Source organism: Bacteroides sp. LFL-34 (assembly GCF_027257075.1).
GTDB lineage: Bacteria > Bacteroidota > Bacteroidia > Bacteroidales > Bacteroidaceae > Bacteroides > Bacteroides ovatus.
On record NZ_JAPQKZ010000005.1, the window covers coordinates 115,343 to 173,013 of the forward strand.

The window sequence follows — 57,671 nt, forward strand, 5'->3', positions numbered from 1 at the left end:
GGTAAGATGTCTTTCGGCGGATTAGGCTGCAATCCTTTCAACCCGGCATTGGCAGGCCGCGTATTCCTGTTGCTTTCTTTCCCGGTGCAGATGACCAGCTGGCCGGTAGTCGGACAGTTGACCGCTTATACGGATGCTACCACCGGTGCCACTCCGCTGGCCTTGATGAAGCAAGCCATTTACGGTGACACTGCCGCTTTAAGCCAGATTCCGGACGCATTGACCTTGCTGATCGGACAGAATGGCGGATGCTTGGGTGAAGTGAGTGCACTGGCTCTGCTGATCGGACTCGTTTATATGCTCTGGAAGAAAATCATCACCTGGCATATTCCTGTGTCTATCCTGGCTACTGTGTTTGTCTTTGCAGGCATCATGCACCTGGCAGATCCGGAAAAATACGTTTCTCCGGTATTGCAGTTGCTTTCCGGTGGTCTGATGTTGGGTGCTGTCTTTATGGCAACCGACTATGTGACTTCTCCGATGAGTAAGAAAGGGATGCTGATCTATGGTGTATGTATCGGTCTGCTGACGGTAGTTATCCGTCTGTTCGGCGCCTATCCCGAAGGTATGTCGTTCGCCATCCTGATTATGAATGCGTTCACTCCGCTGATTAACACCTATTGTAAACCAAAACGCTTTGGGGAGGTAGCGAAGAAGAAATGAAAAAGTTAGAATCATCTTTAAAGAATATGTTGCTGGTACTTACGGGAGTGACTGCTATTTCCGTTGCGTTGCTGGCTTATGTAAATGAACTGACAAAAGGCCCCATTGCCGAAGCGAACGCGAAGACACTGAACGAGGCCTTGAAAAAGGTTCTTCCCGAATTTACCAATAATCCGGTAGCGGAAAGCGATACGATCTTCAGTGAGAAAGATGGAAAGAAGAATGTTGACTTTATCGTTTATCCGGCTAAGAACGGTGAAGAGCTTGTAGGTACGGCTGTTGAAGCTAAATCAATGGGATTTGGCGGTGAACTGAAAGTGCTGGTAGGCTTTAATGCCGAAGGAAAAATCTATAACTACTCTCTGTTGGCTCACACGGAAACTCCGGGATTGGGCTCTAAAGCCGACAAATGGTTCGGAGCGTATGATCCTGCGAAAGGAGAAAAGGCAGTATCTCACGAAGAGAGTACGAAATCTATTTTGGGTATGAATCCGGGTGAAGCTCCGTTGACCGTCAGTAAAGATGGGGGAGCAGTGGATGCCATCACGGCTTCTACCATTACTTCACGTGCTTTCTTGAATGCCGTGAATGCTGCTTATCAGGCCTATAAGGCCGAAGGCGGGGAAGTGAATGGTGTAACCGGTGCTTCTCAAAAAGCGAAAGGCGCGGACGCAGATGCTGCTGACGCTGCTACGGGAGCTACGATCAAAGTTGAACTAACTGATTCAGTCAGTGCTAAATAAGAAAGGAGACAGATATGAATAACTTTAAAGTAATGATGAACGGGATTATCAAAGAGAATCCTACGTTTGTACTCCTGCTCGGTATGTGTCCTACATTGGGTACTACATCATCGGCTATCAATGGTATGGGTATGGGACTGGCTACCATGTTCGTATTGATCTGCTCGAATGTGGTGATCTCTTTAATAAAGAACCTGATTCCGGACATGGTGCGTATCCCATCGTTTATTGTGGTGATCGCATCTTTCGTGACCTTGCTTCAAATGGTGATGCAGGCTTACGTGCCGGGACTGTATGCTACACTCGGTCTTTTCATTCCGTTGATTGTAGTGAACTGTATTGTACTGGGACGTGCCGAAGCCTTCGCTGCCAAGAATAACGCAGTCGCTTCTATGTTCGACGGTATCGGTATGGGGCTTGGCTTTACCATCGCCCTGACTTTACTGGGTGCTGTCCGCGAGTTTTTGGGAACCGGTAAAATCTTCGATTTGACCATCATGCCGGAAGAATATGGGATGTTGGTGTTTGTATTGGCTCCGGGCGCTTTCATCGCTTTGGGATACCTCATAGCGTTGATTAACAGTTTCAAGAAAGCCTAATTCAATTAAATAAGAAAAGAATATGGAATATATATTGATATTTATTTCGGCAATCTTTGTAAACAACATCGTGTTGTCGCAGTTCCTGGGTATCTGTCCGTTCCTGGGCGTATCCAAGAAGGTGGAAACTGCGATGGGTATGAGCGCTGCGGTTGCTTTCGTGTTGACCATCGCTACCATCGTCACTTTCCTGATTCAGAAGTTTGTACTGGATGTTTTCGGACTGGGATACTTACAGACGATTACATTCATCCTGGTGATTGCCGGATTGGTGCAGATGGTGGAAATCATCCTGAAAAAGGTATCTCCGGCCCTGTATCAGGCTTTGGGTGTGTTCTTGCCGCTGATTACAACGAACTGTTGTATTCTTGGTGTCGCTATCCTGGTGATTCAGAAAGACTATGACCTGCTGACAGGTGTTGTATACGCATTCTCTACGGCTATCGGCTTCGGTCTGGCACTGGTGCTTTTTGCCGGATTGCGCGAACAGATGAGCCTTGTGAAAATTCCGAAAGGAATGCAAGGAACTCCGATTGCTTTGATTACCGCCGGTTTGCTTGCTATGGCATTCATGGGATTCTCCGGCGTGGTGTAAGGATTTACAGTTGATGATTAAATAGGGGATTGGAAGCTCTGCTGTGTGGCGACATACAGGTTAGAGTTTCCAATTCTTTTTTATACCTAAATGCTACCAAATCGTACCTTAATTACTTTTCAGCAAATAAATTTGTGGCAGATTATTGCAATTTCATTTTATTTCCATACATTTGTAACTCAAACAATAATAAGCCGAGAAACTAACCATTTTTTATAAAGTATATGAAAGAAAGAATTTTAGTAACAGGCGGGACAGGATACATTGGGTCTCATACTGTTGTAGAACTACAAAACAGTGGATATGAAGTAATCATCATCGATAATTTATCAAATTCAAGTGCCGACGTTGTTGACAATATAGAGAAAGTTTCCGGTATTCGCCCAGTTTTTGAAAAGCTGGACTGTTTGGACTTTGCCGGTCTGGATGCAGTATTTGCAAAATATAAAGGAATTAAGGCAATCATTCACTTTGCAGCTAGCAAAGCAGTAGGAGAGTCGGTACAAAAACCGTTGCTTTACTACCGTAATAACCTGGTTTCTTTGATTAACCTTCTCGAACTGATGCCAAAACATGGAGTAGAAGGTATTGTGTTCTCTTCTTCTTGTACAGTATACGGTCAGCCGGACGAGCTGCCGGTAACGGAAAAAGCTCCGATCAAGAAAGCGGAATCACCTTATGGAAATACCAAACAGATCAATGAAGAGATTATTCGTGATACGGTAGCTTCAGGTGCTCCGATCAATGCGATCATGTTGCGCTATTTCAACCCGATTGGCGCGCATCCTACTGCATTGCTTGGTGAACTGCCTAACGGGGTTCCTCAAAACCTGATTCCATATCTGACCCAGACAGCCATCGGTATCCGTGAGAAACTTAGCGTGTTTGGTGACGATTATGATACACCGGACGGTTCTTGTATCCGTGACTTTATCAATGTCGTTGACTTGGCTAAAGCACACGTGATTGCTATCCGTCGTATCTTGGAAAAGACACAAAAAGAAAAAGTAGAAGTATTTAATATTGGTACAGGACGTGGTGTTTCTGTATTGGAATTAATAAATGGCTTTGAAAAAGCCACTGGCGTAAAATTGAATTATCAGATTGTCGGACGTCGTGCAGGCGACATTGAAAAAGTTTGGGCTAACCCGGATTTTGCTAATAAAGAGCTGGGTTGGAAAGCCGTAGAAACTTTAGAAGATACTTTACGCTCTGCATGGAACTGGCAGCTGAAACTCCGTGAAAGAGGGATTCAATAAAAGAGAAACTTGTTTTAAATAACATAAAAGTTTAAACAAATCGTGCATGCGATTTGTTTAATTGATGCTAATCGACCTGAAGCTGTTTATGAGTATGCGAATATACGTAGATAGTACTTATGCCTCCCCGGCATAGACAGGAAAGATTGCATAGTAGTTTTGTCGTGTTTTATTTTGTGTTTGTGTTGTGACGGTACTACGACGTGAGTCGTGGTACCGTTTTTTGGTACGCCCAGCATGGATGTTCTGTTTTATAAAATATTTAGCACTAATTCTTTTGTTATCCAAAATTATTTTGTAATTTTGTATCAAATGAATAAGATATGAGAGTAGTATCACATAAGAAATTGAAAGATTTCTACGAGACGAAAGGGTGTGAAGATTCACGTGTTGCTTTAGAACGTTGGTATGATATAGCGGAAAAAGCAGAATGGCGGAATTTGTCTGATATAAAAGCGGATTTTCTATCGACTGATTATGTGGGCAATCAACACTATGTTTTTAATATCAGAGGGAACAACTATCGGCTGGTAGTGGTTGTTAAATTTACGGTGGGATACATTTTTGTCCGTTGGGTGGGAACTCATAAAGAGTATGATAAAATAGATTGTTCAACTATATAATATAATAGATATGACTAAAATAACGAAAGAACAATACGAATTTGCATTGGCAAGAGTCGAAGAACTTCTGCCTTTGGTGGACGACAGCATTCCTGCAAATGACAAGAGCATGGTGGAGCTTTCTGTTATGTCTGATATAGTGATTGCGTATGAGAAGGAACATTTTCCTATAGAAAAACCAACCGTAGCAGAATTGATAGAATTGTCCCTTGAAGAAAAGGGGATGACACAAAAACAGCTTGCCAGTGAAATAGGGGTTAGCCCTTCACGCGTGAATGATTATATTTCGGGTCGCTCGGAACCTACTTTAAAAATAGCTCGCTTGCTTTGCCGGGTACTCAATATACACCCCGCTGCCATGTTGGGATTTTGAAAAAATAGTCAAAACATAATTGTTAGTGAGATTTATTTGTTTAATGTACCTTTGAAGCAGAATACGTCAGTTCCCCAATCAATTTCCGGTAAGACGAATCCGGGAGCAAACAGCCCGAATACGGATGAGCCGGAGCCGCTCATGGATGCGTAGATTGCTCCTTGATGATAGAGTTCTTCTTTGATTTCTCCAATGACGGGATGTTGCGGGAATACACTTGCTTCAAAATCATTGATTAGGATATCCTTCCATTCTGCAACTGGACGCAGGATTGCCTCTTTGACCGGATATTCCGGACGGTGCGGGTGGATATTTGAAAAGGCTTCCCGGGTAGAAACGAAAACGTTCGGCTTGACGATCATGATTTGGTAACCGCTTAATGAAAGCTCGATTGGTGAGAACAGGTTTCCGATCCCTTCGGCATAGGTCGGCTTGTTTTTAATAAAGAAAGCACAGTCCGCTCCCAAAGTGGCGGCATATACCTCCAGCTGTTCTTCAGATAATTCCAGCTGAAAATGATCATTGAGCAACTTCAGCATAAAAGCGGCATCGGATGAACCGCCCCCCAGTCCGGCTCCCGAGGGAATATGCTTATATAAATGAATTTCGACAGGGGGAAGATGAAACTCCTTATCCAGCAATGAATAGGCCTTTGCCACCAGGTTGTCTTCCGGATTGCCGGCTATCTCCATGCCATACTGGTGGAGGATAATCTTCTTTTCTGTTTCAGAAGAAGTACGGATTTCGAGAGCGTCTTCGAGGGCTACCGGATAGAAAACGGTTTCCAGATTGTGATATCCGTCCGGGCGTTTTTCCGTGATGGAAAGTCCCAGGTTTATTTTGATATTAGGAAAAGCGAGCATAAGGTTATTTACTATTTTACAATTTACGATTTACTATTTGCAGTGCCGCACATGACAATTAATCATGTGTTGAATGTAATTCGGGAGCAAAGTTAGTAAAATCTTCATTTTTCCTTATCCATTCTTCATGATTATATTCTATCTTTGTCGTCCCGACTGGAAAAACTCTGTTATAAAGGAGTTTGTCCGGTCGCAAAATAGTAAATAGTAAATTGTAAAATAGTAAATACCTCGATGGCCGAACAGAAAAGAAATACCCGCAATTCAAAGTCTACTAAAATACAACCGGTAAATGATTATGGACGTATTCAGCCGCAGGCGCCTGAACTGGAAGAAGCAGTTTTGGGAGCTTTGATGATTGAAAAAGACGCTTACTCATTGGTGAGTGAGATTCTTCGTCCCGAATCTTTTTACGAACGCCGGCATCAGTTGATTTATTCTGCTATCACCGATCTTGCGGTGAATCAGAAGCCGGTGGATATTCTGACTGTAAAGGAACAACTTAGCAAACGTGGAGAATTGGAAGAGGTGGGAGGCCCGTTCTATATTACTCAATTGAGTAGTAAGGTGGCTTCATCAGCGCATATTGAGTATCACGCCCGTATTATTGCACAGAAATCTCTGGCGCGTGAGCTGATTACATTTACAAGCAATATCCAGAGTAAGGCGTTCGATGAAACGCTGGATGTGGACGACTTGATGCAGGAAGCGGAAGGTAAACTTTTTGAGATTTCGCAGCAGAACATGAAAAAGGATTATACGCAGATCAATCCGGTGATTGACGAAGCCTATAAGCTGATTCAGAAGGCTGCGGCGCGAACCGACGGTTTGAGTGGTCTTGAGAGTGGTTTTACAAAGCTCGACAAGATGACTTCCGGTTGGCAGAATTCCGACCTTATCATTATCGCTGCACGTCCTGCGATGGGTAAGACCGCCTTTGTTCTTTCTATGGCTAAGAATATTGCTGTCGATTATCGGAACCCGGTGGCGTTGTTCTCTCTTGAAATGAGTAACGTTCAGTTGGTGAACCGTTTGATTTCCAATGTCTGCGAAATTGAAAGTGGAAAGATCAAGAGCGGACAGTTGGCTGGTTATGAGTGGCAACAGTTGGACTATAAACTGAAGAATCTGATGGATGCACCGCTTTACGTGGATGATACTCCGTCTCTGTCTGTATTTGAACTTCGAACGAAAGCGCGTCGTCTGGTACGTGAACATGGAGTGAGAATCATTATTATTGACTACCTTCAGTTGATGAATGCGAGCGGTATGGCATTTGGTAGCCGTCAGGAAGAGGTTAGTACCATTTCCCGTTCGTTGAAAGGACTGGCGAAAGAGTTGAATATTCCGATCATCGCACTGTCGCAGTTGAATCGTGGTGTGGAAAGTCGTGAAGGTATTGATGGTAAACGTCCGCAGTTGAGTGACCTTCGTGAATCGGGAGCCATCGAGCAGGATGCCGATATGGTGTGCTTTATCCATCGTCCGGAATACTATAAGATTTATCAGGATGATCGTGGTAATGACCTGCGTGGTATGGCGGAGATTGTCATCGCCAAGCATCGTAATGGTGCGGTAGGCGAGGTGTTGCTCCGGTTTAAGGGAGAATTTACCCGTTTCTCCAATCCGGAGGACGATATGGTTATCCCGATGCCGGGTGAGCCTGCCGGGGCTATGTTAGGATCGAAAATGAATACAGGTAATGCAGGTTCCGTACCTCCTTCTCCCGCGCCTGATTTTGCACCGCAGACAGCGAATCCGTTCGGAGCACCGGGGGATGGACCTTTGCCGTTCTAGTTGCGTCCCTGTGGTGAAATAACGCGCAATTTTTTATCTAACCTTCTCGGTCAACCGAAAAATCTTATTAACTTTGCAAATCTTTTTGAGAAACAATAAAAAATTAAATATATGAATATCTCTTATAACTGGCTGAAAGAGTATGTCAACTTCGACCTGACGCCCGATGAAACGGCTGCTGCGTTGACGTCTATTGGCTTGGAAACAGGTGGTGTAGAAGAAGTGCAAACCATTAAAGGTGGTTTGGAAGGACTTGTGATTGGTGAAGTGCTGACCTGCACGGAACATCCTAATTCTGACCATTTGCATATTACTACTGTTAATCTGGGAGACGGTGAACCGGTACAGATTGTTTGTGGTGCCCCGAATGTGGCTGCCGGACAGAAAGTGGTGGTAGCTACTTTAGGTACGAAACTTTATGACGGTGACGAATGTTTTACCATCAAGAAATCAAAAATCCGTGGGGTGGAATCTACTGGTATGATTTGTGCTGAAGACGAAATCGGTATCGGTACGGATCATGCAGGTATTATCGTATTGCCGGAAAATGCTGTTCCGGGTACGCTTGCCAAGGATTATTATAATATCAAGAGCGACTATGTGCTTGAAGTGGACATCACGCCTAACCGTGCGGATGCTTGCTCTCACTATGGGGTGGCTCGTGACTTGTACGCTTATCTGATTCAGAACGGCAAACAGGCTACTTTGCAACGTCCGTCGGTAGACGGCTTTAAAGTGGAAAACCATGACTTGAATATTGAAGTGAAGGTGGAAAACAGCGAAGCTTGTCCGCATTATGCCGGTGTTACGGTGAAAGGTGTCACTGTGAAGGAAAGCCCGGAATGGCTGCAAAACAAATTGCGTCTGATCGGGGTGCGTCCTATTAATAATGTAGTGGATATTACTAATTATATCGTTCATGCTTTCGGTCAGCCGTTGCATTGCTTCGATGCCGGAAAGATAAAAGGCAATGAAGTAATTGTAAAGACAATGCCGGAAGGAACTCCGTTCGTTACGCTGGATGAGGTGGAACGTAAATTGAACGAACGCGACCTGATGATTTGTAACAAGGAAGAGGCCATGTGTATTGCCGGTGTATTCGGCGGACTGGACTCCGGTTCTACGGAAGCTACGACAGATGTATTCATTGAAAGTGCTTATTTCCATCCTACATGGGTGCGTAAGACAGCCCGCCGTCATGGCTTGAATACGGATGCTTCTTTCCGTTTCGAACGCGGTATCGATCCGAACAGTGTGATATATTGCTTGAAACTGGCTGCTTTGATGGTTAAAGAACTGGCTGGCGGTACGATTTCTTCTGAAATAAAAGACGTGTTCACTACTCCTGCACCCGATTTTATAGTTGATCTGGCTTATGAGAAAGTACATTCTTTGGTAGGAAAAGTAATTCCGGTAGAGACGATCAAGAGCATTGTGACCAGCCTGGAAATGAAGATCACTAATGAAACGGCGGAAGGGCTGACATTAGCTGTTCCTCCTTATCGTGTAGACGTGCAGCGTGATTGTGACGTGATTGAAGATATTCTTCGTATCTACGGATATAACAATGTTGAAATCCCGACTACACTGAACTCCAGCCTGACTACCAAAGGTGAACATGATAAATCGAATAAATTGCAGAACCTGATTGCAGAGCAATTGGTGGGCTGCGGATTTAATGAGATCCTGAACAACTCATTGACGCGTGCTGCTTATTATGATGGTATGGAGACTTATCCGTCCAACCACCTGGTGATGTTATTGAATCCGTTGAGTGCGGATTTGAACGCTATGCGTCAGACTTTGCTGTTCGGTGGACTGGAAAGTATTGCTCATAATGCAAATCGTAAGAATGCTGATTTGAAGTTCTTCGAATTCGGTAATTGCTATCATTTCGATGCTGACAAGAAGAATGAAGAGAAGGTATTGGCTCCTTACTCGGAAGATTATCACTTGGGCTTGTGGGTAACTGGTAAGAAGGTTTCCAATTCATGGGCACATGCAGATGAGAACAGTTCGGTATATGAATTGAAGGCTTATGTAGAAAATATATTGAAGCGTCTGGGACTGGATTTGCACAATCTGGTTGTCGGTAATCTGACGGACGATATTTTTGCTGCCGCACTTTCTATCAATACGAAGGGGGGTAAGCGTCTTGCTTCCTTCGGTATTGTGACTAAGAAGCTGTTGAAAGCATTTGATATCGACAATGAAGTGTATTTTGCCGACTTGAACTGGAAGGAACTGATGAAAGCTATCCGTTCTGTGAAGATCAGCTACAAGGAAATCTCCAAGTTCCCTGCTGTGAAACGTGACCTGGCATTGTTGCTTGACAAGAATGTGCAGTTTGCCGAAATCGAAAAGATTGCTTACGAAACAGAGAAGAAGCTGTTGAAAGAAGTGGAACTCTTCGATGTGTACGAAGGTAAAAATCTGGAAGCAGGCAAGAAGTCGTATGCGGTGAGCTTCCTGCTTCAGGATGAGAGCCAGACTTTGAATGATAAGATGATTGATAAGATCATGTCGAAACTGGTGAAGAATTTGGAAGATAAGCTGGGTGCCAAACTTAGATAAACTTAAAATTTCAATCTAAAAATATAAACCAATGGGAAGAGCATTTGAATATAGAAAGGCCGCTAAACTGAAAAGATGGGGCCACATGGCTAAAACATTTACAAGACTGGGTAAACAAATCGCGATAGCTGTAAAGGCAGGCGGTCCGGAACCTGAAAATAACCCGACTTTGCGTTCGGTGATCGCTACTTGTAAGCGTGAAAATATGCCGAAGGATAATATTGAACGTGCTATCAAAAACGCAATGGGTAAAGACCAGAGCGACTACAAGAGCATGACTTATGAAGGATACGGTCCTCACGGTATTGCTGTATTTGTGGATACGCTGACAGATAACACAACCCGTACGGTGGCTGACGTTCGTTCGGTATTTAATAAGTTTGGCGGTAATCTCGGTACAATGGGATCTCTCGCGTTCCTGTTCGACCACAAATGTGTATTCACTTTCAAGAAGAAAGACGGATTGGATATGGAAGAACTGATTCTGGATCTGATCGATTATGATGTGGAAGATGAATACGAAGAGGATGATGAAGAAGGAACAATCACTATCTATGGTAATCCCAAGAGCTATGCCGCTATTCAGAAACACCTGGAGGAGTGTGGCTTTGAAGATGTCGGTGGAGACTTTACTTATATCCCGAACGACATGAAAGAGGTGACTCCGGAACAGCGCGAAACATTGGATAAGATGATCGAACGTTTGGAAGAATTTGACGACGTGCAGACTGTTTATACCAATATGCAGCCGGAAGAGGGAGAGGAAGAATAAGACAAGGTTATGGAATATGTGTATAGAACCCAGGGAACTTGCAGCACCAACATCGAACTGAATGTGGAAGATGGAGTGGTGAAAGAAGTTGCTTTCTGGGGAGGATGTAATGGTAACCTTCAAGGTATTTCCCGCCTTGTGAGAGGAATGAAGGTAGCGGATGTTATTGCAAAACTTGAAGGAGTGCATTGTGGTGGCAGACCGACTTCATGTCCTGACCAATTGTGTCGTGCATTACATGAGATGGGATATTAATCGACTTCTTTTATTTTTGTAAAATTTGATATTTTTCAAGACCTTCGGCAATTTATTTTGTCGAGGGTCTTTTTTTTTGCGGGAATCCATAGGGGGGGGAGTATCTGGGTGTTGTTTACTTACTTGTCGGTATTTTGAACTAAAATTGACCTTCACTCGTTATTTATAAGTATATTTGTAAGGTTAAAACTATTATGCAAAAATGAAGAATATTTTTCAAGACTTAAAACGCAAAGATCATAAACGCTATCTGGGTGGACTGGATGTTTTTAAATATATTGGTCCGGGGCTTCTGGTTACGGTAGGATTTATTGATCCGGGAAACTGGGCTTCTAACTTCGCCGCCGGTTCCGAATTTGGCTATTCCTTACTTTGGGTGGTTACATTGTCCACTATTATGCTGATTGTGCTTCAGCACAACGTTGCCCACCTGGGGATTGTTACCGGGCTTTGCCTTTCGGAGGCGGCCACTAAATACACTCCCAAATGGGTGTCGCGACCTATTCTTGGTACGGCGGTACTGGCGTCGATTTCTACTTCTTTAGCGGAAATTCTGGGAGGTGCCATTGCGTTGGAAATGCTCTTTGATATTCCTATTATATGGGGAGCTGTGTTGACTACGCTTTTTGTCTCTATCATGCTTTTCACTAATTCGTATAAAAAGATAGAGCGTTCCATCATTGCATTTGTCTCCGTTATCGGGCTTTCGTTTATCTACGAACTGTTTCTGGTGGAAATAGACTGGCCGGCTGCGACAGCAGGGTGGGTGACTCCTTCTTTTCCGAAAGGAAGTATGCTGATTATCATGAGTGTGTTGGGAGCGGTAGTGATGCCTCATAATCTGTTTCTTCATTCGGAGGTGATACAGAGTCATGAATATAATAAGAAAGATGATGCTTCTATTAAGAAGGTTTTGAAATATGAGTTGTTTGATACTCTTTTCTCTATGATTGTCGGCTGGGCGATTAACAGTGCCATGATTCTTCTGGCTGCCGCTACTTTCTTTAAAAGCGGTATTCAGGTAGAGGAACTGCAACAGGCTAAGTCATTGCTCGAACCTTTGTTGGGAAGTAATGCTGCCATCGTATTTGCACTGGCATTGCTGATGGCGGGTATTTCATCCACCATTACGAGCGGAATGGCGGCAGGTTCCATCTTTGCGGGTATTTTCGGTGAATCGTATCATATCAAAGACAGCCACTCGCAGGTAGGAGTCCTTTTATCTCTGGGAATTGCCTTATTGCTGATTTTCTTTATTGGAGATCCTTTCAAAGGATTGATTATTTCGCAGATGATACTTAGTATTCAATTACCTTTCACGGTATTTTTGCAGGTGGGACTGACGTCTTCCCGAAAGGTGATGGGAGATTATGTCAATAGTCGTTGGAGCACGTTTGTGTTGTATTCGATTGCCATTATTGTTTCGGTACTGAATATCATGCTTTTGTTTTCATAAAATGAATATAAATCAATACATATAGATTGATGAAGATTATTACTTATAATGTGAACGGACTACGTGCCGCCGTATCTAAAGGTTTGCCGGAATGGCTGGCGCAGGAGAATCCTGATATTCTTTGTCTGCAAGAGACGAAACTGCAACCGGACCAGTATCCGGGAGAGGTGTTTGAAGCGTTGGGTTACAAGTCTTATTTGTATTCGGCGCAGAAGAAAGGATACAGTGGAGTGGCCATACTTACCAAGCAGGAACCGGACCATGTGGAATATGGGATGGGAATGGAGGCTTATGATAATGAAGGACGTTTTATCCGGGCGGATTTCGGAGACTTATCGGTAGTCAGTGTTTATCACCCTTCGGGAACGAGCGGAGACGAACGCCAGGCTTTTAAAATGGTGTGGCTGGAAGATTTTCAAAAGTATGTGATGGAGTTGCAGAAGTCCCGTCCCAATTTGATTCTTTGTGGCGATTATAATATCTGCCATGAGCCGATCGACATTCATGATCCTGTCCGGAATGCAACAAACAGTGGTTTCCTTCCTGAAGAGCGGGAGTGGATGACACGTTTCCTGTCTGCGGGGTATGTTGATTCTTTCCGTACGCTTTGTCCCGAAAAACAGGAATATACCTGGTGGAGCTATCGTTTTAATTCGCGTGCCCAAAATAAGGGTTGGAGAATTGACTATTGCATGGTTAGTGAGCCGGTACGCCCGCTGTTGAAACGTGCGTATATCCTGAATGAGGCCGTACATTCCGATCATTGTCCGATGGCGTTGGAAATATTATAGGATAGTAATACTCAATTTACGGGTGTCTCCTCCGTCGCGAAATTCGCAGAGGTAGACACCTTGCCATGTTCCCAGGTTCAGGCGGTGATTCTTGATGGGGATAGTGACCGAACTTCCTATCAGGGAGGCTTTTATATGGGCGCTCATATCGTCGGGGCCTTCGAGGGTATGGATGAAATAGGGGGCACCGTCGGGAACCAGTTTATTAAAGAATGTCTGGAAGTCATGCCGTACGTCCGGGTCTGCATTTTCGTTGATAGTTAGTCCGGCAGAGGTGTGTTTGATAAAGATTACCAACAGGCCACTTTCGGGAAGTGCTGGTAGTTGTGAAATGATATCACGCGTGATTAAATGAAATCCACGCGAGTAATGAGGGAGTTGAATATCGAATGTTGTAGCCATTGTTTTATCTCTTAGAATTTGGAGGGTGGATTCAGGTCCACATAGGGGTCGTTGATAGCTGACGCCATCATTGCATTGACGGCAATTCCTGCATCCTCTTTATAATTTCTTCTCTTGTTCCATTCACGTACATCTTTGAGAGTGACATCACGTTTCTTTCTGTTTTGGGGAAAACCACTTTTTCTTTTCCTGTCAGCATATTCATCCTTTCTGGCTGCGCTTATCATAGCTTGGATGGCAATGGCTGTCGATTCTTTATATGAAATAGTTTTGTTCATATTTTCTTTTTTTTGATTTTAATCTTTACGCCCTATCTGATGCAAAGATACTTTTTTATATTTTTGTGCGAAATAAAAATGCAAAATAGTTTATGGAAGATAGAATACAGAAAGCAGTGGAGCTTTTTAAGAGCGGATATAACTGTTCACAGTCGGTAGTAGCGGCCTTTGCGGATATGTATGGATTTACACAGGAACAGGCGTTGCGTATGGGTGCTTCCTTTGGCGGGGGGATAGGACGAATGCGTGAAACGTGTGGAGCTGCCTGCGGCATGTTTTTGGTGGCGGGCTTGGAAACCGGCGCTACGGAAGCGACAGACCGGGAAGGAAAAGCTGCCAATTATGCAGTGGTGCAAGAACTGGCGGCTGAATTTAAGAAGCGTAACGGCTCGCTGATTTGTGGCGAATTGTTGGGATTAAAGAAAAAAGATCCCGTTTCAACGATTCCGGAAGAGCGTACTGCTCAATATTATAGCAAGCGTCCTTGCGCTAAAATGGTGGAAGAAGCGGCAAGAATTTGGTCTGAATATCTCGAAAAGCATCCTAAATGAAAGAAAAAATGCTTTTTTATTACAAAAACGATAAAAAAGTGCTCAATAAAGTGTTATATAACATAAAAATAACTATCTTTGTCCCCGAAATAAAATCTGAAAGTCTTTTTGACCGGATGATTTTAAGCATGTCTAACTAAAATTGCAAAGCAAATGTTGAAAGAAAAAGCTGGTGTAATTGCAGGTACTATCTGGAATGCACTGAACGAAACAGAAGGAATGACTGCCAAGCAGCTTAAAAAAGCAACTAAATTGGTTGACAAAGATCTGTTCCTCGGCCTTGGCTGGTTATTGAGAGAAGACAAAGTCTCTGTGGAAGAAGTTGAAGGTGAACTCTTCATCAAATTGATCTAAGCGAGTAACTCACTTAAGCAATAAAAAAATGCGTTGGTACATGATCATAATGTTATCAACGCATTTTTTTTATTCCGCCATTTACGTATCTTTGCACACCAAAAAGCTAAAATAATAAGAATTCAGAATGAAGAATATTCGCAACTTTTGCATTATTGCTCATATTGACCACGGTAAGTCAACGTTGGCCGACCGTCTGTTGGAGTTTACTAACACCATTCAGGTGACTTCAGGGCAGATGCTTGATAATATGGATCTGGAAAAAGAAAGAGGGATCACTATCAAGAGCCATGCGATCCAGATGGAATATACTTATCAGGGGGAGAAGTATGTCCTTAACCTGATTGATACTCCGGGACACGTGGACTTTTCGTATGAGGTGTCACGTTCTATCGCTGCATGTGAAGGGGCATTGCTGATTGTCGATGCTTCGCAGGGAGTGCAGGCGCAGACGATCTCGAATCTGTATATGGCCATTGAACACGACCTTGAGATTATTCCGGTTATCAATAAATGCGATATGGCGAGCGCCAATCCCGAAGAAGTGGAGGACGAAATCGTTGAACTGTTGGGTTGCAAGCGCGAGGAGGTAATTCGTGCATCCGGTAAAACGGGTATGGGAGTGGAAGAGATACTGGCTGCTGTGATTGAACGTATTCCTCATCCCGAAGGGAATGAAGAGGCGCCGTTGCAGGCTTTGATTTTCGACTCTGTATTCAACTCTTTCCGTGGAATTATAGCTTATTTCAAGATTGAAAACGGCACGATTCGCAAGGGCGACAAGGTGAAGTTCTTCAATACGGGAAAAGAGTATGATGCCGATGAAATAGGGGTGTTGAAAATGGATATGGTGCCTCGTAACGAACTTCGTACGGGGGATGTAGGATATATAATTTCCGGTATCAAAACTTCCAAAGAGGTGAAGGTGGGAGATACCATTACACATATTGCCCGTCCGTGTGACAAGGCTATTGCCGGGTTTGAGGAGGTGAAGCCGATGGTGTTTGCCGGAGTGTACCCGATTGAGGCGGAAGATTTTGAAGATCTTCGCGCGTCTTTGGAAAAGTTGCAGCTGAATGATGCGTCGTTGACTTTCCAACCGGAGTCTTCATTGGCTTTGGGTTTTGGTTTCCGTTGTGGTTTCCTCGGATTGCTCCACATGGAGATTGTGCAGGAGCGTCTGGACCGTGAGTTTGACATGAATGTGATTACTACGGTACCGAACGTGTCCTACCATATATATGATAAGCAGGGCAATATGAAGGAGGTGCACAACCCCGGTGGTATGCCCGACCCGACGATGATTGACCATATCGAGGAACCGTATATCAAAGCATCTATTATTACAACGACTGATTATATCGGTCCTATTATGACGCTTTGTCTGGGTAAGCGTGGTGAATTGATTAAACAGGAATATATCTCCGGTAACCGGGTGGAAATCTATTACAATATGCCTTTGGGAGAAATTGTGATTGACTTTTATGATAAGTTGAAGAGTATTTCCAAAGGGTATGCGTCGTTTGATTATCATCCGAATGGTTTCCGTACTTCGAAGCTGGTGAAGCTGGATATTTTGTTGAACGGTGAGCCTGTGGATGCTCTTTCTACTTTGACACATATTGACAATGCTTACGATATGGGACGCCGGATGTGTGAGAAGCTGAAAGAGCTTATTCCGCGCCAGCAGTTTGATATTGCCATTCAGGCAGCTATCGGGGCTAAGATTATTTCCCGTGAAACGATTAAGGCTGTTCGTAAGGATGTGACAGCGAAGTGTTATGGTGGTGACGTGAGCCGTAAACGTAAACTGCTTGAAAAGCAGAAAAAAGGTAAAAAACGAATGAAACAAATCGGTAACGTGGAAGTGCCGCAAAAAGCCTTCCTCGCTGTACTGAAGCTGGATTAAAAATACTGCCGCAAGCAATTTTTCAGAGATCTGTTCTGAACAAATAGACTTGCGGTTAGTTTTTAATACACCAGGTGATTGCCTTCTGTCTGCAGAGCTTTCCTTGGCAATTACTTTTTAGCAACAAACAACTATAAATATGAGAAAAGTTCTGTCTTTTTCGGGCTTCCTGATGTTGGGGCTCGTGGTTTCGCAATTCCTGCCGATGATGGCAGGAGATGGGTATGGAGCTGTTAAATCCATATCGAATGTACTACTCTATGTATGTCTTAGTTTTATAATGATTAATGTAGGCCGTGAGTTCGTCCTTGATAAAACGCGGTGGAAAAGTTACGCTCAAGATTATTTTATAGCCATGGCTACGGCTGCTTTACCATGGTTTATGATTGCTATTTATTATGTGTTTGTATTGCTTCCTCCCGATTTTTGGAATAGTTGGGAAGCATGGAAGGAGAATTTATTGTTAAGCCGTTTTGCTGCACCTACATCAGCCGGTATTCTGTTTACGATGTTGGCGGCTATCGGACTGAAGTCCAGTTGGATTTATAAGAAAATACAGGTATTGGCAATTTTCGATGACTTGGATACGATTCTTTTAATGATTCCTCTTCAGATTATGATGATCGGGCTGCGCTGGCAGTTGATTATTGTGGTGGTGATTGTGTTCTTGTTATTGTCGATCGGCTGGCAAAGATTGAATAAGTATGATTGGCGTCAGGATTGGAAGGCTATCCTCTTTTATTCAGTGATTATATTTCTGGCTACTCAAATACTGTATCTGGGGAGTAAAGAATTGTATGGGGACGAGGGAAGTATTCATATTGAAGTCCTGTTGCCGGCATTTGTTCTGGGTATGATTATGAAACATAAGGAACATGACACACCTGTGGAACGAAAGGTGGCTACCGGGATTTCATTTTTCTTCATGTTTCTGGTGGGAATGAGTATGCCGCATTTTATCGGAGTGAACTTTGCGGAGACTCATGCAGGTTCTTATTCTGTAACGGGATCACAGGAGATGATGTCGTGGGGAATGATTATGTTTCATGTGGTGATTGTCTCTTTATTGTCGAATATAGGAAAACTTTGTCCGATGTTCTTCTATCGTGACCGGAAATTAAGTGAGCGACTGGCTCTTTCCATCGGTATGTTTACCCGTGGTGAGGTAGGGGCCGGAATCATTTTCATTGCATTGGGATATAACTTGGGTGGTCCGGCATTGGTTATTTCAGTGCTTACTCTGGTATTGAATCTGATTCTGACGGGTATCTTCGTTCTTTGGGTGAAGAATTTGGCTTTGCGGAGTTATGCGGATTGACGTGATATGGAAATGTTGTAGAGCATTTTCTATTTAGTGTCGAGGTGTGTCGAAACACTCTCTCTAATTTTTTAGGCACGGATTATACGAATTGCACGGATAAGTTTATTTTCTTTCCGTGTTTATCGTGTAATCCGTGCCTAAATAATATCAGTTAGTAATCTGTCAAATCGTCCTCTACGTCAATAGGGAGAATCTTTTGGCTTTCTTCGTGTGGCAACTGTTCCACTTGCCGCAGTTTGCGTTCGATGGCACGTGTTCGTTTTCCCATGACTTCTTCGAGTTGGTCACCGGCGCTTTGCAGGTTCTTTTGTACTTTTTCAAGTAATCCTCCGAATTTACTGAATTCTGTTTTGACAGCTCCCAATACGGTCCAGACTTCTCCGGTACGTTTTTGGATAGCAAGCGTGCGGAATCCCATCTGAAGACTGTTGAGGATGGCGCCTAATGTTGTCGGACCTGTAACTACAATCTTATACTCCTTTTGGAGTGTTTCGATGAGACTGGTACGTCGGATTACTTCGGCATATATGCTTTCAAACGGGAGGAACATGATGGCAAAATCTGTGGTAAAAGGCGGGTCTACATATTTATCATGGATGTCTTTTGCCATCTTTTTGATTGTATTTTCCAATTGCTTGCCGGACGATTCCATCAATGCTGCGTCTCCCGCTTCGAATGCATCGTAATATTGTTCGTATACATCTTTCGGAAATTTGGCGTCGATGGGGAGGTAGACGGTGCTGTTGGCGTCATCTTTTCCCGGAAGCTTGATGGCAAATTCTACAAATTCGGTTCCGCTCTTTTTGGTTTTGACATTGGCGTCGTACTGTTCGGGGCTCATCATTTGTTCTAAGAGTGCACCCAGTTGGACTTCGCCGAACGTTCCTCTCATCTTTACGTTGCTCAATACCTTTTTTAGTCCCCCGACATCTTGAGCAAGAGATTTCATTTCTCCCAGTCCTTTTTGCACGTTCTCAAGTTGCGAACGGACGATTTCGAATGATTGGCCGATACGTTCATTCAGGGTTTTCTGGAGCTTTTCTTCCACCATCAGGCGCATATCATCCAGTCGTTTCTCGGTGGATTTCAGTAATGCTTCCTGCTGGCGGGCCATCATGTCAAATTTCTGTCGTTGCAGTTCTCCGGTAGTCATCATATTCTTGTGCAGAACATCTTGGAGCTGTTGCATATTCTGGTTCAGCGTTTGCGTCATTTCCATGCGAAGTTCCCGGATGCTGCGGTTCAGTTCTTCCCGGTTTTCCTGCATTTGCTGGCGCAAGGCTATTTGTAATTGTTCTGCTTGAGTTTGATTGTTGTCTTTGGTTAGTGATAATACAAGTAGGACTATCATTAACACGGCAATAACAATAAGTAGAATCAGTTCCATTAATATGTCAGAATTTCGTTTCCGGTTTCAGTAATCAGAATCATATTTTCCCATTGGGCGGAAGGCAGTCCATCGTCGGTGCAGACGGTCCATCCGTCGGCATCGTCTACAAACACTTCGTAGGTTCCCATATTAATCATGGGTTCGATGGTGAAGGTCATGCCCGGCACGATCATCATGCCTGTGCCCCGGCGTCCGAAATGTTCTACGTCCGGTTCCTCATGGAATTGCATCCCTACGCCATGTCCGCAGAGATCACGGACTACGCTGAATCCGTTCTTTTCTGCATGTTCCTGGATGGCGGCGCCTACATCACCCAGCTGTTTCCAGGGTTGTGCGGCAGCAATTCCTATTTCCATACATTCTTTGGTTACCTGTACTAACTTTTGCATATCAGGGTTGACGTCTCCAATCATAAACATACGGGATGCATCGGAAAAATATCCTTTGTAAATGGTGGAAACATCTACATTGATAATATCTCCGCTTTTCAGAATCTCATTTTTATTGGGGATTCCATGGCACACTACATCGTTGATGCTGGTGCAAACACTTTTGGGAAATCCTTCGTAGTTGAGTGGGGCAGGGATGGCACCGTGACTGGTGGTGAAATCATACACTAGCACATCAATTTCTTCGGTGGACATGCCTTCCCGGATATTCTCTGAAATATAGTCCAGCAGTGCAGTATTGATCTTGGCACTTTCCCGGATACCTTCCAGTTGCTCGGGAGTACGGAGTACTTTGCGCGGTGGAAGTTTATAACCTTGCTTTCTGTATTTCTGTATTTTTGCTTCTACTTCTGCCGGATAATTAGAGGGGGTAAACCGGAATCCCTTGATAAAGTTCTTCATTATGATAGCATATTTAATCGTATGACAAAGGTACGAGAATAAATGGAAAATATGCTTTCTTGTTTTCTAAAACTTTTCGATTCCTGATTGTCGGCACGGGTTACCATTCGTATGAAACACTAATTTGAGGTATCCATTCCCATCTTTTGCGGAGGACATTGTATTGGTATTGTACCCCTGTTTTTATTTTCCAGTTTTTATTTATTTTGAGAACAACATTACTACCCAATTGGGTGGGTTCCACTTCGGAAGGGAGGCCCCGGTGTTTTCGGGTATCAAGGTTTTGTACGCCATATATGTTGAGAGACCATTTGGGAGATAAATTATATTCTATTTGGCTTTGGATATGAAAGCAACTGGAATTTTCTGCAAAATTACTTTTACTGTGCAGCACAAGATTCTTGTTTATTCTTAACCAGGAGTAAGTGGGTAAAAAGGTGGAACCCGGTTTTAGGAATGTCTGATAAGTGCGAATGGAAGGTTTCGAAAAAATCATGGAAGATTTTAAAGTCGGTAGTGTGGGATCAAAATCTACAAATGGTTTTCGAGAGTACATGTTTTGCTCTACTTTTTCGATAAACTTTCTATTTATCTTGATCTCCTGACCGGATTCCAGCATTTGCTGAAGTCTCAATGAATCCTGTTTGTTCCATTCTTGTCCTGTTGCGGCTAAGGGAAACAATAATAGGCAAAAAATATTGAATTGATATTTTCGAATGTCCATACACTGTGCTAGTAGAGTTTATTGTATGGACGGTGGAAAACAGGAAATGCTGCTCTAAACGATTAGCGACTAATAATAATTTCACATAATATGAGAATACTTTTCTTTTATTTATGATAGTTTTTTAGCCTTGAAAACCGGTTGTATCTTCTGAATCTCCGACTCAAAACCAAACCAGTAACCATGTCCTTCTTCATCGGTGGGAAGGAAACATAATCGTAGATTCTCGCGATATGCTCCGTATTCTATTTCCCAGCTTTCAGGTGGTAGCTGTCTTTTGGTTCTTACTTTTTCTGCCGGAGCTTTTTTTAATGACATACCCGCTTCTATCCATGCAATGCTGACTTGTGTCAGGTAGTCGGGATAATGATTCTTGCAGAAGTCATAGAGGATTAATCCTCTTTTTTCCAGGCTAAGAGGGGTGTCAATCACATCTGTTTGAACTAAATGATCGAGTAACTCATGTATAAAATGAGGGTTTTCGAGAATGAGTATCCGTGTGATACTTCGCCAAGTTGGGGTATTATAGAAACCGTCTAACAGGCGGGACAGATAATGTGCTGTCTGTAATTCATCTACGCTGATTTCACGAGTTTGAAGAACTTCGTATGGAGGGAGTGGAGAGTACTGTATGCCTAATTCGTCCGCTCTTCTTTTCATTTCGGTGCCCGGAAGTAATTTGAGGGATTCCAGTTGGATTTCTCCTGCGCCATATTCTGCTAAAGTACGGACATCATCGAAAATTTCTGATAGATGGTAGAGTGGGAGCCCTGCTATTAAGTCGGCATGGGTTTCCATGTTTTCAAGGGAACATAGATACTTGAGTCCGGCCAAAGCATCGGAGAGCTTGCCTATTCTCCGGCTTTGTTCAAGCACGTTTTCCCGAAGGCTTTGGATTCCGGCTTCCAGGTGTAGCAGTCTTTTAGGAAGGGTGGCTAATTCCTGTTTGAGTTCATCGGAAAGGAGTGCAGGATGAATTTCCAGATGAAAACAGATATCCGGGTATTCGCGGAATAGATTTAGTAATTCTTTTGCCCGTTTGTTGTTGTAATTGAAAGTGCGGTCCAGTACCCGTACATTCTTGATTCCGTGTTGGTGTATCACGTCAAGACGTTTCCGGGTTGCTTCAAGAGATAGGGTGCGAACCGGTTTTTCACCTCCACTGACACAAAAGGCACAGGTGTTAAAACATCCGCGGGTAGTTTCTAATTGCACAAAGGGTTTGCTCCAATTGAAGAAACGGCTCTCTTCAGGAGGGACTAATTCGGAAAAGTTCATGACACGGGCGAGCCCGTTGTCATGGTATGCTTCCGATTCATCCAGATAGCAGAGTCCTGTGATTGATTTCCATTCTTTTCTTGGCTGATTCCACACTTTTAACCATAAAGGAAATACTTCTTCGCCTTCTCCGCGAAACACTCCGCTTACAAATTTGTTTTTATATAAGAAAGCTTCATTATCTCCTAAAAACTCGGGACCTCCGAGTATAACACAGCAGTGAGGTAGTAACGCTTTTGCGCGTGAAACGATGTGCAGGAGTTGCTCGTGATTAAATAGCCAGTTGGTAGCTGCAATGATATCCGGTTGATGGCGGTAGATTTGATTGACGACACTACCGGTATTTTCATTGATAGTGGCGGAGACCGTACACCATTCAATGTCTGTATTATTTGCTATCTGGGCATGTAAGGCTGGCAATGCCAGCGAAGAATGAGCGTACGAACTATTTAAATCAAGCCAAAGAAGTTTCATGTGGAAAATTTAATATTATCTTTGCAAAGGTACAAAAAACTTGTGGCTTGTGATGTATAGTAAATATAAAATGCTAATTTTGTATTAATAAACGCAATAAACTAGAGAATTATGAAAATGATAAAGAGATATGCAGGTATCTTGATGATGCTGACTTTATTGGTTGGCTTTACTTCGTGTGAAGACGATGAAGATATTTATGATGATTTGATGGGACGCACCTGGGTGGGTGATTTGTGGTTCGGTTCTGATTATAATCCGATAGAAAGTGGTATTCGCTTAGATAATAATGGACTGGGAATAGACTATCAGGTTTATGATTATGATGGTAGACCTGCAGGTGATTTGCCTTTTCGGTGGTGGGTTGATTATGGCACATTGTACCTTGATTATGGACGTGATTTTGCCTTACGTGAGATAAGAGGCGTTCGTGTTAGAGGACGTTATTTGCAAGGTGACTTGTATCTTGATGGAGAATATATTGATTATATTGAGTTGCAGATGCAATAGAATAAGATATGATTTTAAAAGAAAAGGAGTTAAATCAATTAATTTAACTCCTTTTCTTTTTGAACGTATTTTCTTTATTTTTTCAGAAACAACTTCTTAAACTCCGCCGGATAAGGCGTCTCGAACTCCATCAAATCTCCCGTTACCGGATGGTAGAAACAAAGTTTGAAAGCATGGAGTGCCAATCGTCCGATCGGATTGGGAGCATCTTCTCTTCCATATCTTCCATCACCGATAATAGGATGTCCTAAATCTTGCATGTGTACACGAATCTGATTCTTTCGGCCGGTTTCCAAATCGAGTTCCAACAGAGAATATCCGTTGGCACGTTTGATGGTCTTATAGTGGGTAATAGATTTTGATCCACCGTCATCATATTCACTGGAACTTACATAAAGCGTTTTATCAGTCAGCCAGGAAACGACTGTATCATAATCTTTTTCCATACTTCCCTCCACCACAGCTACATATCGACGGTCAGTCACGATATCGTGCCAGTTATCACGTAGTGTCCGCTGTGTTTTTTCGTCTTTAGCAAACATCATCAGGCCGGAAGTGTCCCTGTCCAGGCGATGAACGATAAACACACGGAATTGACGTCCGGAACGTTGCACGTATTCGTTAAGTATTGTATAGGCTGTGCGCTCTTTCTGTCTTTCTGTATTGACTGATAAAAGTCCCTGCATCTTCTCGACAACAATGATATATGCGTCTTCATACACGATTTTCAGCAGTCTGTTATTAAATTCTTTTTTTCCCTTTTGTTTGCTGATTTGCACTTTCATGCCCGCTTCAAGGGGAAAGTTGAATTGTGTGGTTATCACATTATCAACAAATACAACCCGCTTACTTAATAATGATTTTAATTTTGTGCGACTCGCATCCGGCATTTTGGCAGCCAGAAACTCCATTAGTTCCATGGGTTCTTTCACTGCATAATTGGTATATTGAGCACGTGCTTTTTCAGCAGGAGTTCTTCTAGGTCTTTTTCCCATTTCTTTTTTCTTTTGAAATTCTATTATCATCACGGATTATCGAAGTTCCAGCAACACCACATTTTCTACGTGGTGGGTGTGAGGGAACATATCTACCGGTTGAATGGCTTTCACCTTGTATTTCTCATCGAGTAATTGCAAATCCCGTGCTTGAGTAGCAGGATTACAACTTACATACACAATCCGTTTCGGTTCGGCAAACAAGATGACATCAACTACATCCTGGTGCATACCGGCACGAGGAGGATCAGTAATGATTACATCCGGGCGTCCATGCTGATTGATGAAATCCTGCGTCAGTATATCCTTCATATCACCGGCATAAAACAATGCATTCTTGATATCATTGATTTCTGCATTTACCTTTGCGTCTTCGATAGCTTCCGGCACATATTCGATACCGATTACCTGGCGAGCCTGGCGTGATACGAAGTTGGCGATTGTTCCCGTTCCTGTATAGAGGTCATATACCAGTTCGTTGCCTGTTAATCCGGCAAATTCACGGGCTACTTTATATAAGTTATAAGCCTGTTCCGAGTTGGTCTGATAGAATGATTTCGGTCCTACTTTGAAACGCAGTCCCTCCATTTCTTCAAAGATGTGATCTTTCCCTTTAAATACATGCACATCCAAATCATTGATTGTGTCGTTGCACTTATTATTAATAATGTATAGAAGAGAAGTGATTTCAGGGAAAGAGTCCGCTACGAACTGGAGTAACTGCTTGAACAGTTCCATTTCGTGATCTTCTGTAATCTTGCAAATGACGATTACCATCAGTTCGCCAGTTGAAGAGGTGCGTACAATCATATTCCGCAGCATACCTTCCTGTGTGCGCAGATTGATGAAAGAGTAATCGTGTTCGTAAGCGTAGTCACGTACAGCGTTGCGGATACGGTTGGATATATCATCCTGTAACCAGCATTTCTCAATAGCCAGCACCTTGTCAAAGGCTCCCGGAATGTGGAAACCCACCGCATTCATCTGGTCATACTTCACATCCTGACGAACTTCTTCGTTTGTCAACCAGCGTTTATTTGAGAAGGTGAATTCCAGTTTGTTCCTGTAGAATTCCGTCTTGTCAGAACCGAGAATTGGAGAAATTTCGGGAAGTTCGATTTTCCCGATACGTCTCAAATTATCTTCCACTTGCTTTTGCTTATATCTGATCTGCTCCGAATAGGGGAGCACTTGCCACTTGCAGCCACCGCATACGCCATAGTGTTGGCAGAAAGGAACAGCGCGATTGGGCGACAGCTCGTGAAACTTCACCGCTTCAGCTTCGGCATATTTATTCTTTTTACGCTTGATTTGCAGGTCTACGACATCACCCGGCACTACATAGGGAACAAAAATCACCAGGTCGTTTACTTTTGCGATGGCTTTTCCTTCGGCAGCCACATCCATGATTGTTACCTTCTCCAATAAGGGAAGCTCTTTTTTCTTTCTTGCCACTTTTACACCAGTCTAATAATTACTTTGCAAAAGTAGGTATTTTTTTTGGAAAAAATTCGGGTATACAGAAATATTCCGGATTGTAATGTCGAAATTGCATTTTGATAGAAAGTTTTTTCGCAAAAAGTTTTCAAGTTTGCGAAATATCCTTAGATTTGCGAACAGAAAAAAATCATAATGTAACTTTAAACACAATATTATGGATAAAAAAAGAGTTTATACCTTTGGTAATGGTCAGGCAGAAGGAAAGGCTGACATGAAGAATTTGCTCGGTGGTAAGGGAGCCAACCTTGCAGAAATGAATTTAATCGGAATTCCTGTCCCTCCCGGATTCACAATAACTACAGATGTTTGTACGGAATACAATACGTTAGGACGTGATAAAGTGGTTGAGCTACTGAAAGATGAAGTGGTAAAAGCGATCACTCACGTGGAAACGTTGATGAAATCTAAATTCGGTGACGTTGAAAATCCTTTGTTGGTGTCTGTACGTTCCGGTGCGCGCGCATCTATGCCGGGTATGATGGATACGATTCTGAACTTGGGATTGAATGACGAAGTGGTAGAAGGTATTATCCGTAAGACAGGTAATGCACGCTTTGCATGGGACTCTTATCGTCGTTTTGTGCAGATGTACGGTGACGTAGTATTGGGCATGAAGCCTACCAATAAAGATGATATCGACCCGTTCGAAGCAATCATTGAAGAGGTGAAGAAAGCGAAAGGGGTAGAACTGGATAACGAGTTGAAAGTGGAAGACTTGCAGGAACTCGTAAAGAAATTTAAAGCTGCCGTAAAGGAACAGACCGGAAAAGATTTCCCGACTGGTGCATACGAACAACTTTGGGGAGCTATATGTGCCGTATTTGATTCATGGATGAATGAACGCGCTATCCTTTACCGTAAGATGGAAAGTATACCTGATGAATGGGGTACAGCTGTCAATGTACAGGCTATGGTGTTCGGTAATATGGGTGAAACTTCGGCTACTGGTGTTTGTTTCTCACGTGATGCCGGTACGGGTGAAGACCTTTTCAATGGTGAATATCTGATTAACGCACAAGGTGAAGATGTAGTGGCCGGTATCCGTACTCCGCAACAGATCACCAAGATTGGTTCTCAACGTTGGGCTGTATTGGCTGGTGTGACCGAAGATGTTCGCGCAGCAAAGTTCCCTTCCATGGAAGAGGCAATGCCGGAAATCTATAAAGAATTAGATGCTCTCCAGACTAAACTGGAAAATCATTATAAAGATATGCAGGACATGGAGTTCACCGTACAAGAAGGTAAACTCTGGTTCCTTCAGACACGTAACGGTAAGCGTACAGGTGCTGCCATGGTGAAGATCGCTATGGATTTGCTCCGTCAGGGCATGATTGACGAAAAGACTGCTTTGATGCGCGTGGAACCGAATAAACTCGATGAATTGCTTCACCCTGTATTCGATAAGGATGCTTTGAAGAAAGCCAAAGTGTTGACTCGTGGTCTTCCGGCTTCTCCGGGTGCTGCAACCGGTCAGGTGGTGTTCTTTGCTGACGACGCTGCTGAATGGCATGCTGCCGGTAAACGTGTGGTAATGGTTCGTATCGAAACTTCTCCGGAAGACTTGGCCGGTATGGCAGTTGCCGAAGGTATTCTTACGGCTCGTGGCGGTATGACTTCTCATGCTGCTGTTGTGGCTCGTGGTATGGGTAAATGTTGTGTATCAGGTGCAGGTGCATTGAATATCGATTATAAAAACCGTACCGTAGAAATTGACGGTGTTGTGTTGAAAGAAGGCGATTATATCTCTCTGAACGGAAGTACAGGTGTAGTTTATAATGGTAAGGTAGAAACACAGGCTGCAGAACTTTCCGGTGACTTTGCCGAATTAATGACGCTGGCTGATAAGTATACTCGTCTGCAGGTACGTACGAATGCGGATACTCCTCATGATGCGGAAGTGGCTCGTAACTTCGGTGCAGTAGGTATTGGGCTTTGCCGTACGGAACACATGTTCTTCGAAGGTGAAAAGATCAAGGCAATGCGTGAAATGATTCTGGCGGAAAATGCAGAAGGACGTCGTAAAGCATTGGCTAAGATTCTTCCATACCAACAGGAAGACTTTAAGGGCATCTTTAAAGCAATGGCTGGTTGCCCGGTAACGGTTCGTTTGCTCGATCCTCCTTTGCATGAGTTCGTTCCTCACGATTTGAAGGGACAGCAAGAAATGGCAGATACTATGGGTGTGAGCCTGCAATATATCCAGCAACGTGTAGAATCATTGTGTGAGCATAACCCGATGTTGGGTCACCGTGGTTGCCGTCTGGGAAATACTTATCCTGAAATTACACAGATGCAGACACGTGCCATCTTGGGTGCTGCACTCGAATTGAAGAAAGAAGGAGTGGAAACTCATCCGGAAATCATGGTTCCATTAACTGGTATCTTGTATGAATTCAAGGAGCAGGAAAATGTAATTCGTGCGGAAGCTAAGAAGTTGTTTGAGGAAGTAGGAGATAGCATTGACTTCAAAGTGGGTACAATGATCGAAATTCCGCGTGCCGCTTTGACTGCCGACCGTATCGCTTCTTCTGCCGAGTTCTTCTCATTCGGTACAAATGACTTAACGCAGATGACCTTCGGTTATTCTCGTGATGATATAGCTTCTTTCCTTCCTGTTTATCTGGAAAAGAAGATTTTGAAAGTAGACCCGTTCCAGGTTCTCGACCAGAATGGCGTGGGACAGTTGGTACGTATGGCTACAGAAAAGGGCCGTGCTATCCGTCCGGATCTGAAATGTGGTATTTGTGGTGAACATGGTGGTGAGCCTTCTTCAGTGAAGTTCTGTCACCGGGTAGGTTTGAACTACGTTAGTTGTTCTCCATTCAGAGTGCCGATTGCCAGATTGGCGGCGGCGCAAGCAGCAATAGAAGGATAGTCAAATACGCTGGTTAGGTACTTAACTATCTGATAAATAGACTGTAAATACTTGTGAAAGTATTTGCAGTCTATTTTATTTTATGCCTGTTGGGTATTGATGTTCGTTTACCACCCAATATTTATTTGGTATTTATTATAAAAAACTAACTAAATGTTTGTTTAATCATAAAAACAGCTTTACATTTGCACCCCAGAAATCGACCGAATTGGGGTCTAACGTTTAATTTAAAAAAACAAAGAAAATGAAAAAGGGTTTATTATTGGTAGTTGTAATGTTAGCAACTATCGCTGTAAAAGCACAAGACGTTTACGTAGGCGGATCTTTGAACGTTTGGCGTAACAGCACAGGCAACACTACTTCTTTTAAAGTTGCTCCGGAAGTTGGATACAACTTTAATGAAACATGGGCATTGGGTGCTGAATTGGATTATTCACATAATTATAATGGTGGACTAACAAAAAATTCAGTAATTGTTGCTCCATACATTCGTTGGTCTTACTGTGAAACCGGTGCGGTTCGCCTGTTTCTGGACGGAACTGCTGCTCTCGGCTTCGTGAAGGTTAAAGACGGAGACACTACTAAAGCCGGACAAGTGGGACTTAGACCGGGGATTGCTGTTAAATTGAACGATCACTTCTCTTTCATTGCCAAGTATGGTTTCCTGGGATATCGTAGAAATATAAATACGCTTGGAGATTCTTTTGGTCTTGAACTTACTAGTGAAGATCTTTCAATTGGTTTCCATTACGCATTCTAATAAGAAGAAAACAAATCAACAAATTAGGAAAGGGAGTTCTCAAAAATAGGGAATTCCCTTTTTTTATGTATAATCTCTATAAATTGCGCACTTGTTAACGAAAAAGTTGTTTAATACAAATTACAATTATACATTTGTATTGTTAAACAATGAGGTCAATAAAAACCTTTAGTATTAATTTAAAACTTTAAAATTATGAAGAAGAGTGTTTTGTTTGTTTTATTTGCACTGATTTCAGTGGCAGGTTTCTCTCAAATTACAGGTTGGAATGCCAAAGTAGGTATGAACTTTAGTAATTACACCGGTGATCTTGATCTGAATGCAAAGGTTGGATTCAAACTTGGTGGAGGTTTTGAATATGCTTTTACTGATACATGGTCACTGCAACCTTCATTATTCTTAACTAGTAAAGGTGCAAAGAAAGATGGCAATAGCATTAATGCAATGTATTTGGAATTGCCAGTAATGGCTGCTGCACGTTTCAATGTAGCAGATAATACTAATCTGGTGGTGAATGCAGGTCCTTATTTTGCTTGTGGTATTGCCGGTAAAACAAAGTTTGACTTAGGTAATGACACAGAACGTAAAGTCGACACTTTTGGTGATGATGCTTTGAAGCGTTTTGATGCAGGTCTTGGTGTAGGAGTTGCATTGGAATTTGGTAGAATCATTGCAGGCTTGGATGGTCAATTTGGTCTGGTTGATGTGGAAAAAGTTGGTAATCCTAAAAACATGAACTTCTCTATTATCGTGGGATATAAGTTCTGATAAGAAAACACCGAAAATACAGAAAGCCGTTGCGGAAGACAATTCGCGGCGGCTTTTTTATTTTATGATTGAGAAAGTCATTTCCTTTATTGGATATACAATAGGAATGTACAGTCAGTTTACTATCGGCTTTTTATTAATCTGATAGCTTTTTCAACTTTTTAAAGTGCTCGATTACGGCTAAATAGTTCTGATCCTGACAGGCGTCGAATTTGTTCCAAAGATCTCCTAATACGACAGCTCCTCCGAAACCGAAATCTTTAATCTCCAGCAAATTATCTTCATTGATACCTCCCAATGCCATCACTTTCGAATCGATAATTTTGGCTCTTTGTGCTTCACGCAATTCTTCGGCAGTATATGTTGAATAGTAATTCACTTTAGAGATACTATCATAAATAGGACTCATAAAAACATAGTCGTAAAAATGCTTTCTGTTTTTTACCTCCTCCACTGAATGGCACGAACAGCTGATGTGACCATAATAATCATGCGGCTCTTTGGGATTACGTGCATTCAGGTGGATACCCATCAGATTAAATTCTTCTTTCAAATAGAAATGTTCATGCGTGACGATACGGCGGTGATATTTATCCGGAATAAGTGTCAATAGCCGTTCCGAATACATAGCCGGAGTTTCCGGCTTCCTAAGATGTAGGACATCCAGCCCCTCTTCGAAAAGAGCGGTAATAATCTTATCTTCTTCGACGAAGAAGGTAGGGGTGGTAACTACAATTAGTTTCATTTCTTTTGTTAAAATTGGATTGCTTAGCAAAGTTACTAATTAACTATGTCAGAAACCAACCTTTATAGTGAAAATTTGTTAGATTGCCATGTCCGCAGGTCGATTGTCCATAGTTCGCCGGCTAAAACATCTCCAAAATCACAGATTATTTTCAGCACTTCCGTAGCTTCAACGCTTCCTACAATAGCAGGAGTAACTCCCATCACACCTTTGGGCGGAGGAGGCATTCGTTGCATTTCTTCTTCATCAGGATAAAGATCCCGGTAGTTCTTTTTCTGGTTTCCATAGTTGAATACAGAAACCTGTCCTTCAAAGCCGCAGATAGCACCATATACGTAAGGCTTTTTCTGCTCTATGCAGATATCGTTAATCAGGTAACGGGTGGCAAAGTTGTCACAGCCGTCGACTACTATATCATATTCCTGAATGATATGATAAGCATTTTCTTTTGTCAACCTGGTAGAGTAGGGATGTATTCTGATCTCGCTGTTGAGAGCGGAGAGCCGTTCCGCTGCACAGATAGCTTTCGGTTTACCCAATTCTTTTTCGGAATAGAGAACTTGTCGTTGCAGGTTAGTGATGCTTACCAAATCGTCATCTACCAGTCCGAGACATCCCACACCGGCGCCTGCCAGGTAGAGAGCGATGGGAGAGCCTAGCCCTCCCACACCTACAATAAGCACTTTGGCTTCCTGCAGTTTCTTCTGACCTTCTTCTCCGATTTCGGGAAGTATGATTTGTCTATCGTATCGCATCTGCCTATCTTTTAAAATCAAAAGACTGATCCCAATCTTTCCAAACTGGTTCGCGACCTAGTTTCTTCAAGTCACGTTCCACTTCAACCGCCTTTCGCTCATCACTTACGTGAAATTGTTCCAGGGTTTGAGGATAACTGTAATATCCTCCCGGTTCAGTTTTACTCTCCGCACTCATGGTTGTAACACCGAGCGTTGCCATGTGATTTCGGATTTCTGCACTTTCACGGGTGGAATAGGAGATATCTACGTCGTGGTCGAAGATTCGCATCGCGAATGTAAGTTGAGCCAGTTCCCGGTCGTTCATGACTACATTCGGTTGGAATCCGCCATTTTCAGACGGACGCATACGCGGGAAATTTACGCTGTATTTTGTTTTCCAATAATGCTTCTGCAGATAACGCAGATGATAAGCCATCATCGTTACGTCTGTCCGCCATTCTTCCAGACCGATCAGGACACCCATGCCAATCTTATGTACACCTGCCTGTCCCATACGGTCGAAGCCGTCTACACGCCATTCGAATTTAGACTTCATGCCTCTCGGATGATATGTCTTGTAATTTGCTTTATGGTAAGTCTCTTGAAAACAGATCACTCCATTCAGACCATGATTAGTCAGTTCCTGATATTCTTCTGCTTTAAGGGGCATTACTTCAATTTGCAGGTTGCTGAAATAAGGTTTTGCCAAATCCAGCGCCCGGGCAATGTAGGGAACACCTGCTGCGGCAGGGTTTTCACCGGTTACGAGCAGTAGATTTTCAAAAGGAGCCAGTCGTTTGATGGCTTTGTATTCGTTGACAATCTCTTCCTCTGTCAGTATCGTTCTCTTCATCGGATTGCTGATGTGGAAACCGCAATAGACGCAGGAGTTGGTACATGAATTAGTCAGGTAGAGCGGTACGAACATGGAGATAGTCTTACCGAACCGTTCCATCGTATATTTCTGACTAAGGCGTGCCATCACTTCCAGATAAGGAGTGGCGGCAGGTGAAATCAGCGCCATAAAGTCGTTGACATCCAGATGCTCTTTTTTACCCAATGCACGGCGTACGTCGGCATCTGTTTTGGAATAGATGGCTTTTGTCGTCTCTTCCCAGGATATTTTTTCTAATTCGTCGGAGAACATTCTTATTAAATTGAGAATTAAAAATTGAAAATTGAAATGAGGGGAGGGCAGGTTCGGTCAGTGGGCTGACTTTCTGTTTCTCCCCACTCATTATTTGTTGGTTTTAGCGCTTTTCTTTAAATCGCGTGACAATCTCATTGCACAGAAATTAGGTCCGCACATCGTACAATATTCTCCATCGATATGATGTCCTGCACGGAAATAGGTCTGCGCCCGCTCCGGGTCGAGAGACAGGTCGAACTGATCTTTCCAGCGGAACTCATAGCGAGCTTTACTCAATGCGTTGTCTCGTACCTGTGCACCCGGGTGTCCTTTTGCCAGGTCAGCGGCATGAGCGGCTATCTTGTAGGTAATGACTCCTACGCGTACATCCTCTTTGTCGGGTAAGGCAAGGTGTTCTTTCGGAGTGACATAACAAAGCATAGCCGTACCCAGCCATCCGATTTGTGCGGCACCGATAGCAGAAGTGATATGGTCGTATCCGGGAGCAATATCCGTCACCAACGGGCCGAGTGTATAGAATGGGGCGTCATGGCATTTTTCAATCTGACGTTCCATGTTCTCTTTGATTTTATGCATCGGAACGTGTCCGGGGCCTTCAATAAATGCCTGAACATTCTTATCCCAGGCACGAAGCACTAATTCTCCCATGGTATCCAGTTCGGCGAACTGCGCTTCATCGTTCGCATCGTAGATAGAACCCGGACGAAGTCCGTCGCCTAAAGAAACGGCTACATCATATTGTGCCAGGATATCACAAATATCATCAAAGTGATCGTATAAGAAACTTTCCTGATCGTGTACGAGACACCATTTACTCATTATGCTTCCTCCACGGCTGACAATACCGCACAACCGCTTATCGGCAAGATGAACATTATGGCGGCGGATCCCTGCATGAATGGTGAAGTAATCTACACCTTGTTCACATTGTTCAATCAATGTATCCCGGTAGATTTCCCAGGTGAGGTCTTCCACTATGCCGTTCACCTTTTCAAGTGCCTGATAAATAGGAACCGTGCCGACGGGTACGGGACAATTACGGATAATCCATTCGCGTGTTTCATGGATATTTTCTCCTGTGGAAAGATCCATCAAGGTATCGCCACCCCATTTGCAGCTCCACAATGCTTTCTCCACTTCTTCATCTATGCTTGAGGTAGTAGCCGAATTTCCGATATTCGTATTGATTTTCACAAGGAAGTTGCGTCCGATAATCATCGGTTCAGCTTCTGGGTGGTTGATATTGGCCGGTAATACAGCACGTCCTTCTGCAATCTCCTGACGGACAAATTCTGGAGTAATGTGGGTCTTAATTCCCAATTCCTCGCAATTCATGTTCTCGCGGATTGCTACATATTCCATTTCAGGGGTGATAATCCCTCTTTTGGCGTATGCCATTTGAGTGATTGCTTCTCCTTTTTTAGCGCGATAGGGCAGAGCGATGTGCTCGAAACGTAAGTGATCGAGACTTTTATCGTCCCTTCTCATTTGTCCGTATTCCGAAGTAATTTCGGGAAGTTGTTCCACATCACCACGGCCTACAATCCATTCTTCACGCATACGGGGCAGTCCTTTTTTAAGATCAATGCTCATATCTGCATCGCTGAACGGTCCGCTGGTATCATATACATATATCTCCGGGTTCGGTGTTGCTATCTTTTCTTCGCCTTCAAAGCTGACACTGGGCACTTGTTCCACTTTCCGCATCGCTACACGGATATTCGGATAAAGTTTACCGGGTAAATAGACTTTCTGCGAGCGGGGGAATTTTATTTTTTGTTCCATAGTTTATTCGTTTTTAATCAAGAAAAGCCGTTAGAGGTGAACTTGCTTCTGCCACGAAGTCGACGGCTTGTAATCCTAATCCTGCTTCGTAAGCCTGTCTTCCGGCTTCTGTAGCCGCTTTGAATGCTTTTGCCATTTCTACCGGATTTCCGGCAACGGCTATTGCGGTATTAACTAATACAGCGGAAGCTCCCAGTTCCATTGCTTCGGCAGCATGACTGGGTGCACCGATACCCGCATCTACGACTACCGGGATACCTGCCTGTTCGATAATGATTTGCAGGAATTCTTTGGTCTGCAATCCTTTATTGGTACCGATTGGTGCACCGAGCGGCATAACGGTAGCTGCGCCCGCTTCTTCCAGACGTTTGCAGAGTACAGGGTCAGCCTGACAATAAGGCAACACGATAAAACCCAGTTTTACCAGTTCTTCCGTAGCTTTCAGTGTCTCGATAGAGTCAGGGAGCAGATAGCGTGGGTCCGGGTGAATTTCCAGTTTCAGCCAGTTTGTTCCAAAGGCTTCACGAGCCAACTGTGCTGCAAAAACAGCCTCTTCTGCATTACGTACACCGGAAGTATTGGGTAATAGCTGAATATTCGGATGAATAATATGTTTCAGCATGTCATCCTCTTTGTTGTCCATGTCGATTCGTTTCATGGCAACAGTAACCATTTCCGTGCCTGAAGCCAGAATAGCTTGTTCCATTACTTCATTGGAATTGAATTTTCCTGTTCCCAGGAAAAGACGGGAGTTAAATTCGCGTCCCGCAATTACTAACTTTTCCATTCTATATATATTATAAATTAAATTACTGATTGTACATCATTGCTTTACGCATGATTCAGGATTCTACGTGTTTCTTCTATCGGATTATCCGCTCCGAGAATGGTTCCCGACAGGGCTATCCCGTTTACTCCTGTGTGAAGTATGGCAGGAATATCCTCATAAGTGATTCCTCCAATCGCTACTACGGGGATTTCGATATTCGCCTCTTTCATCTGTGAAAGGATGGAGGAATAGCCTTCCAATCCCAGTACAGGGCTTAAATTCTTTTTGGTGGTAGTAAACCGGAAAGGACCGATGCCAAGATAATCGGCACCGGCACGATAGTGCTGTACAACATCTTCGAATGTATTTGCAGTGCCGCCGATAATGAAAGCCTCTCCAAGAATTTGGCGGGCCTGGTCGATAGGCATATCCTTTTTGCCCAGATGCACACCGTCCACTTCCAGCTTTCGCGCCAGTTCAACGTGATCGTCCAGAACCAGGATTGCTTCGTGCTCTTTACAAAGCGGTTTCAGTTGCAGGGCTACTGCCTCCACTTCTTCGAGAGGAGCCTCTTTCATGCGTAGTTGGATCCATTTGCACCCGCCTTCGAGTGCCATACGTGCCGATTCGAGGTACGAGTACCGTTCGGTCTGATGCGTGATAAATTGTAGACTGACCATTCCCTTATCCTCCGCAAGCAGCTTTGATAATCACCAGGTTATCGTTCTCATGCAATATGAAACCCTCCCATTCGGTACGGGGAATCATTTTGTTGTTTACGGCAATAGCAATGCCTTGAACCGGAAGTTCGAGCTGTGCTGTCAGTTGTGTAAGGGTAGAGTCGGGAGTAATTTCCACCTCTTTGTTGTTCACTTGTACTTTCATTGTCCTATCAGAATAAATAAGTTGAAAGTAAATACAAAGAGCGTGCTTGAATGGAAAGGCGATAAGAAGAAACACAATCCCTACGTCAGTACTAACTGCCTCAGGTTCCTAGGGTATAATCTCAGCCCCTCATGGGGCACCCCTTTGTCTTTACGGGGGCAAAGTAAGTGAAAAAGAAACAGAAAAACACTAAATCATTCGATTTTTTTTCATTTTTCTGTTGATTCCTGTTTTTTGATAGGATGAGAAAAGATAAACCGGGCACCATTTTTGTAATTCTTGTCAATCCAGATATCACCTCCCATATATTGGATGGTCAGTTTGCAGATAGCCAGTCCCAATCCTGTACCCTGTACGAACTCGTTCAGCTTTTCGAAACGTTGGAATACCAGCTCCTGTTTATCTTCGGGGATTCCGGTGCCGGTATCAGTTACCGAGAACAGCATACATTGCTTTTCTTCGTCCACTTCATAATCCAGCGTAATGCTTCCTCCGGCAGGAGTGAATTTCAAGGCATTGTTCAGCAGATTGATAATAATCTGCTGCAGGCGCAAGGGATCTGTGTAGAGCATGTAAGGCTCTTTAGGCATTTGCAGTTTAATGTCTACATCCATTGTCTTGTTCCGGTTGGTCAGAGTAATCATATTCTGGCAATGGTTCACCAGCTCACACCATTCATAGTTGAATTGCAGTTTTCCTGATTCCAGGCGTGATATATCCAGTACATCACTAATCAGTTGGAGCAACAGATTGGAGTTGGTCTGGACAATATCTGCGTATTCTTTCAGTTCGTTATTCTGCTCTACCGAACCGATAATCAGGCTGGAGAAACCGACAATAGCATTTAGCGGAGTCCGTATCTCGTGGCTCATATTCGAAACAAAGGCACTTTTCAGTTGGTTAGCTTCTTCGGCGCGCTCTTTAGCATCACGCAATTCGACTTCAGACTCTTCCAACTTCTTTTTATCTTCCCGTAGTTGTTTCGTAGTTCTTTCAAGGTGATTCTTCAGGATTTTAGTCCGGTAATAGTAATACAGCGAAATCATTAGACTTCCTACTAATACGAGAAATATAATCAGGATGAATTGCACTTCTGTCTTATAGGCCACAAAGAACGGGATGGGCTGATTGATTACCATTGAGTTGACAGGTAACTTCTTGTTTCCAAATCCCCATTCCTTTAGTTTCTTCGCATCAAATTTATATCTGTTGGGTAAGATATTGATGCTGCTGATACCCGTTTCCTTTTGGTCTAAAAAGCGGTAAGCATATTCTCCCATGCTTTTTCCCACTCCTTCATATTGCGGGACATATCCTCCGATAGCCCAGTAACCTATTGCGGTAGAAGTCATGCTGAACATAGGCAGGAGAGGATTGGCTTCGGAAAAAGCATAAACGGAGTTATTCATGTAAGTAATACCCCGGTTATCGATTCTCCAGATGCCAAGCAACATGACTGTGTTTCTGGGAAGATTGCGCAATTGACTGGCAGCCATATCGAGTGTATGGATGCGGCCATCGACGTAGGTGATAGACAACTGTGGGAAATGTTGCAGGTTTTTCTTGAACCATGCCAGTTCGGCAAGTCCGTTGTATGTGTTATCCGATACAAATACAAGGTGTTCTGTTTCCGGATAGAAATCCTGTATCATTTCAATATCTTTTTTAATGTCATATTCGTATGTGCTACAATATCTTACGTTGTATTCCTTCATGCGTTCCATTAAGTTAATGCTTTCGGGATTATAGCTTCGGATGTCGGTCGAATCCTCCGGAATACGTATTCCGTTGCGTGACGCCATTGCACAGAAAACAGGAAGCTGCTTGTACTTTTCATCTTCGAGATGAAGGAAACTGCTCCATGCTTCACCACCCAGGAGAATAACTAATTTGGCTTTCGGATGTTTGTCGAGAATATCAGTTAATGTTTTTTTCCATTGATGCGCCTGCATTAAGTCTGTTGCATTCATATTTTCTACCATGGTCGAATATCTTCCTCCCAATTGGGTGTAGGTCTCTATAAATGTGCTGATGTTATCGTAGGTATATTTAGTGTCAGAATTATAAGAGGTGATAAACAGGATTTCTTCCTCAGATTCTTCTGTGGTGGCAGCATTGCCAACATTGCTAAAAAAGGGGAGGAAAAGGAGTACGGCAATGGAGACAATAAATCGTATTTTTTTTCTTTTATACAATACCATAATTGTTTGTTATGTTGTTTTATGAGTTGCAAAAATACAACTAATGCATCTGATATACAATAAAAGTCTGTTCTTTTTAATCTGTAAAAAAGGTCGTTGTGTTTTTCACAGCGACCTTTTCCATAAGTATAGTTTAGCTTGTAAATTTGCTTACATTCTTTTTTCAACCACATCCCAGTCGATGATATCCCACAGGGCGTTTACGTGGTCGGCACGGCGGTTCTGGTAATCCAGATAATAGGAGTGTTCCCAAACGTCAAATCCAAGAAGTGGTTTCAAACCGGCACGTACTGGATTGCTGCCGTTCCCCTCTTTAGTGATTTTCAGTTTACCGTCTTTATCTACGGATAGCCAAGCCCATCCTGAACCAAACAATCCGACTGCTGCTGCATTGAATTCTTTCTTGAAGTTTTCAAAGCTGCCAAAGTCACGTTTGATGGCTTCTCCCAGTTTACCGGCCGGCTCCTTCTTTGAAGGTTTCGGGGCAAATTGCAGGAAGTACAGGTTGTGGTTCAATACTTGTCCGGCGTTATTGAATATAGCTCCATCCGGTGCGGCTGCAACGATTTCTTCTACCGTTTTACCTTCATATTCTGTTCCGGGCACGAGGCTATTCAGATTATTTACATACGTTTGTAGATGTTTTCCGTAATGGAAATCTATTGTTTGCTGACTGATTACAGGTTCCAACGCATTGTTAGCGTAAGGAAGTTTAGGCATTTCGTAAGTCATGGTCATCATAATTAAAGACATTAATATAGTATTCATAATGTTACAAGTTTTAATTGGCTTGTTATACTATAATAACAGAAGCCCTTTGCAAAATGTTCACAGCATCTTACTTTATTTGTAAATGTACTGTATACGTTCCACTTCTTTCGGATGCTCACGGTCGGTCCGGCAGATCCATTGGCCCGTATTATCATATTCATAATAAGAATTGCTATCGATCTGGTTTCCGTATTTATCGTACAGGCAGGTCAGGCATCCCGATGTTTTCTGGTTATTGCCTAAAATCCGTTGGTAAACGATCTGTGTCAGATAACCGTATTTATCGTATTCATAAGCATCTTTTTGTGAAATAATCTGATCCGAAGAATTGGCAAAAAGCAGGTTTTGATGTTGGGATGAAATCAATCTGCCTTTATCATCATATTTGTTTGCGGTGTATGCCTGAAGTTCTCCATTCTTATTATACTCTTTGGTTTCGGTCAATAATCCCTGTTTATTATAGGAACTTATGATAACTCTTCCATCTGTATACTTGAGCGAATCACTCTCGATACTTCCGTCCGTACCGATACGGCGTGTCCGTCGGTAGAGATCCGTTTTGGTTTTCGGATTCGTTTGCACTTCAAAGATGCAGTGACCTTGCGGATCGTATAATCTGTTCGTTTGTATTTCATTGCTTGGCTGACCGTTCTTTACGGTAAGCGACAATGTAGAAATGAGCTGCCCCTTATCGTCATACGAATAAGTGGTCGAGGTATTTCCCGTACTGTCATTTTCCGCAGACTTAATCAATCGTCCTCCATTATAGTATTTCACGGAAGTAGGAGTGGATATGATTGTTTGCAGAATAAACGGTGTCCGTAGTGCATTGGCCTGGTCACGAAATTCCTTATACTTGTGTGTGCAAAGAAAATCCTGCAGCATACTCAAAGATTCGGAATTGACAATGGCAGCTTTTAAAAGCTCAAAATCAGCTTTTTCACTAAGATATTCAAGGTCGTCCAGATGAGTACGTGCTGTAGAAGTCAGGTAAGGTGATTGCTTATACTCGTCAATAATCTGCCGGATGGCTGTTGCGTTTCCTTTCTCCCGGAGGCTGTCGATTCCTTGAAACAGAAAATCATCGTATAACGCGCGAACTTCCGGAAGGAATGGACGCGTATCTTTATCCGTGAAGAATTTCTGCATGTTGGCGTTATCAAAAAATGCCTTGAAATTCGCTGATGTCGGATTACTCTTTACAATCTGGTAAAGCCGTTTGTTTTCCGCAGTGTTGATTTGAGAGATAAATTTGCCGTTCGGATATTCCGTGATGTACGTTTGATAAATATTCAGCGTAGGTGTTTTCAGCATACCTTCCAGTAAAGCCATTTCACGGATGTCCCGCACCTTTTGCAAGATGGCAGAATCTCCCGGATAACCGCTTGACTGGATACTGTCCATCAACGTCTTGCTAAAAGGAATTTGATCTTTCGAAGCATCCAGAATGGAGATAACGGCCAGTTCTGCTTTGTTTTGTACGTTGGAAAGTTGTATTTTCTCTTCTTCACAGATATTGGGAAAATAAGCTTTCGTTGCCCTTTCGTAGCATCCGAAATAGTTGGTGGCAGCCTGTTCGCTTTGCTCGTTCCACAATCCGTTGAGCACATCCAATAATGCCAGTTCCTCGGCATAATAGGTTTGTGTCTCGTCATCTATCTTATCACGGTTTTTCTGCCATTTGTCGGCGTCATTATCGTTCAGATACCTTAGCAGCTTTTCCAGGCGGCTCTGCTTTTGTGCCATTGCCTGTGGAATGCAGGCGACCAGAAACAAACTCAAAATAATCGATAAAAATATACTTCTTTTCATTGCTTTTTGGTGTTAGGTTAAAATAGTTAGTGATGAAAATTCATAAAAATACCTTCATTCTCGAATGAATATTATACTTTTGTATTGAGAACAAATTTGAATGCCAAGGGTTTGTTAAAAATCCACATTGTTTTTATAATGCTGTTATGAATACCAATTATATAGATGAATTGAACGAGAGTCAGTGTGCTGCAGTGACTTATAATGACGGTCCTTCGCTGGTGATAGCCGGTGCAGGTTCGGGGAAGACGCGTGTATTGACTTATAAAATCGCTTACTTGCTGGAACAGGAGAACGGCTACAATCCGTGGAATATCCTTGCACTGACCTTTACGAATAAGGCGGCGCGCGAGATGAAAGAGCGTATTGCCCGTCAGGTAGGTATGGAAAGGGCACGTTATTTGTGGATGGGGACTTTCCATTCCATCTTCTCACGGATTCTTCGTGCCGAAGCAACATTTATCGGGTTCACTTCCCAGTTCACCATCTATGATACGGCTGATAGTAAGAGCCTGCTTCGTTCCATCATCAAAGAGATGGGATTGGACGAGAAAACTTATAAACCGGGAGTAGTGCAGGCACGCATCTCCAATGCCAAAAACCATTTGGTCACTCCTACGGGATACGCTGCCAATAAAGAGGCTTACGAAGGAGATATGGCTGCCAAGATGCCTGCTATCCGTGATATCTATACTCGTTATTGGGACAGATGCCGTCAGGCGGGAGCGATGGATTTTGATGATTTATTGGTATATACCTATATTCTGTTTCGTGACTTTCCGGAAGTGCTGGCACGTTATCGCGATCAGTTCCGTTATGTATTGGTGGACGAGTATCAGGATACGAATTATGCGCAGCATAGCATTGTTCTACAACTGACTAAAGAAAATCAACGGGTCTGTGTAGTGGGAGACGATGCGCAAAGTATCTATTCTTTCCGTGGGGCGGATATTGACAATATTCTCTATTTTACAAAAATCTACCCCAATACGAAAGTTTTTAAACTGGAGCAGAATTATCGTTCCACACAAACCATTGTTTGTGCTGCCAATAGCTTGATTGAGAAGAATGAACGCCAGATACGGAAAGCCGTGTTTTCGGAGAAAGAAAAGGGGGAACCTATCGGCGTATTTCAGGCGTATAGCGATGTGGAAGAGGGAGATATTGTAGCTAATAAGATTGCAGAGCTACGACGGGAGTATCGCTACGGATATGCTGATTTTGCCATCCTGTATCGTACGAATGCACAAAGCCGTATTTTTGAAGAGGCTCTTCGGAAACGGAGTATACCTTATAAGATTTACGGAGGACTTTCGTTCTACCAGCGAAAAGAGATAAAAGATGTGATTGCTTATTTCCGTTTGGTAGTGAATCCGAATGATGAAGAAGCATTCAAGCGAATCATTAATTATCCGGCTCGTGGTATTGGAGATACGACAGTCGGGAAGATTATATCGGCGGCTACCGATCATGGCGTAAGTCTTTGGGCGGCACTCTGTGAACCATTGAGTTACGGACTGGATATAAATAAAGGAACGCATGCAAAACTGCAAGGCTTTCGTGAATTGATAGAAGGTTTCATTGTCGATCAGGCAGATAAGAACGCTTATGAAATAGGAACGAATATCATCCGTCAGTCCGGCATTATCAACGATGTTTGTCAGGACACATCCCCCGAGAATCTAAGCCGTAAGGAAAATATAGAAGAGTTGGTGAATGGAATGAATGACTTCTGCGCTTTGCGGCAGGAGGAGGGTAATCCGAATGTGTCTCTTACCGATTTCCTTTCGGAGATTGCATTGCTTACCGATCAGGATTCCGACAAGGCGGATGATGGGGAAAAGATAACGTTGATGACAGTTCATTCGGCTAAAGGATTGGAGTTTAAGAATGTATTTGTGGTCGGTCTGGAAGAAAACCTGTTTCCCAGTGGGATGGTAGGAGATTCTCCCCGGGCACTGGAAGAAGAACGTCGTTTGTTCTATGTAGCTATTACTCGTGCGGAGGAACATTGTTATCTGTCTTTTGCCAAAACCCGTTTCCGTTATGGAAAGATGGAATTTGGAAGCCCCAGTCGTTTCTTGCGTGATATCGATGTTCATTACTTGCAATTGCCGCATGAGGCAGGAGTGAGCCGTGCTGTCGATGAAGGTGCAGGACGTTTCCGTAGAGAGATTGAAGGAGGATTCACCCGTTCAGCTTCTCCGTCGCGTGCCCCTTTCGGAAGTACATCTTCCGAACAACGTGAACGTCCGAAAGCACAGATCATTGCTTCCAGCGTACCGAGGAATTTGAAGAAAGTTAGTACTGTTAGCCCAAGTAGCGGTGCACAGGCAACCTCTTCCACTTCGCCATCGGTAGCAGGAGTACAGGCCGGACAGATGATAGAGCACGAACGTTTCGGATTGGGTGAAGTGATTAAAGTAGAAGGAACGGGAGACAATGCGAAAGCAACTATTCATTTTAAAAATGCGGGAGACAAACAACTATTATTACGTTTCGCTCGTTTTAAAGTGGTAGAATAAATAATAACACTAAATAGAGAGACTCATGAAGAAACAACTAACAGTAATTTTGCTTTCCGCTTTGATTGTGAGTGGATGTGCGTCGGGGCGTATGGGAAATCCGGGAGCTATCATGGCAGGTGCTTCTATCGGAGGTAGTCTGGGAAGTTCGATAGGCGGACTTATCGGAGATAATAATCATGGCTGGAGGGGCGGTTACCGTGGTTCTGCTATTGGGAATATTGTGGGAACCATTGCCGGTGCGGCTATTGGAAACGCGTTGACGGCGCCGAGGCAAGAGCAAATAGAGGAAGATGCGTATATTCCTGAAGTACGGGAAGTGCGTGTGCAAAAGTATAAGAAACAGCCGCAAGTGCAACAGCCTATTTCTCAACTGAAGTTGCGCAAGATCCGTTTTATAGATGATAATCGCAGTCATGTGATTGATGCGGGAGAAAATAGCAAGATAATCTTTGAGATTATGAATGAAGGGAGAAATCCTGTTTATAATGTAGTTCCTGTGGTAGAAACGGTGGGGAAGGTGAAGCATCTCGGCATTTCTCCTTCCGTGATGGTGGAGGAAATTCTTCCGGGTGAAGGCATCCGTTATACCGCTTCCATTCATGCAGGTGAAAAATTGAAAGACGGTGAAGTGACATTCCGTGTCGCAGTGGCGGACGAGAATGGAATGATTTGTGATTCGCAGGAATTTACCTTGCCTACACAGCGCGGAAACTAGAGTTAAAAGCCCGAAATATTCGGTTTAAATATAGTGACGGTATTTGCCTTGGATAGTGACGCTATCCTAAGCATATACCGTCACTATATTGGTGGGATAGCGTCACTATTTTAATGGCTATTAATAAGGTAGTTCTTTAGATAAGTTTATGTGAATCGAACAATGCAATTGAATGATATTGTAGGGTTTTATAATAATATTAAGTGTCATGTAATCATTTTATTTCGTATCTTTGTTCATATTTCCAATAAAAGCATTAGAGTGGTATGAAAGAGACATTTAGAAGATATCCTATCGGAATACAGAATTTTGAGGATTTACGTAATAATGATTGTGTGTATATTGATAAAACTGCATTAATTTATCATTTGACTCATACAAATAAGATTTATTTCCTTAGTCGTCCGCGTCGCTTTGGAAAAAGTCTTCTAGTCTCTACTCTTGAAGCTTATTTTTCCGGAAAGAAAGAGTTGTTCGAAGGATTGGCTATGGAACAGTTAGAGAAAGAATGGACTGTTTATCCTGTGTTGCATATTGATTTTAGTAGAACGAAATACACCACAATCGAAGATTTGCAAGAGCAATTGAATCTTTATCTAAGCGAATGGGAGAGGACTTATGGGAAAAATGAAGAAGAAACGAGCTATGCAGCCCGTTTAACCGGTTTGCTTCAACGAATCTACCAACAGACAGGAAAGCAGGCTGTTGTATTGATTGACGAATATGATGCACCTTTATTGGATAGTAATAGCGACTCTGCTTTACAAGGACAATTGCGAACTGAAATGCGGAAGTTTTTCAGTCCTCTTAAAGCGCAAGGGCAATATCTTCGTTTCTTGTTTCTGACAGGAATCAGCAAGTTCAGTCAGATGAGTATATTTAGTGAGCTGAATAACTTGCAGAATATCAGTATGAGCGATGATTATAGTGCTATTTGTGGTATTACAGAGCAAGAGTTGCTAAGTCAGATGCAACCGGATATTGAGAGGATAGCTCAAGCGAATAATGAAACCTATGAAGAAGCTTGTCGGCATTTGAAACGGCAGTATGACGGTTATCATTTCAGCAAGATTTGTGAAGATATTTACAATCCGTTCAGCCTTTTCAATGCATTTTCGCAAAGAGATTATAAGAGCTTTTGGTTTTCTACCGGCACGCCTACTTTCTTGATTGAAATGTTACAGCGAATGGACTTCAGTCTTACTCTATTGGAAAAGATGGAAGTGAAAGACGAAGATTTTGATAAAGCGACAGAGGTTATTACCGATCCGATTCCTGTACTTTATCAGAGTGGCTATTTGACTATTAAAGGATATGAACCTCTCTTTCGTACATATACATTAGGTTATCCCAACGAAGAAGTTAAGATAGGCTTTATTGAGACTCTGATCCCTTCCTATCTCAATCAACCGACACGTGAAAGTAATTTTTATGTAGTCTCTTTTGTAAGAGACCTGATGAAAGGTGATATTGAGCAGTGCCTTCTTCGTACTCGTTCTTTCTTTTCTTCTATACCTTATGATTTGGAGAATAATCAGGAAAAGCACTATCAGACTATTTTCTATTTGTTATTCCGTTTGATGGGGCAATATGTGGATGTAGAGGTTAAGAATGCTATTGGTAGGGCTGATGTGGTAATCAAGATGCCTGATGCGATTTATGTGTTTGAATTTAAGGTAGACGGAACTCCCGAAGAAGCGTTGGCACAAATTAATAGTAAACAGTATGCCATTCCTTATGAGGTAGAGCATCGCAAGGTTGTTAAAGTTGGAGTGAATTTCGATAGTACAACGCGGACTTTGGGACAGTGGAAGATAGAATATTCTTAGTAGAAAGAAATTGAAGCATATATACTTGAAATCAAACATTTTCTGCTTACCTTTGTTAGCTTGAAACAAGATAACAAGAAAGGAGACGAACTTATGTCAAGTAATTATATTCGTTTCGATTGGGCTATGAAACGTTTATTGCGTAATAAAGCCAATTTTGCAGTTCTTGAGGGCTTTCTAACTACTCTTTTGAATGAAAAGATAATCATTCGGAAGCTTTTAGAGAGTGAAAGCAATCAAGAAGATGAGTTTGATAAGTATAATCGTGTAGATATGCTTGCTGAAAACTCGAAAGGTGAACTTATTCTGATTGAAGTTCAGAATAATAATGAGTATGCTTATTTTCAACGTATGCTGTTTGGTACTTCAAAATTAGTAACCGAGTATATTAATCGTGGAGAAGGTTATGATAAGGTACGTAAAGTATATAGTGTCAATATTGTCTATTTTTCTTTAGGTAGTGGCAAAGATACCGTATATCACGGTAAAACGGAATTCCGGGGAATTCATCAGGGAGATATGCTTGAACTGACTCCTTTTCAAAAACAAACTTTTAAAGTGGATACAGTAAGTCAACTTTATCCTGAATATTATATTTTGAAGGTCAATGATTTTAATCAGGTAGCTAAAAGTCCGTTGGAAGAATGGATCTATTATCTGAATACAGGTGATATTCCTGATAGTGCGACTGCTCCAGGTTTAACAGAAGCCCGTGAACGATTAAAACTTGACAAGATGACTAAAGCAGAGCTTGATGCTTACTATCGCCATTTGGATAATATTGTCATATTAAAAGATAATATATTCACTGAACGTGCTGAAGGACGCGCAGAGGGTCATGCTGAAGGGCGTGTAGAGGGTCGTATGGAAGGTATTAATGAAGGTCGTCTGGAAGAGAAAAGGGAAGCTGCAAGCAATATGAAGTCTTTAAATATTCCTCTCGATGTTATTTCGCAAGTCACAGGTTTGTCTATAGAAGAGATAAAGGCGTTGTAATAAACGCCTTTATATAATTGTTAGTATCCTATATCATCTTAGACATGATATAGGATTTTTTATATATAGAAGTCTTGAAATGAGAACATACATAAAAATAGGATATTTTATGCGTTTCTCCTGCTTGAATTTAAGACAGAGTCTTGTATGCAAATAAATATGTGAGTAATTAGGGATTATGGAAATCCGTGGTGCTTTATTTTATATTATTTGGATGCTTATTGTTTGCTGTAAAGAGATTATTTGCGGATATTCGTTTGATTATTTGATAAGTACTTTCTTTTTGCTATATTTGATTTGGATGGAATATAGTGTGAAATAGCTGAAAATATACCGATAAATTTGGGTCTCACCGATGAATGTATTGTTCCTCGGTGAGGAAGGAAGCGACGCACACCGGGCAACGAGTCGTTCCTCGGTGAGGAACAAAGCTTAGTTAGCGGTAAATAATTCGTTTTTTATCCCTTATTTATGTAATATTTAGTCTGAAAACGGTATATTCTTGCATTGATTTATGCATTTATTTCTCTTCTTGCTTTTATTTTGATTTAATATTTATAGAGTGAATCTTAAAAATAGACTAATTTCTTTGGTTGGAAAGATTATTTTTGATATAACCAAAAACTCAAAATAGTTTTTATATTGTCTGTCAATTATTGCAAATAATGCTACCTTTGTGCTATTCAAACAGATAAAATAAGTCACGCTATGAAATTACTAACGAAACTAAGCGGTACAATTACATTTAAAGATAAACAAAAGATGCGCCTTTTGCTAATAATATTTATTCTGGAGATAGTATTATTTTTCATTCTAGGACAATTATATTGTGAGGCTAGAAAAAAAATGTTCAGTGAAAGAGTGGAAAGTGTTTTTAAAGCAGTTTTTTTGCAACATTTACAAGAAGATGCTTTTGATGGTTATTTTTACACTAGTGGGAGGAAACAGCGATTGGAGGAGTATCCTGATACGGTTTATATAACAGATGAAAGTGGAAAACGTGGATACTGCTTGGATAAAGAAAAAAGTTCTAAAAATGTAACATCTGATCCACGATTAAGTTTTTTACATACTGCTTATTTATCTAAACATCCTTTAGTAGTGGACTCTTTATATGAAAAATGGCAACTGCATTTGAAGCAGCAAAGTTTGTCTGGCACTTTTGCATTGCAGCTTTTGGTATCCGATAAAGATGAAAATATTACAGAAAGTGTATACCCTGACTCTTTTTTACATGAAAATTGTATACCAGAATTCGATATTACGGCAGGTTATCGTTGCGAGGTTGAAGTAAAAGGCTTTTTCTACTTTTCATTTTTTACTCTTGTGGGTGTAAGAGGCTTTGTTTATGGCTTTATTTATTGGCTGTGTGCAGTTATTATTAATATAGTGATATTTTTTAGAAAGAGATGGCAAAAGAACATTGTTGTTCCTACCTCTGTTCATATTTATCAAATGGACCAAGATATTATGTTTGATGCAGATTTGAGAAAGCTTATATTTGGTAAAGAGGAAATTCAGATACCACCACAAACAGCTATTTTATTAAAACATTTTTTAGAAGCTCCAGATTACATATTGAAAGACAAAGAAATCAAGAAAATATTTTGGTCGGATAAATCAAATAATGATCCGAGACTTCATAATGCAATAAGTCGTTTGCGAAGAGTTTTTGAGAATGTTCCATCTATTGAGATTCAAAGGTATGAAAATATTGGATATCAATTACAAATTAGAAGGAACAAATAAGAAACTATAATTTCCGATGAAATGGGATTTTTTTGAATAAGAGCCTTATCTCTATGATAGTATATATAGTAGATAGATTCGGTTAGATAGAAATGGATAGATTAATCTATTGGTGGTTGTAATCCAATTGCCTACTTTCGTTTCCATTAATTAATCGATAAAACTATAGTATATATGAAGAAACTATTATTCTTTTCTATTCTGATGATGGCGGTTCTTTCTGTAAATTACTCATTAAAAGAACCTCGAGTAAATACATTATTATTAGATAATATTGAAGCTTTGGCGGCTGATGAGCAAGATGTGCCTACTAATTGTTGGGGCAGTGGTTCCGTAGATTGTCCGGTTACAAAAGTTAAAGTAGAATATGTTGCTACCGGATATAGCCTTGAAAAATAGTATAACTCTCCTGTTTCTTTCTTTTTTCTTGTTTATCTCTTGTGACCATAAGCATAAAGAATATGCAAAGGGTGTATTATTCTATTCGGGATTTCCGCACGAGAGAGAATTAATAGGAGAAGTAATTGAGCTTGATACAGCCTTGCTTCGTTATCCGTTTAGGATACGAATCGAAGGAGATAGAGTCATTGTGATGGATTTACATGGTCTTGATCATTATGGACATTTATTCCAATATCCCAGTTATCAGTATTTATCTTCTTTTGGCAAGCGTGGTGATTCACCTACGGAAATGTTATCATTGGAGAACTTTCGTTTACAGAATCATGTAGTCTGGACATTGGATGCCAATAAAAGTGAATTAACTAGGTTAGACTTTTCTTCATCCGGTGATTCACTGCTTCGTGACGAAACGGTAACATTGGATGAAGATATACTTCGACCACTTGATTTTGCTATATATAATGATTCAATGTTTATTATTCCTGATTATTCCGGTGAAAATCGTTTATGTCGAGTTAACTGTAATGGTAAGCTTATAGATAAGATAGGAATTATTCCGACTATTGATGAAAAAGCATTGGAAAATGCTCGTCCGGCGTTAGCCCAAGCATGGAGGAGCTTCCTTGACTACAATCCTAACAATGGAATACTGGCGGTAGTCACCCAGTTGGGAGAAGTCCTTGAGGTCTATAATTTGAAAGATAGTACTCATGTTGTTCGTATAGGTGAGTATGGCGAACCTGAATTTAAAATATCAGATGGATATGGTATACCAACGGGTATTATGGGATTTAGTGATGTACAAGTAACAGATAGTGCCATTTATACTGTATTTCATGGAACGTCTTTTAAGGAGATCGCAAGACAAAGCGGAAGGCTTCCTGATGGAGGAAAATATATTTATGTATTTAGTTTGAAAGGAGAACCGTTATGTAAATATGTGCTCGACCATTATATATATGGTATTTGGGTGGATGAAGCTACGAAAACGATAATAGCGACAGATGTAAATAATGATGAGCCAATACTTAAGTTTAACTTTGGCTGAATGAGATAATTAACTTGATTAAAAGGAGCAGGATGATGAGTTTGTTTATCTTGCAGGATTTGCTTACATATCACCTGCTCCTAAATCTTTAAAAAAGATTCGGATGCAAACATAAGAATAAAAATTAATGTAGCAAACTATTGCTATTCTGTTGAAATGATAGATGCAGAAGAGAAAAATAAAATGTAATTTAAAGATTATTGAAGAATGAAAAAGAAAGTATTAGGTGTGATAGCAGTTGTTGCTGTCGCTGCTATTGCGGGATATAATGTATATACTTCGCAGAATGATGTGAAGTTGTCTGACTTGGTGTTGAGCAATGTGGAAGCTTTAGCTAATGCAAAAGAAGGTGGAAATGAATGCATAGGTTGTGTTTATACAAGATTGCAAATTTGTCGAACGTTAGGAGATTGGGGTGCATGCCTTGGTGAATATCGTCCATATATTTAAATATTATGAAAGCTAAAAGTTTATATGTTGTAGTAGGTATAATTTGTTTGTTTATATCTACATTTAGTATATATAATTGGAATACTAAAAGCTCTTCTGCCTTGTTACTTTGTAATGTTGATGCGTTAGCTAATAATGCGGAAGTGGATTTTGACTTTTGTGTAGTTACATCAGGTATTTGTGTGATATATAGTGATGGGCTAGCTATAAGGGGCTATAAACTATACCAATAAATTCTAATGAAGGTGATGAAAGTGCATGGAAAATATGCTTGTTAACATTTACTTAGAGTTTGAAACTATACTTTCATCAGTATAATTCTGTATATTATTGCTATAACTGTTGGTTTTTAATATCCTCTTGGGATTGGGGCTGAATAAAAAAGGTCGAAAACTTGATTTTTACCCCCTCTACAGGTATCTGGAGAAGGGGTAATTGTGAAAAAATCTTTTTAGTCAGCCCCAATTGAAGTGTATTGACAACTTCTAGATTTGTTATGCATAAATAAAGCCGATTAAAATATAGCTTTATAAAAATATTCTATAAACTATTATGAATTTAGTATATTATGAAATTGAAATATGTTTTTGTGTTGATTTTCTTTTGTGCATGTAAAAATGTTAAAACAGACTGTCAAATAGACGATTTGTTTACGAATAGGATATTCTTGGAATATGAAAAGATACCATCAAACGGTTATATTTGGGGAACTCCAATGGATATGATATATTGTGATTCAGCAATTATTGTTTTCGATGAGAAGTCTGAAGATGGTTTATTTCATTTGGTCGATTTGAATGATCTAGATTCAATATATGATTTCGGAAAGAAAGGGCAAGGTGTTAATGAATTCTTAATGCCTTTTGATATACAGTTATTTGGTAAGAGCTCCATAAGTGTTTATGATTTATATAAAAAGACTTTGAATGTTATGAACATATCAGATGTGAAAAATCGAATTTCGAACTTTTCAGTTTTAACTAAAGATACTATTCCTGGGACTATTAAAGTGTTTCCTACAGCATTTAATACTTTTGTATCTTTGGGATTTTACGAAGACTGTATGTTCAGACTTTGGGGTACTGGACTAATAGAAGAAGAGCATTTTATGGAATATCCATATAAAGATGGAGATGAGAAACAAATAGCAAACAGGTTGCGTGGTATGGCTTATCAAGGTATTATCCGTTTAAATCCATTTATGGATAAATTTGTTTATGCAGTAAATACTTCTGAAATTATTCATTTTTATAAAATAAATAATACTGATATTTCTTTAATAAAGAAATATGAAATGAACTACCCTATTTATAAAACTCAAGTTGAAGGGGACATGCGAGCTGCCCCAATTTCATCTTCCAATAATAGTACATTTATAAGTTTGTGTATTTCTCCTAAATATGTATATGGACTTTATTCAGGCAAAAATTTTAAAGAAAATGGTTTAGAAACACTTGCAGGAACAATAATTTATGTTTTTGATTGGAATGGAGAAGCCATAAAAAAGTATGAACTGAATGTGCCAGTTACACTGATTAGTGTGGATAATAAAGATGAGATGTTGTATGCTTTCTCTAATATGCCTGATCCTGAATTAATAAGATTTAAAATAAAATAGATAAACATATGTATAGAATGATTGTTATCCCTCTGATTTCTTTTGTTATATGTTTTTCTTTGTTTTCATGTTATGAGCATGATGAAAAAAAAATAAAGAGGTTAGTTGAAGAATGGACTTATAAGGAAATAGATTTTCCTAGTGTTCCTATTTTTACGAAATTTGCTAGAGATACAATTATGGGGTATTATGAAAGAGATTGTGACTACAAAATATTAACATATGTCGATTCAATCGGTTGTATGCGGTGTCACTTAAGTTTTAGTGCATGGAAACCTTTTATTGAATTGCTAAAAGATACTTGTCCTTCATGTAATGTTCTTTTTTTTATTCATCCTATGAGCAGGAAAAATATTGAGTATTTACTAACGAAAGAAGGCTTTGATTATCCTGTATGTATTGATGAGCATGATAGTATCAATAAGTTGAATCATTTTCCTATAGAAACGATCTTTCAAACATTTTTGTTGGATAAGAATAATAGGGTAGTTGCTATTGGCAATCCTATTCATAATCCTAAGATAAAAGAACTTTATTTGAATATTATTACAGGGAAAAAATCTCTGTTGAAGGAGATTGATAGTAGAACTCCAACAACAGTTGTTTTATCTACATATCAGTTCAATATAGGAACTTTTAATTGGGGAAAAAAGCAATTTGTAGAGTTTTCATTTACTAATTCAGGTGATAATCCGTTTGTTGTAGAAGAAATTTATACTCCATGTGGGTGTACTACAGTGGAATATTCTAAAGAACCTGTTCAACCAGGTGGAAATTTGAAAGTGAAGGTGGAATATCAAGCTGAACATTCTGGGCATTTCGATAAAACGATAACCGTGTATTGTAATGCAGAAGGCTCTCCGTTCCATTTGAAAATTAGTGGAAATGCAAAATGAATAATTAAGAAAAGGTTTGATGAAGTATTTGGGATATATTCAATTTATAGTCTTGGTGCTGTTTATTTGGCTAGGATGGCAAATAATAGATAGGATTACATTCAGAGAAGAAATGATAACTCCTCTCGGAGCTGCTTTGCAATCTGCTAAAAACAACAGGAAAGAATTGGAAAAAGTACTCCGTCATTATCAAAAGAATCCTGCTGATAGCCTAAAATACAAAGCTGCTTGTTTTCTAATTGAAAATATGCCTTTTTACTCTTATTCAACAAGCAAGCAGTTAGAAAACTATAAGTCTTATTATGCATGGCTGAAAAAGAGTAGAGGACAGACAGCGAAACAGGTTGCGGATTCAGTCAAGAAAGTATATGGTCCGTTAGGAGAACCTGAAAAGAAACATGATATAAGAGAAGTGGACTCCGCATATTTATGTAACAATATTGAATGGGCATTTAAAGTTTGGCGAGAACAACCATGGGGCAAAAATGTTTCTTTTGAAACTTTTTGTGAGTACATATTGCCATATCGCATTGAGGATGAAACACTCGAATATTGGCGTGAAATGTATTATGAAAAATATAATTCATTGCTGGATTCATTAAGGATGTCTGATGTTTTGGATAAAGAAGACCCTATTGTTGCTGCAAAATATTTGAGAGACAGATTATTGGATAAAGAACATTATTTTACTTCTACATCACCTGCGCTTATGGGACATATTGGTCCTAGATATGTACAATATATATCTGGAAGTTGCAGAGAGGCAACGGATTTTGGTATCTATTTGTTCCGATCCTTAGGGATACCCTGTGGTGTTGACTTTGTACCTATGCGTAGTGGCGTGAATGCCGGACATTTTTGGCTAGTTGCATGGGATAAGAATCAAGAAGCTTTTGCTGCTGATTTTCCAAAAGCCTTTGAACGACAATGTGAAAATATGTGGTATAAAGAGGAGAATACGGCCAAGGTATATAGGAATACTTTTTGCGTCAATAGAAAAATGTATGAAGAAATGAGAAAGTATGAAGAAGAACTATACCCATTTTGGCGTTTACCAAAGTTTGTAGATGTAACTCGTGAATATGCTTATTATTATAAAAAAGAATTAAAAATACCTCCATCAAAAATATATAGAGAAAAATGTAACGGGAAGATTGCTTATTTGTGTGCAAGTAAACGGGATAAATGGGTTCCGGTTGCTTGGACGGAATATGACGTCAACAACATGACATTCAGGAATATAAAAAAAGGAATGATTATGCGGATAGCAACTTATGAGGAAGGAGTGCTCCATCTTGTAACGGATCCTTTTTATGTAGATCCGCATATCAATGAACTTCATTTTTATTCAAAACATGAAGAAATTCAAGATGTAGTATTGTATTCTAAGTACAATATTTTTAAAGGAGAAATTCATCTTAGAAGAAGAATGTTGGGAGGGGTGTTCGAAGGGAGTAATCAGCCTGATTTTTCAGAGAAGGATACTTTGTTTATGGTGCAAAAGGTGCCCGGTCGTTTGAAAACGGTTGTACGGAGTTGGTCAGATAAGAAGTATCGTTATTTTAGATATTTTGGAGCCAAGAATACGTATTGTAATGTGGCTGAAGTTGAATTTTATGAATGTAATGACACTTCTGCTTTGAAGGGAAGCATTATAGGAACTCCTTTGGAGGATACCGATAAAGGATTGAATTATTACAATGTTTTTGATGGCAAAACTAAGACTTCTTTCAACTATTCCAGACCGTCCGGTGGTTGGAGCGGGTTAGATATGGGAAGGAAAGTACGGGTAGATAGAATAGTTTATACACCACGTAATAGAGATAACTATATTCGCCCTGGGGATACATTCGAGTTATTATATTGTGATAAGGAGTGGAAATCAATGGGAAAGAAACAAGCTCTTTCTGATTCATTGGTTTATTCGGGTGTTCCTAAAAATACACTTTTATTATTGCGAAATCATACTCGCGGGGTGGAAGAAAGAATTTTTGTTTATGAAAACGGGAGGCAAATATGCAAATAAATAACAAAATCGGGTGGGGGATAAGAATAATATTTTCATGGATGATCTTTTCTTTACATGCATGTTGCAATGATAAAGAGGAGAATGAAGTTATTCCTATATGTATTGCGTCCAATCATTCATTAATGGCATTGGTACCGGATTTTTCTATCCAAACTGTTGGAAATACATTGCATACAAAATATCCGAAGCTATCAAGAAATAAGGAGTTTCCGATGATCGGAATTTTAAAAGTAGATGGTAAATCTTATCGTTTTATGGGAGGTGATTCGTTGCGTCCTTTTCCACTAGTACCTCTTTCTACAATTAATTGTGGGTGGCCTGCTAGATACTCTTATTTGCATCCAAAGGATGATTGGATGCGGAAAGAATATGATGATAAGGAGTGGTATAACGGGTTAGGAGCTTGGGGAGCAGAGAATCGTCCTTATCCTATTCACTCAACATGGACCGTAGCCGATATTTATATTCGCAGACATTTTAACATAAATGATAAAAAGAAATTGGAAGGATATAAATTATATGTTTGTTCTAAATGTGATGACCATGCAGAAATCTATTGTAATGGAGAACCTATTTATCAGGTAGATTATTTTAGCAATAGAATTGAATGTAAACAACTCTCCGATGAAGTAGTTGCAAAGTTACATAATGGCGATAATGTGATAGCCGCACATGGGTGGAATACGAAAGAAAATGCTCTGTTGGATTTTGGATTGTACATGGAAAATAAAACCTATAACGATGTGGATATGGCAATATTGAAACAAATGAATGTACAAGCGACGCAAACTCATTACATTTATCAATGTGGAGATGTTGAGTTATACCTTGATTTTGTTTCTCCTTCTTTGTTACTAGAACAATATTTAATGGGATGTCCGGTAGGTTTTATTTCTTATCAAATTCATTCTGGTAAATCAGAAATTCATGATGTAGAAATTTTATTTGATATAGATACAGAATGGATGTTTGGGAAAAATAGAGTAGAAAGCCTGTCTGAACAGGATTGGTGTACTGTCAAGTCTGATAGCTTGTATATGGGGATAGCTGCTGAAGAAACGGCTTATTCATATAATGAAGGGCATGTGCTGCTTTCGCAGAAACTGGGGAAAAACAAGAAAGATCAGGGTGTATTACTTTTTGGCTTTAATGAAGGGAAGGGTTTGCAATATGAGGGGGAAATTCTACATCCTTATTGGAATAAGGATGGAAAAAGAGAATTGAAGGATGCTTTGTTGTTTATCGGTGACAATTATAAGAAATTAATGAGGGAATGTGACAGGTTGGATGGGCAGTTGAACAGGCGAGCTTTTCAAACGAGAATCCCATCGTTTGCACGCCAGATGATTTTAGATTATCGAAAATTTATATCGGAGCATCGTTTTGTAATGTCTCAAAGTGGTGATTTGTTTTGTTTTGGAGATACTTTGGCCAATGTGAGAGAATCTTATAGTAACTTTCCGATTTTATTGTCTCTTAATCGTATGGATTGGATGAAAGGCCTTTTGGAACCGGTTTTTGAATATTGCGAGAATGATTATTGGAGGAAAAGTTATCCTCCTTATGATATAGGAATCTACCCAATTGCTAATCGTCAGGTGAAAGTTGATGATTATGCAGTGGAGATGGCTGCTGACATGTTAATAATGATAACTGCTATTGTAGAAGCAGAACAGGATTTCGGTTATGCTGATGCGCATTGGAATCTGTTGTGTTTATGGGCGGATTATTTGCGGGAGAAGATGAAGAAAGAAGTTTATCCCTGTGGAGGGTTGTTGAATGAGGATGATGAACGTGTGAAATGCGTGTTGGGGCTTATGGCTTATCGTAAACTAATTCAGCTGAAAGAAAGCGTATGAAGATTTCACTATTCATCGGATGCCCGGATGGGGAAATTTTAAGAGAAATGATATACTGGTTTTTAATTTTCCTTATCAGAAAAATCGTTGGGATAGAATTATGAAGAAAATCAAATGAAAAATGAAACATAAATTGATAAAAACCGATATAGCCTTCACCCTTCACAACTCCTTATTCATGAGGGATAGCGGGTGAAGGGCCACCTTTCACCCATCCTTTACGGATAAGTGTTGTTTTGTAAAATCTAAAGTTGTGCTTTAGGAGTTGCAAAGCATAGCTTTAACCTGCTTAAAGCGGTGCTTTACAAAAGTCTAAAAGTTTGTTTCAATCATCTAGCGTCTTTTTCACAAACATCCCGATGTTTGTTTCAAACCTTAGGAAGAAAAAACAAGA

53 protein-coding genes, 1 pseudogene and 1 riboswitch (1 of these 55 cut by a window edge) are annotated in these 57,671 nt (G+C 41.1%); of the genes and pseudogenes, 35 read left to right on the forward strand and 19 right to left on the reverse strand.

Annotated features, from left to right (window positions below; all coding sequences use genetic code 11):
• The 7 genes from N5O98_RS04525 to N5O98_RS04555 form a co-directional block, all read left to right on the forward strand.
• On the forward strand, positions 1-663 hold the 3' portion of the coding sequence (locus N5O98_RS04525) for an RnfABCDGE type electron transport complex subunit D (RefSeq protein ID WP_004303572.1). It extends 330 nt beyond the left edge of the window; 663 of the gene's 993 nt are visible here — the last part of the coding sequence; its start codon lies off the left edge, out of view; its stop codon occupies positions 661-663.
• Positions 660-1,406, forward strand: a complete 747-nt coding sequence (locus N5O98_RS04530; RefSeq protein WP_004309218.1) for an RnfABCDGE type electron transport complex subunit G — start codon at positions 660-662, stop codon at positions 1,404-1,406. Before N5O98_RS04525 ends, N5O98_RS04530 begins: the two co-directional genes overlap by 4 nt.
• Before the next feature lie 14 nt (positions 1,407-1,420).
• Positions 1,421-2,005, forward strand: a complete 585-nt coding sequence (rsxE, locus tag N5O98_RS04535; protein WP_004295586.1) for an electron transport complex subunit RsxE — start codon at positions 1,421-1,423, stop codon at positions 2,003-2,005.
• A 22-nt stretch (positions 2,006-2,027) separates the two neighbouring features.
• Positions 2,028-2,600 carry an electron transport complex subunit RsxA gene (rsxA, locus tag N5O98_RS04540; RefSeq protein ID WP_004295587.1) on the forward strand — a complete coding sequence of 191 codons (573 nt, stop codon included), beginning with the start codon at positions 2,028-2,030 and terminating at the stop codon, positions 2,598-2,600.
• 224 nt (positions 2,601-2,824) lie between these two features.
• Complete coding sequence (galE, locus tag N5O98_RS04545) at positions 2,825-3,859, forward strand: UDP-glucose 4-epimerase GalE (protein WP_004325755.1); 1,035 nt, start codon at positions 2,825-2,827, stop codon at positions 3,857-3,859.
• Positions 3,860-4,182: 323 nt separating this feature from the next.
• Positions 4,183-4,482: a type II toxin-antitoxin system HigB family toxin gene (locus N5O98_RS04550; protein ID WP_004295589.1), complete on the forward strand. Its 300-nt coding sequence runs from the start codon at positions 4,183-4,185 to the stop codon at positions 4,480-4,482.
• 10 nt (positions 4,483-4,492) lie between these two features.
• Entirely contained in the window at positions 4,493-4,855 is a 363-nt protein-coding gene (locus N5O98_RS04555; RefSeq protein WP_022199636.1) for a helix-turn-helix domain-containing protein, read from the forward strand.
• 32 nt (positions 4,856-4,887) lie between these two features.
• Here N5O98_RS04555 and ispE read toward each other — a convergent pair whose 3' ends face one another.
• Positions 4,888-5,718: a 4-(cytidine 5'-diphospho)-2-C-methyl-D-erythritol kinase gene (gene ispE / locus N5O98_RS04560; RefSeq protein ID WP_022199635.1), complete on the reverse strand. Its 831-nt coding sequence runs from the start codon at positions 5,716-5,718 to the stop codon at positions 4,888-4,890.
• A gap of 234 nt (positions 5,719-5,952) precedes the next feature.
• Between ispE and dnaB the strand changes: the two genes are divergently transcribed.
• The 6 genes from dnaB (at position 5,953) to N5O98_RS04590 (ending at position 13,363) form a co-directional block, all read left to right on the forward strand.
• Complete coding sequence (dnaB, locus tag N5O98_RS04565) at positions 5,953-7,515, forward strand: replicative DNA helicase (RefSeq protein WP_022199634.1); 1,563 nt, start codon at positions 5,953-5,955, stop codon at positions 7,513-7,515.
• Positions 7,516-7,626: 111 nt separating this feature from the next.
• Positions 7,627-10,089: a phenylalanine--tRNA ligase subunit beta gene (gene pheT, locus N5O98_RS04570; protein ID WP_004295594.1), complete on the forward strand. Its 2,463-nt coding sequence runs from the start codon at positions 7,627-7,629 to the stop codon at positions 10,087-10,089.
• Between the two features lie 31 nt (positions 10,090-10,120).
• Positions 10,121-10,861 (forward strand): YebC/PmpR family DNA-binding transcriptional regulator, encoded by a 741-nt coding sequence (locus N5O98_RS04575; RefSeq protein ID WP_004317957.1) that lies wholly within the window; start codon positions 10,121-10,123, stop codon positions 10,859-10,861.
• A gap of 9 nt (positions 10,862-10,870) precedes the next feature.
• Positions 10,871-11,116: a TIGR03905 family TSCPD domain-containing protein gene (locus N5O98_RS04580; RefSeq protein WP_004295596.1), complete on the forward strand. Its 246-nt coding sequence runs from the start codon at positions 10,871-10,873 to the stop codon at positions 11,114-11,116.
• A gap of 202 nt (positions 11,117-11,318) precedes the next feature.
• Positions 11,319-12,572, forward strand: coding sequence for an Nramp family divalent metal transporter (locus N5O98_RS04585; RefSeq protein ID WP_004295597.1), 1,254 nt, complete (start codon positions 11,319-11,321; stop codon positions 12,570-12,572).
• A 29-nt stretch (positions 12,573-12,601) separates the two neighbouring features.
• The gene (locus N5O98_RS04590; RefSeq protein ID WP_022199633.1) at positions 12,602-13,363 is read left to right on the forward strand and encodes an exodeoxyribonuclease III; all 762 of its coding nucleotides are present in this window, start codon (positions 12,602-12,604) and stop codon (positions 13,361-13,363) included.
• Here N5O98_RS04590 and N5O98_RS04595 read toward each other — a convergent pair.
• On the reverse strand, positions 13,358-13,765 hold the full coding sequence (locus N5O98_RS04595; RefSeq protein WP_004317958.1) for a secondary thiamine-phosphate synthase enzyme YjbQ: 408 nt from the start codon (positions 13,763-13,765) through the stop codon (positions 13,358-13,360). The genes N5O98_RS04590 and N5O98_RS04595 overlap by 6 nt on opposite strands.
• 11 nt (positions 13,766-13,776) lie before the next feature.
• Positions 13,777-14,043: a hypothetical protein gene (locus N5O98_RS04600; RefSeq protein ID WP_004295600.1), complete on the reverse strand. Its 267-nt coding sequence runs from the start codon at positions 14,041-14,043 to the stop codon at positions 13,777-13,779.
• 92 nt (positions 14,044-14,135) lie between these two features.
• Here N5O98_RS04600 and N5O98_RS04605 point away from each other — a divergent pair, with 92 nt between their 5' ends.
• From N5O98_RS04605 to N5O98_RS04620, 4 genes are all read left to right on the forward strand, one after another.
• Positions 14,136-14,594, forward strand: a complete 459-nt coding sequence (locus tag N5O98_RS04605; protein WP_004295601.1) for a C-GCAxxG-C-C family protein — start codon at positions 14,136-14,138, stop codon at positions 14,592-14,594.
• Between the two features lie 153 nt (positions 14,595-14,747).
• The gene (locus N5O98_RS04610; RefSeq protein ID WP_004295603.1) at positions 14,748-14,948 is read left to right on the forward strand and encodes a winged helix-turn-helix domain-containing protein; all 201 of its coding nucleotides are present in this window, start codon (positions 14,748-14,750) and stop codon (positions 14,946-14,948) included.
• 127 nt (positions 14,949-15,075) lie between these two features.
• Positions 15,076-16,857 carry a translation elongation factor 4 gene (gene lepA / locus N5O98_RS04615; RefSeq protein ID WP_004325757.1) on the forward strand — a complete coding sequence of 594 codons (1,782 nt, stop codon included), beginning with the start codon at positions 15,076-15,078 and terminating at the stop codon, positions 16,855-16,857.
• A 139-nt stretch (positions 16,858-16,996) separates the two neighbouring features.
• Positions 16,997-18,175, forward strand: a complete 1,179-nt coding sequence (locus N5O98_RS04620) for a hypothetical protein (RefSeq protein WP_022199632.1) — start codon at positions 16,997-16,999, stop codon at positions 18,173-18,175.
• 154 nt (positions 18,176-18,329) lie between these two features.
• On the opposite strand, the gene N5O98_RS04625 is transcribed toward N5O98_RS04620, so the two are convergent.
• The 4 genes from N5O98_RS04625 to N5O98_RS04640 all read right to left on the reverse strand — a co-directional run bounded on the left by N5O98_RS04625 (position 18,330) and on the right by N5O98_RS04640 (position 22,895).
• Positions 18,330-19,565 (reverse strand): DNA recombination protein RmuC, encoded by a 1,236-nt coding sequence (locus N5O98_RS04625; RefSeq protein WP_022199631.1) that lies wholly within the window; start codon positions 19,563-19,565, stop codon positions 18,330-18,332.
• Positions 19,565-20,419, reverse strand: coding sequence for a type I methionyl aminopeptidase (gene map, locus N5O98_RS04630; protein WP_004295607.1), 855 nt, complete (start codon positions 20,417-20,419; stop codon positions 19,565-19,567). The genes N5O98_RS04625 and map overlap by 1 nt, the downstream gene beginning before the upstream one ends.
• Before the next feature lie 100 nt (positions 20,420-20,519).
• The gene (locus N5O98_RS04635; RefSeq protein WP_022199630.1) at positions 20,520-21,143 is read right to left on the reverse strand and encodes a DUF4858 domain-containing protein; all 624 of its coding nucleotides are present in this window, start codon (positions 21,141-21,143) and stop codon (positions 20,520-20,522) included.
• 111 nt (positions 21,144-21,254) lie between these two features.
• On the reverse strand, positions 21,255-22,895 hold the full coding sequence (locus N5O98_RS04640; RefSeq protein ID WP_022199629.1) for a B12-binding domain-containing radical SAM protein: 1,641 nt from the start codon (positions 22,893-22,895) through the stop codon (positions 21,255-21,257).
• A gap of 111 nt (positions 22,896-23,006) precedes the next feature.
• On the opposite strand from N5O98_RS04640, the gene N5O98_RS04645 reads away from it, so the two are divergent.
• Positions 23,007-23,405: a hypothetical protein gene (locus tag N5O98_RS04645; RefSeq protein ID WP_004303560.1), complete on the forward strand. Its 399-nt coding sequence runs from the start codon at positions 23,007-23,009 to the stop codon at positions 23,403-23,405.
• Positions 23,406-23,479: 74 nt separating this feature from the next.
• On the opposite strand, the gene N5O98_RS04650 is transcribed toward N5O98_RS04645, so the two are convergent.
• The gene (locus N5O98_RS04650) at positions 23,480-24,400 is read right to left on the reverse strand and encodes an RluA family pseudouridine synthase (RefSeq protein WP_004303559.1); all 921 of its coding nucleotides are present in this window, start codon (positions 24,398-24,400) and stop codon (positions 23,480-23,482) included.
• 36 nt (positions 24,401-24,436) lie between these two features.
• Positions 24,437-25,807: a 23S rRNA (uracil(1939)-C(5))-methyltransferase RlmD gene (rlmD, locus tag N5O98_RS04655; RefSeq protein WP_217622112.1), complete on the reverse strand. Its 1,371-nt coding sequence runs from the start codon at positions 25,805-25,807 to the stop codon at positions 24,437-24,439.
• Positions 25,808-26,054: 247 nt separating this feature from the next.
• Here rlmD and ppdK point away from each other — a divergent pair, with 247 nt between their 5' ends.
• The 3 genes from ppdK (at position 26,055) to N5O98_RS04670 (ending at position 30,303) form a co-directional block, all read left to right on the forward strand.
• Positions 26,055-28,775 carry a pyruvate, phosphate dikinase gene (gene ppdK, locus N5O98_RS04660; protein WP_004317964.1) on the forward strand — a complete coding sequence of 907 codons (2,721 nt, stop codon included), beginning with the start codon at positions 26,055-26,057 and terminating at the stop codon, positions 28,773-28,775.
• Positions 28,776-29,019: 244 nt separating this feature from the next.
• A complete protein-coding gene (locus N5O98_RS04665) occupies positions 29,020-29,535 on the forward strand; it encodes an outer membrane beta-barrel protein (protein ID WP_004312311.1) in 516 nt (171 codons plus the stop codon).
• Between the two features lie 195 nt (positions 29,536-29,730).
• Positions 29,731-30,303, forward strand: a complete 573-nt coding sequence (locus N5O98_RS04670; RefSeq protein ID WP_004295701.1) for a porin family protein — start codon at positions 29,731-29,733, stop codon at positions 30,301-30,303.
• A 136-nt stretch (positions 30,304-30,439) separates the two neighbouring features.
• Here N5O98_RS04670 and N5O98_RS04675 read toward each other — a convergent pair whose 3' ends face one another.
• From N5O98_RS04675 to N5O98_RS04720, 10 genes are all read right to left on the reverse strand, one after another.
• Positions 30,440-31,048: a thiamine phosphate synthase gene (locus tag N5O98_RS04675; protein WP_004295702.1), complete on the reverse strand. Its 609-nt coding sequence runs from the start codon at positions 31,046-31,048 to the stop codon at positions 30,440-30,442.
• Between the two features lie 62 nt (positions 31,049-31,110).
• Positions 31,111-31,803 (reverse strand): HesA/MoeB/ThiF family protein, encoded by a 693-nt coding sequence (locus N5O98_RS04680; RefSeq protein WP_004303541.1) that lies wholly within the window; start codon positions 31,801-31,803, stop codon positions 31,111-31,113.
• 4 nt (positions 31,804-31,807) lie between these two features.
• On the reverse strand, positions 31,808-32,932 hold the full coding sequence (gene thiH, locus N5O98_RS04685) for a 2-iminoacetate synthase ThiH (protein ID WP_004295704.1): 1,125 nt from the start codon (positions 32,930-32,932) through the stop codon (positions 31,808-31,810).
• A gap of 90 nt (positions 32,933-33,022) precedes the next feature.
• Complete coding sequence (gene thiC / locus N5O98_RS04690) at positions 33,023-34,720, reverse strand: phosphomethylpyrimidine synthase ThiC (RefSeq protein ID WP_004303540.1); 1,698 nt, start codon at positions 34,718-34,720, stop codon at positions 33,023-33,025.
• A gap of 13 nt (positions 34,721-34,733) precedes the next feature.
• The gene (locus tag N5O98_RS04695; RefSeq protein ID WP_004295706.1) at positions 34,734-35,507 is read right to left on the reverse strand and encodes a thiazole synthase; all 774 of its coding nucleotides are present in this window, start codon (positions 35,505-35,507) and stop codon (positions 34,734-34,736) included.
• Positions 35,508-35,551: 44 nt separating this feature from the next.
• On the reverse strand, positions 35,552-36,169 hold the full coding sequence (locus tag N5O98_RS04700; protein ID WP_004312310.1) for a thiamine phosphate synthase: 618 nt from the start codon (positions 36,167-36,169) through the stop codon (positions 35,552-35,554).
• Between the two features lie 4 nt (positions 36,170-36,173).
• Positions 36,174-36,374 carry a sulfur carrier protein ThiS gene (thiS, locus tag N5O98_RS04705; RefSeq protein WP_004303537.1) on the reverse strand — a complete coding sequence of 67 codons (201 nt, stop codon included), beginning with the start codon at positions 36,372-36,374 and terminating at the stop codon, positions 36,174-36,176.
• A 60-nt stretch (positions 36,375-36,434) separates the two neighbouring features.
• Positions 36,435-36,528, reverse strand: a riboswitch (TPP riboswitch).
• A 55-nt stretch (positions 36,529-36,583) separates the two neighbouring features.
• The gene (locus N5O98_RS04710) at positions 36,584-38,575 is read right to left on the reverse strand and encodes a sensor histidine kinase (protein WP_182423443.1); all 1,992 of its coding nucleotides are present in this window, start codon (positions 38,573-38,575) and stop codon (positions 36,584-36,586) included.
• 150 nt (positions 38,576-38,725) lie between these two features.
• A complete protein-coding gene (locus N5O98_RS04715) occupies positions 38,726-39,343 on the reverse strand; it encodes a superoxide dismutase (RefSeq protein WP_004295710.1) in 618 nt (205 codons plus the stop codon).
• Between the two features lie 75 nt (positions 39,344-39,418).
• Positions 39,419-41,158 (reverse strand): RHS repeat protein, encoded by a 1,740-nt coding sequence (locus tag N5O98_RS04720; protein ID WP_118160999.1) that lies wholly within the window; start codon positions 41,156-41,158, stop codon positions 39,419-39,421.
• 146 nt (positions 41,159-41,304) lie between these two features.
• Between N5O98_RS04720 and N5O98_RS04725 the strand changes: the two genes are divergently transcribed.
• The 14 genes and pseudogenes from N5O98_RS04725 to N5O98_RS04790 form a co-directional block, all read left to right on the forward strand.
• On the forward strand, positions 41,305-43,683 hold the full coding sequence (locus N5O98_RS04725) for an ATP-dependent helicase (protein ID WP_004312306.1): 2,379 nt from the start codon (positions 41,305-41,307) through the stop codon (positions 43,681-43,683).
• 25 nt (positions 43,684-43,708) lie between these two features.
• Positions 43,709-44,401, forward strand: coding sequence for a hypothetical protein (locus N5O98_RS04730; RefSeq protein WP_004312305.1), 693 nt, complete (start codon positions 43,709-43,711; stop codon positions 44,399-44,401).
• Between the two features lie 266 nt (positions 44,402-44,667).
• Entirely contained in the window at positions 44,668-46,230 is a 1,563-nt protein-coding gene (locus tag N5O98_RS04735) for an ATP-binding protein (protein WP_004312304.1), read from the forward strand.
• Positions 46,231-46,323: 93 nt separating this feature from the next.
• On the forward strand, positions 46,324-47,226 hold the full coding sequence (locus tag N5O98_RS04740) for an Rpn family recombination-promoting nuclease/putative transposase (RefSeq protein WP_008776660.1): 903 nt from the start codon (positions 46,324-46,326) through the stop codon (positions 47,224-47,226).
• A 708-nt stretch (positions 47,227-47,934) separates the two neighbouring features.
• Positions 47,935-48,975, forward strand: coding sequence for a winged helix-turn-helix domain-containing protein (locus tag N5O98_RS04745; protein ID WP_008776661.1), 1,041 nt, complete (start codon positions 47,935-47,937; stop codon positions 48,973-48,975).
• Positions 48,976-49,149: 174 nt separating this feature from the next.
• Complete coding sequence (locus tag N5O98_RS04750) at positions 49,150-49,374, forward strand: NVEALA domain-containing protein (RefSeq protein ID WP_004312293.1); 225 nt, start codon at positions 49,150-49,152, stop codon at positions 49,372-49,374.
• Entirely contained in the window at positions 49,343-50,425 is a 1,083-nt protein-coding gene (locus tag N5O98_RS04755) for a BF3164 family lipoprotein (RefSeq protein ID WP_175285328.1), read from the forward strand. The genes N5O98_RS04750 and N5O98_RS04755 overlap by 32 nt, the downstream gene beginning before the upstream one ends.
• 207 nt (positions 50,426-50,632) lie before the next feature.
• Positions 50,633-50,875, forward strand: a complete 243-nt coding sequence (locus N5O98_RS04760) for an NVEALA domain-containing protein (RefSeq protein ID WP_004312299.1) — start codon at positions 50,633-50,635, stop codon at positions 50,873-50,875.
• A 5-nt stretch (positions 50,876-50,880) separates the two neighbouring features.
• Positions 50,881-51,108: a hypothetical protein gene (locus N5O98_RS04765; protein ID WP_008648128.1), complete on the forward strand. Its 228-nt coding sequence runs from the start codon at positions 50,881-50,883 to the stop codon at positions 51,106-51,108.
• Between the two features lie 335 nt (positions 51,109-51,443).
• Positions 51,444-52,493 (forward strand): BF3164 family lipoprotein, encoded by a 1,050-nt coding sequence (locus N5O98_RS04770; RefSeq protein WP_008648127.1) that lies wholly within the window; start codon positions 51,444-51,446, stop codon positions 52,491-52,493.
• Between the two features lie 8 nt (positions 52,494-52,501).
• Entirely contained in the window at positions 52,502-53,389 is an 888-nt protein-coding gene (locus tag N5O98_RS04775) for a DUF1573 domain-containing protein (RefSeq protein ID WP_008648125.1), read from the forward strand.
• 19 nt (positions 53,390-53,408) lie between these two features.
• On the forward strand, positions 53,409-55,415 hold the full coding sequence (locus tag N5O98_RS04780; protein WP_118160998.1) for a transglutaminase domain-containing protein: 2,007 nt from the start codon (positions 53,409-53,411) through the stop codon (positions 55,413-55,415).
• A 41-nt stretch (positions 55,416-55,456) separates the two neighbouring features.
• Positions 55,457-57,277 (forward strand): glutaminase domain-containing protein, encoded by a 1,821-nt coding sequence (locus N5O98_RS04785; RefSeq protein WP_004312294.1) that lies wholly within the window; start codon positions 55,457-55,459, stop codon positions 57,275-57,277.
• A pseudogene (locus N5O98_RS04790) lies at positions 57,276-57,377 on the forward strand (signal peptidase I); the annotation flags it as partial. The gene N5O98_RS04785 and the pseudogene N5O98_RS04790, both read left to right, overlap by 2 nt.
• Positions 57,378-57,671 lie beyond the last annotated feature (294 nt).

Coding starts and splice junctions, on each gene's coding strand:
- N5O98_RS04765 (WP_008648128.1), top strand. CDS start 50,881: ATGAAAGCTAAAAGTTTATATGTTGTAGTAGGTATAATTTGTTTGTTT.
- dnaB (WP_022199634.1), top strand. CDS start 5,953: ATGGCCGAACAGAAAAGAAATACCCGCAATTCAAAGTCTACTAAAATA.
- thiC (WP_004303540.1), bottom strand. CDS start 34,720: ATGGAACAAAAAATAAAATTCCCCCGCTCGCAGAAAGTCTATTTACCC.
- N5O98_RS04620 (WP_022199632.1), top strand. CDS start 16,997: ATGAGAAAAGTTCTGTCTTTTTCGGGCTTCCTGATGTTGGGGCTCGTG.
- N5O98_RS04725 (WP_004312306.1), top strand. CDS start 41,305: ATGAATACCAATTATATAGATGAATTGAACGAGAGTCAGTGTGCTGCA.
- N5O98_RS04675 (WP_004295702.1), bottom strand. CDS start 31,048: ATGAAACTAATTGTAGTTACCACCCCTACCTTCTTCGTCGAAGAAGAT.
- pheT (WP_004295594.1), top strand. CDS start 7,627: ATGAATATCTCTTATAACTGGCTGAAAGAGTATGTCAACTTCGACCTG.
- N5O98_RS04625 (WP_022199631.1), bottom strand. CDS start 19,565: ATGGAACTGATTCTACTTATTGTTATTGCCGTGTTAATGATAGTCCTA.
- N5O98_RS04715 (WP_004295710.1), bottom strand. CDS start 39,343: ATGAATACTATATTAATGTCTTTAATTATGATGACCATGACTTACGAA.
- N5O98_RS04645 (WP_004303560.1), top strand. CDS start 23,007: ATGAAAATGATAAAGAGATATGCAGGTATCTTGATGATGCTGACTTTA.
- N5O98_RS04780 (WP_118160998.1), top strand. CDS start 53,409: ATGAAGTATTTGGGATATATTCAATTTATAGTCTTGGTGCTGTTTATT.
- thiH (WP_004295704.1), bottom strand. CDS start 32,932: ATGTTCTCCGACGAATTAGAAAAAATATCCTGGGAAGAGACGACAAAA.
- N5O98_RS04750 (WP_004312293.1), top strand. CDS start 49,150: ATGAAGAAACTATTATTCTTTTCTATTCTGATGATGGCGGTTCTTTCT.
- N5O98_RS04580 (WP_004295596.1), top strand. CDS start 10,871: ATGGAATATGTGTATAGAACCCAGGGAACTTGCAGCACCAACATCGAA.
- N5O98_RS04700 (WP_004312310.1), bottom strand. CDS start 36,169: ATGGTCAGTCTACAATTTATCACGCATCAGACCGAACGGTACTCGTAC.
- N5O98_RS04600 (WP_004295600.1), bottom strand. CDS start 14,043: ATGAACAAAACTATTTCATATAAAGAATCGACAGCCATTGCCATCCAA.
- N5O98_RS04610 (WP_004295603.1), top strand. CDS start 14,748: ATGTTGAAAGAAAAAGCTGGTGTAATTGCAGGTACTATCTGGAATGCA.
- N5O98_RS04575 (WP_004317957.1), top strand. CDS start 10,121: ATGGGAAGAGCATTTGAATATAGAAAGGCCGCTAAACTGAAAAGATGG.
- ispE (WP_022199635.1), bottom strand. CDS start 5,718: ATGCTCGCTTTTCCTAATATCAAAATAAACCTGGGACTTTCCATCACG.
- N5O98_RS04635 (WP_022199630.1), bottom strand. CDS start 21,143: ATGGACATTCGAAAATATCAATTCAATATTTTTTGCCTATTATTGTTT.
- N5O98_RS04760 (WP_004312299.1), top strand. CDS start 50,633: ATGAAAAAGAAAGTATTAGGTGTGATAGCAGTTGTTGCTGTCGCTGCT.
- N5O98_RS04640 (WP_022199629.1), bottom strand. CDS start 22,895: ATGAAACTTCTTTGGCTTGATTTAAATAGTTCGTACGCTCATTCTTCG.
- N5O98_RS04605 (WP_004295601.1), top strand. CDS start 14,136: ATGGAAGATAGAATACAGAAAGCAGTGGAGCTTTTTAAGAGCGGATAT.
- N5O98_RS04650 (WP_004303559.1), bottom strand. CDS start 24,400: ATGGGAAAAAGACCTAGAAGAACTCCTGCTGAAAAAGCACGTGCTCAA.
- N5O98_RS04550 (WP_004295589.1), top strand. CDS start 4,183: ATGAGAGTAGTATCACATAAGAAATTGAAAGATTTCTACGAGACGAAA.
- N5O98_RS04695 (WP_004295706.1), bottom strand. CDS start 35,507: ATGGAAAAGTTAGTAATTGCGGGACGCGAATTTAACTCCCGTCTTTTC.
- N5O98_RS04740 (WP_008776660.1), top strand. CDS start 46,324: ATGTCAAGTAATTATATTCGTTTCGATTGGGCTATGAAACGTTTATTG.
- rsxE (WP_004295586.1), top strand. CDS start 1,421: ATGAATAACTTTAAAGTAATGATGAACGGGATTATCAAAGAGAATCCT.
- N5O98_RS04665 (WP_004312311.1), top strand. CDS start 29,020: ATGAAAAAGGGTTTATTATTGGTAGTTGTAATGTTAGCAACTATCGCT.
- rlmD (WP_217622112.1), bottom strand. CDS start 25,807: ATGGATGTGGCTGCCGAAGGAAAAGCCATCGCAAAAGTAAACGACCTG.
- ppdK (WP_004317964.1), top strand. CDS start 26,055: ATGGATAAAAAAAGAGTTTATACCTTTGGTAATGGTCAGGCAGAAGGA.
- rsxA (WP_004295587.1), top strand. CDS start 2,028: ATGGAATATATATTGATATTTATTTCGGCAATCTTTGTAAACAACATC.
- N5O98_RS04745 (WP_008776661.1), top strand. CDS start 47,935: ATGAAATTACTAACGAAACTAAGCGGTACAATTACATTTAAAGATAAA.
- N5O98_RS04710 (WP_182423443.1), bottom strand. CDS start 38,575: ATGGTATTGTATAAAAGAAAAAAAATACGATTTATTGTCTCCATTGCC.
- N5O98_RS04555 (WP_022199636.1), top strand. CDS start 4,493: ATGACTAAAATAACGAAAGAACAATACGAATTTGCATTGGCAAGAGTC.
- N5O98_RS04720 (WP_118160999.1), bottom strand. CDS start 41,158: ATGAAAAGAAGTATATTTTTATCGATTATTTTGAGTTTGTTTCTGGTC.
- N5O98_RS04585 (WP_004295597.1), top strand. CDS start 11,319: ATGAAGAATATTTTTCAAGACTTAAAACGCAAAGATCATAAACGCTAT.
- N5O98_RS04680 (WP_004303541.1), bottom strand. CDS start 31,803: ATGCGATACGATAGACAAATCATACTTCCCGAAATCGGAGAAGAAGGT.
- map (WP_004295607.1), bottom strand. CDS start 20,419: ATGAAGAACTTTATCAAGGGATTCCGGTTTACCCCCTCTAATTATCCG.
- N5O98_RS04735 (WP_004312304.1), top strand. CDS start 44,668: ATGAAAGAGACATTTAGAAGATATCCTATCGGAATACAGAATTTTGAG.
- lepA (WP_004325757.1), top strand. CDS start 15,076: ATGAAGAATATTCGCAACTTTTGCATTATTGCTCATATTGACCACGGT.
- N5O98_RS04770 (WP_008648127.1), top strand. CDS start 51,444: ATGAAATTGAAATATGTTTTTGTGTTGATTTTCTTTTGTGCATGTAAA.
- N5O98_RS04785 (WP_004312294.1), top strand. CDS start 55,457: ATGATCTTTTCTTTACATGCATGTTGCAATGATAAAGAGGAGAATGAA.
- N5O98_RS04530 (WP_004309218.1), top strand. CDS start 660: ATGAAAAAGTTAGAATCATCTTTAAAGAATATGTTGCTGGTACTTACG.
- N5O98_RS04670 (WP_004295701.1), top strand. CDS start 29,731: ATGAAGAAGAGTGTTTTGTTTGTTTTATTTGCACTGATTTCAGTGGCA.
- thiS (WP_004303537.1), bottom strand. CDS start 36,374: ATGAAAGTACAAGTGAACAACAAAGAGGTGGAAATTACTCCCGACTCT.
- N5O98_RS04590 (WP_022199633.1), top strand. CDS start 12,602: ATGAAGATTATTACTTATAATGTGAACGGACTACGTGCCGCCGTATCT.
- N5O98_RS04755 (WP_175285328.1), top strand. CDS start 49,343: ATGTTGCTACCGGATATAGCCTTGAAAAATAGTATAACTCTCCTGTTT.
- N5O98_RS04730 (WP_004312305.1), top strand. CDS start 43,709: ATGAAGAAACAACTAACAGTAATTTTGCTTTCCGCTTTGATTGTGAGT.
- N5O98_RS04775 (WP_008648125.1), top strand. CDS start 52,502: ATGTATAGAATGATTGTTATCCCTCTGATTTCTTTTGTTATATGTTTT.
- galE (WP_004325755.1), top strand. CDS start 2,825: ATGAAAGAAAGAATTTTAGTAACAGGCGGGACAGGATACATTGGGTCT.
- N5O98_RS04595 (WP_004317958.1), bottom strand. CDS start 13,765: ATGGCTACAACATTCGATATTCAACTCCCTCATTACTCGCGTGGATTT.